Annotated in this window: 43 protein-coding genes and 1 pseudogene (1 of these 44 only partly in view); 14 read left to right on the plus strand and 30 right to left on the minus strand. The window is 71.7% G+C overall.

Annotation, left to right across the window (positions count from 1 at the left end; all coding sequences use genetic code 11):
- Positions 1-127 precede the first annotated feature (127 nt).
- From ACFV9W_RS12065 to ACFV9W_RS12165, 21 genes and pseudogenes are all read right to left on the minus strand, one after another.
- Entirely contained in the window at positions 128-1,300 is a 1,173-nt protein-coding gene (locus ACFV9W_RS12065; RefSeq protein ID WP_385758515.1) for a sugar phosphate isomerase/epimerase family protein, read from the minus strand.
- A 92-nt stretch (positions 1,301-1,392) separates the two neighbouring features.
- Positions 1,393-2,901, minus strand: a pseudogene (locus tag ACFV9W_RS12070) (alkaline phosphatase family protein); the annotation flags it as partial.
- Positions 2,898-4,076, minus strand: a complete 1,179-nt coding sequence (gene eboE, locus ACFV9W_RS12075) for a metabolite traffic protein EboE (RefSeq protein WP_385758518.1) — start codon at positions 4,074-4,076, stop codon at positions 2,898-2,900. The gene eboE and the pseudogene ACFV9W_RS12070, both read right to left, overlap by 4 nt.
- Positions 4,077-4,079: 3 nt before the next feature.
- Positions 4,080-4,931, minus strand: a complete 852-nt coding sequence (locus ACFV9W_RS12080; protein ID WP_385758521.1) for a TatD family hydrolase — start codon at positions 4,929-4,931, stop codon at positions 4,080-4,082.
- Complete coding sequence (locus ACFV9W_RS12085) at positions 4,931-5,644, minus strand: EboA domain-containing protein (RefSeq protein WP_385758524.1); 714 nt, start codon at positions 5,642-5,644, stop codon at positions 4,931-4,933. Before ACFV9W_RS12085 ends, ACFV9W_RS12080 begins: the two co-directional genes overlap by 1 nt.
- The gene (locus ACFV9W_RS12090) at positions 5,641-6,531 is read right to left on the minus strand and encodes a sugar phosphate isomerase/epimerase family protein (protein WP_385758527.1); all 891 of its coding nucleotides are present in this window, start codon (positions 6,529-6,531) and stop codon (positions 5,641-5,643) included. The genes ACFV9W_RS12085 and ACFV9W_RS12090 overlap by 4 nt, the downstream gene beginning before the upstream one ends.
- A complete protein-coding gene (locus ACFV9W_RS12095) occupies positions 6,528-7,538 on the minus strand; it encodes an SCO3242 family prenyltransferase (RefSeq protein ID WP_385758529.1) in 1,011 nt (336 codons plus the stop codon). The genes ACFV9W_RS12090 and ACFV9W_RS12095 overlap by 4 nt, the downstream gene beginning before the upstream one ends.
- Positions 7,535-8,698, minus strand: a complete 1,164-nt coding sequence (locus tag ACFV9W_RS12100; protein WP_385758531.1) for an inositol-3-phosphate synthase — start codon at positions 8,696-8,698, stop codon at positions 7,535-7,537. The genes ACFV9W_RS12095 and ACFV9W_RS12100 overlap by 4 nt, the downstream gene beginning before the upstream one ends.
- Positions 8,699-8,915: 217 nt before the next feature.
- Positions 8,916-10,292 carry a ThuA domain-containing protein gene (locus ACFV9W_RS12105; protein ID WP_385758534.1) on the minus strand — a complete coding sequence of 459 codons (1,377 nt, stop codon included), beginning with the start codon at positions 10,290-10,292 and terminating at the stop codon, positions 8,916-8,918.
- Positions 10,293-10,307: 15 nt separating this feature from the next.
- Positions 10,308-12,755, minus strand: a complete 2,448-nt coding sequence (locus ACFV9W_RS12110) for a PQQ-dependent sugar dehydrogenase (protein WP_385758535.1) — start codon at positions 12,753-12,755, stop codon at positions 10,308-10,310.
- A gap of 255 nt (positions 12,756-13,010) precedes the next feature.
- Positions 13,011-14,009 (minus strand): sugar phosphate isomerase/epimerase family protein, encoded by a 999-nt coding sequence (locus ACFV9W_RS12115; RefSeq protein WP_385758537.1) that lies wholly within the window; start codon positions 14,007-14,009, stop codon positions 13,011-13,013.
- Positions 14,010-14,036: 27 nt separating this feature from the next.
- Positions 14,037-15,242, minus strand: a complete 1,206-nt coding sequence (locus ACFV9W_RS12120; protein WP_385758539.1) for a Gfo/Idh/MocA family protein — start codon at positions 15,240-15,242, stop codon at positions 14,037-14,039.
- A 55-nt stretch (positions 15,243-15,297) separates the two neighbouring features.
- Positions 15,298-16,347, minus strand: a complete 1,050-nt coding sequence (locus ACFV9W_RS12125) for a substrate-binding domain-containing protein (RefSeq protein WP_385758542.1) — start codon at positions 16,345-16,347, stop codon at positions 15,298-15,300.
- Between the two features lie 20 nt (positions 16,348-16,367).
- Positions 16,368-17,378 (minus strand): ABC transporter permease, encoded by a 1,011-nt coding sequence (locus tag ACFV9W_RS12130; protein WP_385758544.1) that lies wholly within the window; start codon positions 17,376-17,378, stop codon positions 16,368-16,370.
- A gap of 379 nt (positions 17,379-17,757) precedes the next feature.
- On the minus strand, positions 17,758-19,242 hold the full coding sequence (locus tag ACFV9W_RS12135; RefSeq protein WP_385758701.1) for a sugar ABC transporter ATP-binding protein: 1,485 nt from the start codon (positions 19,240-19,242) through the stop codon (positions 17,758-17,760).
- Between the two features lie 195 nt (positions 19,243-19,437).
- Positions 19,438-20,619 carry an ROK family protein gene (locus ACFV9W_RS12140; RefSeq protein WP_385758547.1) on the minus strand — a complete coding sequence of 394 codons (1,182 nt, stop codon included), beginning with the start codon at positions 20,617-20,619 and terminating at the stop codon, positions 19,438-19,440.
- A 230-nt stretch (positions 20,620-20,849) separates the two neighbouring features.
- The gene (locus ACFV9W_RS12145; RefSeq protein ID WP_385758550.1) at positions 20,850-22,616 is read right to left on the minus strand and encodes a serine/threonine-protein kinase; all 1,767 of its coding nucleotides are present in this window, start codon (positions 22,614-22,616) and stop codon (positions 20,850-20,852) included.
- A gap of 121 nt (positions 22,617-22,737) precedes the next feature.
- Positions 22,738-23,415 carry a GntR family transcriptional regulator gene (locus ACFV9W_RS12150; protein ID WP_385758553.1) on the minus strand — a complete coding sequence of 226 codons (678 nt, stop codon included), beginning with the start codon at positions 23,413-23,415 and terminating at the stop codon, positions 22,738-22,740.
- 383 nt (positions 23,416-23,798) lie between these two features.
- Positions 23,799-24,746: a beta-ketoacyl-ACP synthase III gene (locus tag ACFV9W_RS12155; protein WP_385758555.1), complete on the minus strand. Its 948-nt coding sequence runs from the start codon at positions 24,744-24,746 to the stop codon at positions 23,799-23,801.
- A 132-nt stretch (positions 24,747-24,878) separates the two neighbouring features.
- Positions 24,879-25,025, minus strand: coding sequence for a hypothetical protein (locus ACFV9W_RS12160; RefSeq protein ID WP_385758558.1), 147 nt, complete (start codon positions 25,023-25,025; stop codon positions 24,879-24,881).
- Entirely contained in the window at positions 24,982-26,340 is a 1,359-nt protein-coding gene (locus ACFV9W_RS12165) for an OFA family MFS transporter (protein WP_385758561.1), read from the minus strand. Before ACFV9W_RS12165 ends, ACFV9W_RS12160 begins: the two co-directional genes overlap by 44 nt.
- Before the next feature lie 207 nt (positions 26,341-26,547).
- Here ACFV9W_RS12165 and fdhD point away from each other — a divergent pair, with 207 nt between their 5' ends.
- Complete coding sequence (gene fdhD / locus ACFV9W_RS12170) at positions 26,548-27,396, plus strand: formate dehydrogenase accessory sulfurtransferase FdhD (RefSeq protein ID WP_385758563.1); 849 nt, start codon at positions 26,548-26,550, stop codon at positions 27,394-27,396.
- 182 nt (positions 27,397-27,578) lie between these two features.
- Positions 27,579-29,450 (plus strand): exo-alpha-sialidase, encoded by a 1,872-nt coding sequence (locus tag ACFV9W_RS12175; protein ID WP_385758565.1) that lies wholly within the window; start codon positions 27,579-27,581, stop codon positions 29,448-29,450.
- Positions 29,451-29,452: 2 nt separating this feature from the next.
- Here ACFV9W_RS12175 and ACFV9W_RS12180 read toward each other — a convergent pair whose 3' ends face one another.
- Entirely contained in the window at positions 29,453-30,373 is a 921-nt protein-coding gene (locus tag ACFV9W_RS12180; RefSeq protein WP_385758568.1) for a LysR family transcriptional regulator, read from the minus strand.
- Between the two features lie 84 nt (positions 30,374-30,457).
- Between ACFV9W_RS12180 and ACFV9W_RS12185 the strand changes: the two genes are divergently transcribed.
- From ACFV9W_RS12185 to ACFV9W_RS12195, 3 genes are all read left to right on the plus strand, one after another.
- Positions 30,458-31,939 carry an aminotransferase class I/II-fold pyridoxal phosphate-dependent enzyme gene (locus ACFV9W_RS12185; RefSeq protein WP_385758570.1) on the plus strand — a complete coding sequence of 494 codons (1,482 nt, stop codon included), beginning with the start codon at positions 30,458-30,460 and terminating at the stop codon, positions 31,937-31,939.
- A 47-nt stretch (positions 31,940-31,986) separates the two neighbouring features.
- Entirely contained in the window at positions 31,987-33,480 is a 1,494-nt protein-coding gene (locus ACFV9W_RS12190; protein ID WP_385758573.1) for an APC family permease, read from the plus strand.
- A 370-nt stretch (positions 33,481-33,850) separates the two neighbouring features.
- Complete coding sequence (locus tag ACFV9W_RS12195) at positions 33,851-35,080, plus strand: DUF4185 domain-containing protein (RefSeq protein ID WP_385758576.1); 1,230 nt, start codon at positions 33,851-33,853, stop codon at positions 35,078-35,080.
- On the opposite strand, the gene ACFV9W_RS12200 is transcribed toward ACFV9W_RS12195, so the two are convergent.
- A complete protein-coding gene (locus ACFV9W_RS12200; RefSeq protein ID WP_385758579.1) occupies positions 35,010-36,059 on the minus strand; it encodes a bile acid:sodium symporter family protein in 1,050 nt (349 codons plus the stop codon). The genes ACFV9W_RS12195 and ACFV9W_RS12200 overlap by 71 nt on opposite strands.
- 125 nt (positions 36,060-36,184) lie before the next feature.
- Here ACFV9W_RS12200 and ACFV9W_RS12205 point away from each other — a divergent pair, with 125 nt between their 5' ends.
- From ACFV9W_RS12205 to ACFV9W_RS12230, 6 genes are all read left to right on the plus strand, one after another.
- Positions 36,185-37,048, plus strand: coding sequence for a LysR substrate-binding domain-containing protein (locus ACFV9W_RS12205; RefSeq protein WP_385758582.1), 864 nt, complete (start codon positions 36,185-36,187; stop codon positions 37,046-37,048).
- 291 nt (positions 37,049-37,339) lie between these two features.
- Positions 37,340-39,169, plus strand: a complete 1,830-nt coding sequence (locus ACFV9W_RS12210; protein WP_385758585.1) for an AMP-dependent synthetase/ligase — start codon at positions 37,340-37,342, stop codon at positions 39,167-39,169.
- A gap of 143 nt (positions 39,170-39,312) precedes the next feature.
- Complete coding sequence (locus tag ACFV9W_RS12215; RefSeq protein WP_385758587.1) at positions 39,313-40,575, plus strand: ABC transporter substrate-binding protein; 1,263 nt, start codon at positions 39,313-39,315, stop codon at positions 40,573-40,575.
- A gap of 22 nt (positions 40,576-40,597) precedes the next feature.
- The gene (locus ACFV9W_RS12220; RefSeq protein WP_385758590.1) at positions 40,598-43,264 is read left to right on the plus strand and encodes an ATP-binding cassette domain-containing protein; all 2,667 of its coding nucleotides are present in this window, start codon (positions 40,598-40,600) and stop codon (positions 43,262-43,264) included.
- The gene (locus tag ACFV9W_RS12225; RefSeq protein ID WP_385758592.1) at positions 43,261-43,992 is read left to right on the plus strand and encodes an ABC transporter ATP-binding protein; all 732 of its coding nucleotides are present in this window, start codon (positions 43,261-43,263) and stop codon (positions 43,990-43,992) included. Before ACFV9W_RS12220 ends, ACFV9W_RS12225 begins: the two co-directional genes overlap by 4 nt.
- Before the next feature lie 116 nt (positions 43,993-44,108).
- A complete protein-coding gene (locus tag ACFV9W_RS12230) occupies positions 44,109-44,942 on the plus strand; it encodes an aldo/keto reductase (RefSeq protein ID WP_385758594.1) in 834 nt (277 codons plus the stop codon).
- Positions 44,943-45,021: 79 nt separating this feature from the next.
- Here ACFV9W_RS12230 and ACFV9W_RS12235 read toward each other — a convergent pair whose 3' ends face one another.
- The 3 genes from ACFV9W_RS12235 to ACFV9W_RS12245 form a co-directional block, all read right to left on the minus strand.
- The gene (locus tag ACFV9W_RS12235) at positions 45,022-45,942 is read right to left on the minus strand and encodes a class I SAM-dependent methyltransferase (protein WP_385758596.1); all 921 of its coding nucleotides are present in this window, start codon (positions 45,940-45,942) and stop codon (positions 45,022-45,024) included.
- Between the two features lie 116 nt (positions 45,943-46,058).
- Positions 46,059-47,792, minus strand: a complete 1,734-nt coding sequence (locus ACFV9W_RS12240; protein ID WP_385758599.1) for a glycoside hydrolase family 6 protein — start codon at positions 47,790-47,792, stop codon at positions 46,059-46,061.
- Positions 47,793-47,844: 52 nt separating this feature from the next.
- Positions 47,845-49,359: a cellulose binding domain-containing protein gene (locus tag ACFV9W_RS12245; protein ID WP_385758601.1), complete on the minus strand. Its 1,515-nt coding sequence runs from the start codon at positions 49,357-49,359 to the stop codon at positions 47,845-47,847.
- Between the two features lie 615 nt (positions 49,360-49,974).
- Between ACFV9W_RS12245 and ACFV9W_RS12250 the strand changes: the two genes are divergently transcribed.
- Positions 49,975-50,196, plus strand: coding sequence for a hypothetical protein (locus tag ACFV9W_RS12250; protein ID WP_385758603.1), 222 nt, complete (start codon positions 49,975-49,977; stop codon positions 50,194-50,196).
- 39 nt (positions 50,197-50,235) lie between these two features.
- Here the strand turns inward: ACFV9W_RS12250 and ACFV9W_RS12255 are convergent, their stop codons facing one another.
- The 3 genes from ACFV9W_RS12255 to ACFV9W_RS12265 form a co-directional block, all read right to left on the minus strand.
- A complete protein-coding gene (locus ACFV9W_RS12255; protein WP_385758605.1) occupies positions 50,236-52,104 on the minus strand; it encodes a rhamnogalacturonan lyase in 1,869 nt (622 codons plus the stop codon).
- 74 nt (positions 52,105-52,178) lie between these two features.
- Positions 52,179-52,619 carry a hypothetical protein gene (locus tag ACFV9W_RS12260; protein ID WP_385758608.1) on the minus strand — a complete coding sequence of 147 codons (441 nt, stop codon included), beginning with the start codon at positions 52,617-52,619 and terminating at the stop codon, positions 52,179-52,181.
- A 270-nt stretch (positions 52,620-52,889) separates the two neighbouring features.
- Entirely contained in the window at positions 52,890-53,195 is a 306-nt protein-coding gene (locus ACFV9W_RS12265) for a 4a-hydroxytetrahydrobiopterin dehydratase (RefSeq protein WP_385758611.1), read from the minus strand.
- Between the two features lie 38 nt (positions 53,196-53,233).
- Between ACFV9W_RS12265 and ACFV9W_RS12270 the strand changes: the two genes are divergently transcribed.
- On the plus strand, positions 53,234-54,049 hold the full coding sequence (locus ACFV9W_RS12270; RefSeq protein ID WP_385758614.1) for a helix-turn-helix domain-containing protein: 816 nt from the start codon (positions 53,234-53,236) through the stop codon (positions 54,047-54,049).
- Here the strand turns inward: ACFV9W_RS12270 and ACFV9W_RS12275 are convergent.
- A complete protein-coding gene (locus ACFV9W_RS12275; protein WP_385758617.1) occupies positions 54,031-54,447 on the minus strand; it encodes a hypothetical protein in 417 nt (138 codons plus the stop codon). The genes ACFV9W_RS12270 and ACFV9W_RS12275 overlap by 19 nt on opposite strands.
- Positions 54,448-54,675: 228 nt before the next feature.
- On the opposite strand from ACFV9W_RS12275, the gene ACFV9W_RS12280 reads away from it, so the two are divergent.
- Positions 54,676-57,671 carry the 5' portion of a nitrate reductase subunit alpha gene (locus ACFV9W_RS12280; RefSeq protein WP_385758619.1) on the plus strand. It continues 691 nt past the right edge of the window, so the window shows 2,996 of its 3,687 coding nt (coding positions 1-2,996); its start codon is at positions 54,676-54,678; its stop codon lies off the right edge, out of view.

The raw sequence follows: 57,671 nt of genomic DNA on the forward strand, positions 1-57,671 counted from the left end.
ACCCCGGGGGCGTAACCAAATGGGTGTTTGTTTGAAATTAACACTTAACGCGCGACCCGAAACGCCCCCCCCCAACAGTTGCGTGGGGCCCGGCCGCGGCGGCCGGCCCCCACTCATGTCGTGTGCGCTACTTGCGGAGTGCGGCCAGGTTGTCGTAGCCGATCCGCGCATGGGTCAGGGACTGGCCGGGGACGGTGGCGCTGGGCGCGTTGTCCTGCTCGACCATGGGGTTGTGGTAGTTGCGGGCGCCGACCCGCTTGAAGAACGTCCGGTAGTCGATGACACCTTCACCGAAGGGCACCATGTCGTAGCCCATGCCGTTGGTGTCGTTGCGCGTGCCGTCCTTCGCGTGGAAGAGCGGGTAGCGCGCGTTGTTCGCGACGACCAGGGCGGCCGGGTCGAAGACCTTCTCGCGCGTGGAGCCGTCGTGCGCGGTGTAGGTGTGGAACTTGTACTGGGCCACGTGCGCCCAGAAGATGTCCATCTCCAGCCACACCGACTTCGGGTCGGTGATCCGCAGGAAGTACTCCAGCTTGCGGATGCCGGAGCTGCGGGTGGGCCTGCCCTGGTCGTCGAGCGGCCCGCCGTCGAGCAGGAACCCGTACGCCGCGTCGTGGTTGTGCGTGTAGAGCTTGAGGCCCGCGCGGTCCGCGATCCGGCCCAGCGCGTTCCACTTGTCGGCGGCGACGTCCCAGTCCGCCTTGTACGAGCTGCCGGTGGGGTCGCCGCCGGTGCCCATGTGGTCCAGGCCGAGGATGTTCGCGATCTCCAGGTGCTTCTTGAACTGGTCGGTGTCGGCCTGCGTGAGCGGCCAGGACGACGGGATGAAACCGTGGTTGCCCTGGGCGCGCAGACCGTACTCGTCGAGCCACGAGCGCAGCAGCTTCGCGCCCGCGACCGATTCCAGGTTCGCGCCGCCGGGCGCGTTGGCGTGCTGGCCGTAGCCGGCGAACTCGACCTGCTTGTACCCGTAGCGGGCCAGCTCTTTGAACACCTCGCGGAAGCCGGAGGGCAGGGTGCTGCTGAGCGGGTCGCGGCCGATGGCGTCGCGCACGGTGTAGAGGATGATGCCGCGCTTGTCGGCGGGGATGAGGCGGGTGCCGAGGCCGCCGCCTGCGGATGCGGTCGCAGGCTGGGCCAGTGCGGGGGCCGCGCCGAAGACGGGTGCGGCGATGGCGGCGCCCGCGACAGCGGTGCAGGTGCTGAGGAAGCGGCGGCGGCCGATACCGAGGCGGGATCTGAGGGCCTCGTCGGGGCCTGCTGCCGCGTCGGCGGCGGTGGTGCGGTGGAGTTCGGTCACGGTGTCTTCCTTCGGTCCGGTGATTCCGGGTTCAGGGCCCGGGCGTTGTCAGTGGCGTGTGCTTCACTCTCTGTAACTGGAACTGCTGCTGCTCCCGCCAATTCGAGGAGCAGGGCTTTCACTTCGGTGGCCGCGACGCGGCCTGAGAACGCGTGGGGGGTGGAGCACAGGATGAGCGGACCTTCTTCGTCGCTCGCCGGGAGCCGGCCGTGGCTGCCGCGAATAGGTGAGGCTTCCAGTGGGACGACCGCCATGCGGTAGCGCATGCCGAGCTTCTTGCGGGCGAGGGCGGTGGCCGCCTTGACCTTCACATAGGGGTCGAGGGGGTCCATGAAGAGTTCGACCGGGTCGTAGCCGGGTTTGCGGTGGATCTCGACGAGCTGCGCGAAGTCGGGCGCGCGGGCGTCGTCGAGCCAGTAGTAGTACGTGAACCAGGCGTCGGCCTCGGCGATGGCGACGAGTTCGCCGGAGCGCGGGTGGTCGAGCTGATGCGCCTTCTTGCCCTCGTCGTCAAGGAGTTGCTCGATGCCGGGCACGTCGGCGAGCGCGGCGCGGGTGGCGTCGAGGTCCTCGGGGCGGCGTACGTAGATGTGCGCGATCTGGTGGTCCGCGACGGCGAAGGCGCGGGAGGCCATCGGGTCGAGGTACTCCATGCCGTCCTGCGTGTGCACCTCGAGGAGTCCCGCGCGGCGCAGCGCCCGGTTGATGTGGACGGGGCGGTCGGCTCGGGTGATGCCGTACTCGGAGAGGGCGACGACGGTGCGGCCTTCGGCGCGGGCGTCGTCCAGGAGCGGGGCGAGCGCGGCGTCGAGGTCGGCGGCGGCCCGGTGGGAGCGCGGGTCGTCGGGTCCGTAGCGCTGCAGGTCGTAGTCGAGGTGCGGGAGGTAGCTCAGGATCAGGTCGGGGTGGCGGGTGGCCAGGACGTGCCGGGTGGCGTCGATGATCCACCGGCTGGAGACGAGGTCGGCGCCCGGGCCCCAGAAGTGGAACAGGGGGAATGTGCCGAGCTTGTCGGTGAGTTCGTCGTGCAGGTCCGGGGGCCGGGTGTAGCAGTCGGGTTCCTTGCGGCCGTCGGCGTAGTAGACGGGACGGGGGGTGACGGTGATGTCGGTGTCGGCGCCCATGGCGTACCACCAGCAGATGTTGGCGACCGTGTAGCCGGGGTGGGTGCGGCGGGCGGCGTCCCAGAGTTTGTCGCCGGCGACGAGGCCGTTGTGCTGGCGCCACAGCAGTACGTCGCCGAGTTCGCGGAAGTACCAGCCGTTGCCGACGATGCCGTGCTCGGCGGGCATCGTGCCGGTCAGGAAGGTGGACTGGGCGGCGCAGGTGACGGCGGGCAGCACGGTACCGAGCGGGGCGCGGGACCCGGACCGGGCGAGGTCCTTGAGGTGCGGCATGTGGTCGAGCAGGCGGGGGGTGAGGCCGACGACGTCGAGGACGAGGAGGGGGGTGACGGCGGGCGGTGGACCGGGCAAATTAAGCCCCTGCGGCGGATGAGCATTTTCAAGCCCCTGCGGCGATTGAGCAGCGGGGTCCGGGGCGGAGCCCCGTGGCGTGGGAGCGGCGCCGCGCTGGGAATCCGACGAACCACCGGAGGTCATGGCAGCTCCTTGAGGCCGAGGTCGGTCAACAGGTCCCGGGCCAGCGCGAGTTCGGCGGCGATGCCGTCGGCGAGCTGCTGGCGTCCACGCGGGCGCAGGGCCGTCGGCAGCGCCTGCCACGTGTAGGTCTCGACCTCCAGGTGGCGGGTGAGCGGGCGGGCGCCGCCGACGAGGCGGGTCAGCGTGTCCTGGAGGACATCGAGCGTGGAGGTGAGGGGCGCGGCGGGGGCCGCGTGCAGGGGGACGTGGAAGTGGGCGCGCCAGGGCACGCCCTGCGGCAGTCCCTGCCCGTCGGCCGTCAGGGCCTCGCCGAGGTCGTCGACGCCGTGCAGGGTGCCGTCGGCGCGGGCGCGGGTCTGGTGCAGGAAGCGGGGTTCGTCGAACGCGGCGAGCGCGGCCCGGACTTCGGGCAGATGGGGGTGTTCGGCATGGAGGGCGGCGGAGAGCTGGGCCTTCACGACGGGGATGCGGGCGGCGGCGAGGGCGTCGAGCGCGGTGTCGGGTTGTTCGAAGGAGGTGGCGAGGTGGCAGGTGTCCAGACACAGGCCGACGCGGTCGGTGCGGGCGATGTCGGTGAGGGGACCGATGGCGTCGCCGGTGGTTTCGACGGTGCAGCCGGGCTCGGGTTCCAGGCCGATGCGGATCGAGCGGCCGGTCAGTTCCTCGATGGTGTCGAGGCGTTCGGCGAGAGTGCGCAGGGCCGCGCGGGACCGTTCGGCGCGGTGCGGGTCGTGGGCGGTGCGCCAGGCGAGCGGCAGGGTGGAGACGGTGCCTTCGGCGGCGTCGGCGGGCAGCAGGGTGGAGAGCAGCCGGGCCAGGTCGACGGTGTGGTCGAGGCGCTCCTCGTCGGCCCAGTCCGGTTTGTAGACGCGGTACTTGACCTCGGCGGCGCCGAAGCCCTCGTAGGGGAAGCCGTTGAGGGTGACGACCTCGAGGCCGCGCCGGTCGAGTTCGGCGCGCAGTCCGCGCAGCGCGGTGGGGTCGGTGATCAAGGCGCGGGCGGCGTCCTTCGCGAGCCACAGGCCGATGCCGAGGCGGTCCCTGCCGAGGCGTTTGCGCACAGGTTCGCAGTGGTCGCGCAGTTGGGCGAGGACACCGTCGAGGGTTTCGGCGGGGTGCACGTTGGTGCAGTACGCGAGGTGGACGGTGGAGCCGTCGGGGTGCCGGAAGCGCATGGGTCACTCACCGCCGCGCAGGATCGAGTTGCCTTCGTGGGTGGCGGGTTCCGTCGCCGGGACGTCGAGGCGCAGCCGGCCGCTGAGCTCGTAGAACGCGACGGGGTTGCGCCACAGCACACGGTCGACGTCGTCGTCGGTGAAGCCGGAGGCGAGCATGGCGTCGGCGACCTCGCGGGTCTTGAGCGGGTCGCTGTTGCCCCAGTCGGCCGCCGAGTTGACGAGGACCTGTTCCGGGCCGTGGACGCGCAGGATCTCCACCATCCGCTCCGCGTCCATCTTGGTGTCCGGATAGACGGAGAAGCCGAGCCAGGCGCCGGAGTCCTTGGCCTCCTTGACGGTGGTCTCGTTGAGGTGGTCGATCAGGACACGGTCGACGGGCAGCGCGGACTCCCGGACGACATCGAGGGTGCGGCGCAGCCCGGCGAGCTTGTCGCGGTGCGGGGTGTGCACGAGGGCGGGCAGGCCGTGGTCGGCGGCGAGTTGGAGCTGGGCGGCGAGTGCGGTGTCCTCGGCGGCGGTCATGGAGTCGTAGCCGATCTCGCCGACGGCAACGACGTTGTCCTTCACGAGGTAGCGGGGCAGCGCGTCAAGGACGGGGGTGCAGCGCGGGTCGTTCGCCTCCTTGGGGTTGAGGGCGATCGTGCAGTGGTGCGCGATGCCGTACTGGGCGGCGCGGAAGGGCTCCCAGCCCAGGAGGGAGTCGAAGTAGTCGTAGAAGGAGGCGGGCGAGGTGCGGGGCTGGCCGAGCCAGAAGGCCGGCTCGACCAGGGCCCGCACACCGGCGGCGTGCATCGCCTTGTAGTCGTCGGTGGTGCGCGAGGTCATGTGGATGTGGGGGTCGAAGAGGCGCATCAGGACTCCTTGCCGTGGGGATCGGCCCGGCCGTCCGTCGGGGGCTCGGGCGCGGTGCGGGCCAGGACGCGGTGCAGGTCGTCGGGGACGGGGCGACCCGCCGCGGTCCGCTCGTCGGCGAAGTCGCCCAGCATGCGCGCGAGTTCACCGTCGCCGCGGGCGCGGTCGGCGAGCCGTGCCACGGCATCCACCGGCACCCCGGTGAACAGGCACTTGAGGACGGCGTGCCGCCATGCGTGGGCGGGCAGGTGCGTGGCGGCGTACGGTCCGACGGCGGCGGCCACGAGGCGGGTGTCGTTGGCGCGCAGGGCGTCCTCGACCAGCGGGAGGGCGTCCGGCCCTTCCACCAGGTGGGGCAGGGCGAGCAGGACGGCGCGGCGTTCTGCGGCGGTGCCCTGGTTGTACAGCGCGGTGAGGGTGACGGTGTCGGCCTTCGCGGCGTGCAGCAGCAGCAGGAGCCGGGCGGCGTCCGCGCGCTCGTCGCCGACGCGGCGCCCCGCTTCGGCGAACCTCAACTGCCAGGCAGGGAGGCGGTGTTCGTTCGAAAGGGGATCGGTCGGGGCGCTCGCGTCGGCGATGGCCGCGTGCAGCCAGGCGCGGGCGGCGGCGTCCAGCGCGGCGTCGAGGCGTGCGCGGACGGTGGCGAGGGCCGGGAGGCCGCCGGCGGCGGAGCCAGTGCCGGTGCCGGTGCCGGTGCCCGTGTCGTACGTCATGGCGTGCCTCCTCGCGGTGCCGCCGACGGCCTCACGGAGCACAGGAAGTCCAGTGATTCGGCGGCAAGTTGAGGTCCCGCATGGGAGTGGCGGGGCAGTTCGACGACGGTCAGGCCCCGGTAGCCGGTGGCCGCGAGGGCGTCGAGCACGGGCGGGAAATCGATCTCCCCTTCCCCGAACGGCAGATGCTCGTGGACGCCCCGGCGCATGTCCTCGATCTGCACGTGCCGCAGCCAGGGGCCCGCCGCGCGGACGCAGTCGGCGGGGGACAGCGGTTCCAGGCACTGGCAGTGCCCGATGTCGAGGGTCAGGCCGAGGGCCGCGGGGCTGCCCAGGTCGCGGCGCAGCCGGTGGAAGTCGGCGAGCGTGCCGAGGAGGTGCCCGGGTTCGGGCTCGATGGCGAGCGGGACACCGGCGGTTTCGGCGGCCTCCAGTACGGGGGTGAGCGCTGCGGCGAGGCGCTTCCACGCGCTGTCCGGGTCGGTGCCGTCGGGGGTGGTGCCGCTGAAGCAGTGCACCGCGTGGGCGCCCAGGTCGGCGGCGACCTGGACGGCGCGGACGAGCAGTTGGACACGGGCGGCCCGGGCGTCGGGATCCGGGTCGAGGAGGGAGGGGCCGTGTTTGCGGCGTGGGTCGAGTACGTAGCGGGCGCCGGTCTCCACGGTGGCCGTGAGCCGGTGCCGGTCGAGGGCGCGGGCCACCTCGCGGGTGCGCGCCGCCAGGTCCGGGGCGAGCGGGTCGAGGTGCATGTGGTCGAGGGTGAGCCCGACTCCGTCGTAGCCGAGGTCGGCGAGGAGGCCGAGGGCGTCGGAGAGGCGCAGGTCGGTGAGGCCGTTGGTGCCGTAGCCCCAGCGCGGTGGGATCGGCTCGGCTCCGGTGGCGGTCATGTGACGCTCACCTTCTTGGCGAAGCGGCGGGCCAGCGGGGCGAGGGCGAGGGTCGCCAGCGCGGTCACCGGGGCGCCGGAGCGGGCGGCCAGCGCGGACTGCAGGGGGACGAGCGCGCGGATGCCGGCGCCGACGGCGCGTTGGGTGAGCGGGGGCGAGGGGTTGAGGGCCGCGTGGAGGAGGGGGCGCAGGGCGGTGGTGGCGTACGCGGCGGCGGGGAGCGCGACGGTGATCGGGGCGGGGCTCACCGGCCCGCCCCGTCCGGAGCGAGTCGGTGAGGAGGACGTGGGTCCGTCCCGCAGCGGGTGTCCCGCCCGCGCGGTGAGGAGCGTCGCCGCGATGGCGAGTCCCGTGGCCAGGGCCTTCAGGGGCGCGGTGCTGGACCCGCCCTGGGCTTCCGTGCGGGAGACCGTGGTCACGGCGGTGGTGTGGACGGCGAGGGTGGCGGCGGCGGTGAGGGGCCGCGTCGGGGTGGTGGCCGTGGTCCGTTCCGGCCTCGGGCCACCCCGTGAGCCCGCCCGGACCGTGGCCGTCGCTCCCATCAGCAGGTCGAGGCCGCGGGCCGTGCCCATCGCCGCCGGGCCCGCGGGGGTGGACTTGAGGCGGAGGTCGTACGCCCACACCGTGGCCGCGAGGGCCGTGGCGAGGGCGCCGGTCGTCCGGCCGGCGCGGTGGGCCAGGGCGAGGCCGGCACCGGTCAGGGCTCCGGCCGCCGCCAGGGCGTGGGCCGGGCGGACGCGGCCGGAGGGGATCGGGCGGTGCGGGCGGTCGCGGGCGTCCTCGTCCCGGTCGGCCCAGTCGTTGAGGGCCATGCCCGCCGCGTACAGGCTGACGGAGGCGCCGATGGCGAGGAGCGTGCCGCGGGTGGGGCGGGCTCCCGTCGCGGCCGCTCCGGCCAGGGCGTCGCCGGGGACGGTGAACAGGGCGGGTAGCCGCAGGAGTTCCGCCCAGGCCCGGCCTCGCGACTCCGAGCCCCGCTCCCCCGGCCCCGTGCCCGTGCCGCTCACGCCGCGCCGTCCCGCAGGCGGTCCGCGAAGGCGAGCAGGGCCTCGTGCTGGTGGTCCAGGTCGGAGGACGCGCCGGGGTCGGGATCCTTGAAGTAGAAGCCCAGCTCCGGCCGGGGGCCGGTCAGTCCGGATCGCGCGGCGCTCAGCAGCAGGCGGGCCAGGTCGAGGACGAGGGGCGCGGCGAGCGCCGAGTCGCAGCCCTGCCACGTGGTCTGGAGGGTCATCCGCGCGCCGAGGAAGCCGTCGAAGGCGATGTGGTCCCAGGCGGTCTTCCAGTCGCCGAGCGCCGGGACGTCGTCGATGTGGACCTCGCCCTGGGGGACGCTGCCGAGGGTGTCGGCGAGGACGCGCTCCTTGCCGGCGTTCTTCGCGGCGGCCGCGGCCGGATCGGCGAGGGCCACGCCGTCGCCACCGCCGAGGAGGTTGGTGCCGGACCAGGCGCGGACGTCGAGCGCGCGCTTGCGGAACATCGGGCCGAGCACGGACCGCAGCAGGGTCTGCCCTGTCTTGCCGTCGCGGCCCGCGAAGGGCACGCCCGCGGTGTGGGCCGCGTGCTGAAGAGAGGGGTGGTGGAGTCCCGTGGAGGGGGTGAAGTTGATGTACGGGCAACCGGCGCGCAGGGCCGCCGCCGCGTACAGGGAGCTGGCCGGGAGGTCGTCGCCGTGGGGTGGCGCCTCGGTGGAGGCGACGTTGACGACGACGGCCCCGGCCAGGGCGTGGCGTCGTACGAAGCTCTGGATGTCGGCGGTGAAGGCGGCGATCAGCTCGTCCTGGGGACGGCCGTCGCCGGGAAGTGGTCCGCCGGGTCTGATATCCCGGTCGGCGGCGGCGAGTTCGGAGTGCACCGCGCCCGGCAGGCCGTGCGGCAGCACTCCCCCGGCGGCGAGGTGTTCGGCGCGTTTGGGCAGCGGGCAGTCGAGGGTGTCGTGGCCGCCGAAGACGAGGGACGTCAGGGGTGGCAGGGCCGCCGTGGTGAACGGCTCGGTCTCCGTGACCATTCCGGAGGGTGGATGCAGCCCGGCGCCGACGGCGGCACAGCCCGCGACGGCCGTGGTGGCGACGGAGCCGCGGGCGCCGATCAGCCACACACCGAACCGCCGGTCCGATGAGACCGGGGAGGACGAGGAGGACAGGGAAGAGGGGAAGGTTCCGGCGGACATGGGCAGCCTCCTGGTCGAACGTGACATCACGCGCGGCGCCGAAGCCGACTCCGGCGTCGAGGGCGGGCTCGCCGCCGAAGCCGTGTCCTGCGTCGATGGCGGGCCCGCGCGCCGAGCCGGTGGGCCCGGGGCCGTGACCGGCCCCGGGGCGTGCCCCGCCGCGCCCGGCAGGGCAAGGCGGCGGGCGGGGGTCCGGCGTCCCTCGCCCGCCGCCGTCCTAGTCGCCCGCTCCGGGCAGCGCGCCCGGGCCGGACGTGGGGGTGAGCTCCTTCAGGCGGATCTTGCGGAAGGACACCTGGTCGGAGTCGCCGTGGTTCTGCAGACCGATGTAGCCGTCGGTCAGGCTCCGCGCGGGGTCCTTGTTGGTGAAGTCGTTGACCTCGACTCCGTTGAGGAACACCTGGAGGCGTTCGCCCCGCACCTTGATCTCGTAGGAGTTCCACTCCCCCGGCGGCTTCAGGGCCTTGTCGCGGGCCGCGAGGTCGGCGGACTGGAAGGAGTAGACCGCGCCGGTGGTGCGGTCCGGTGCGTCGGTGGCGTCGATCTGGATCTCGTAGCCCTTGTCGACGGCCGACCAGGGGTCGTCGGAGGCCGGGAAGCCCACGAAGACACCGGAGTTGTCGTCGCCGCCGTCGCTCGCCATCTTCCAGTCGAGCTTGAGGGAGTACGACCCCAGTTCCTTGGCCTGGTACCAGAGCAGGCCCATGCCGCCTCGGGAGTTGAGCGTCCCGTTCGCCGGGTCCACGGCGAAGCTGCCCGGCCCGGCCTGTTTCCAGCCGTCGAGCGTCTTGCCGTTGAAGATGTCCCGGTAGCCGGTGTTCGGGCGGCAGTTGGCGGCGACCTTCCCGGTGACGTACCGCAAACCACCGCGCAGGTGGCCGCGGAACGCGGGGTCGGCGTAGGACTCCTTGGTGTGTCCGCCGCCGGTGTAGAAGGCGCGGCCGCCGCCGTAGTTCTGGCACCAGGCGATGGGATGGTCGCCCTTCATGGTGCCGCCGCTGTACGTCGTCTCGTCGAGGGTGGCGAGGACGTGCACCTTGTCGCGCGGGTTGGAGCGGTAGTTGTACCACTCGTCGGTGCGCTGCCAGGCGTCCGGCAGATGGTGCGTCGCCGGATGCTTGTGGTCCTCGACGCGGACCGTGGCCGGCTGGATGGCCGGATGCCCCTGGAACCAGGCGCCGACGAGGCCGCCGTAGTAGTCCCAGTCGTACTCGGTGTCGGCGGCGGCGTGCACGCCGAGGTAGCCGCCGCCCTTGCCGACGTAGCCCTCGAACGCCTTCTGTTGCGCGGCGTCGAGCACGTCGCCGGTGGTGGAGAGGAAGACGACGGCCTTGTACCGGGCGAGGTTGCCCGGGGTGAAGGCGGTCGCGTCCTCGGTGGTGTCGACGGCGAGCCGGTCGGCGGCGCCGAGTTCCTTGAGGGCGGCGACGCCCTCGGGGATGGAGTCGTGCCGGAACCCGGCGGTCTTGGAGAAGACCAGGACCCGGTCCCGGGCCTCGGCGCCCTGGGGCGCCGAGGTGGCCGGGGCCGTGAGCCCGCCGATGAGCAGGGCCGCGGCGGCCGTCGCGAGCCCGAGCTTGACGGAGGTGCGCATGCTGACCTGCTCCTCTCAGCCCGTGGTGAAGGTGAAGTCGTCGATCTCGAACAGGTTCTTGCCGCTGCCGCCCTTGAAGACCAGGTAGAGCGTGGTGCTCCTGGTGGGCGCCTTGCTGATGGCGGTGGTCACGTCGGCGTACGTCTCCCAGGAGCCGGTCGGTGCGACCTTGGCGCTGCCGACGAGTCGGCCGGTGGGCGAGCCGGTGCGGATCTCCAGGGTGCCGCCGGGGCCCGCGGAGGCGACGCGCGCCTTCAGGGACTTGGCGTTGCCGATGGCGTACGGCTTGAAGGAGATCCAGTCGCCGTTCTCGATGGTGCCGACGGCCTTGCCGCCGTTGGCCGTGTCGTGGCCGACGACCGAGACACCCTTGGAGTCGCCGTAGTGCTCGGCCTGGCGGTGCTTCTGCTGGGTGACGTGCTGGTCGTGCGTGGTCAGCGCGGGCTGGCCGTTGGCGCCCTTGTCGGTGTACTCGGCGTCGAAGACACCGAAGACGTTGGCGTTCGGGTCGTGCTCGCTGTCGGCGCTGGTCTGGATGGTGCCGGAGCAGCCGGTGGCCGAGGTGATCGGGTGGCCGTGGCTGTCGTGGCCGAGGACGTGGGTGACCTTGACCGTGGAGCAGTCGATGGTCCCGTCCTCCGGGTCGGTGACCTTCACCTTGAAGGGGACCTTGTCGCCGAACGTGAACAGCTGGCCGTCGGCGGGCAGTTCCAGGGTCACCTTGGGCGCGGTGTTGCCGACGGTGAGGTGCACATCGGCGCTGCCGGTGCGGCCGGTGGAGTCCTTGGCGGTCACGGTCGCGGTGTAGGTGCCGTTCTTCTTGTAGGTGTGGCTGGGCGAGGCGCCGGTGCCGGTGGTGCCGTCGCCGAAGTTCCAGGAGTACGTGAGCGTGTCACCGTCGGCGTCGGAGGCCGTGGAGGTGAACTGCGTCTTCAGGGGCGCCTGCCCGGAGGTCCTGTCGGCCTTGGCGTCGATGGTCGGCGAGTGTCCGTCGGTGGCGTTCTCGATGCGGTACAGGGCGGAGTTCTCGTCGCCGCCGAACCAGGAGAGGCCGTAGTCGAGGACGTACAGCGCGCCGTCGGGGCCGAAGGCCATGTCCATGATCTGGGTGCCGGTCCAGGGAACCGGGTTGATCGAGGTGACCTTGCCCTCGGCGTCCTGCTCGATCCGCTTGATCCACTGGCGGCCGAACTCGCCGGCGAAGAAGTCTCCGTCGTACGCCTCGGGGAACTTCACCGGGGAGGTGTTGGCGGCGTCGTAGCGGTAGACGGGCCCTGCCATCGGGGACTCGGAGCCGGAGCCGAACTCCGGGAGGGAGCCGCCGTCGTAGGGGATCCACGCGGCCTGCGCGGGCGGCAGGTCGGTGAGTCCTGTGTTGTGCGGCGAGTTGTTCTTCGGCGCGGCGCAGTCGAAGCTCGCGCCGGAGGTCTTCGTCGCGAAGTCGTAGTCGACGTAGGCGTCGTTGTCGCCGGTGCAGTACGGCCAGCCGAAGTTCCCGGCCTTCGTGACACGGGCGAACTCGACCTGTCCCGCCGGGCCCCGCTTGGCGTCGGCGGTGCCCGCGTCGGGCCCGTAGTCGCCGACGTAGACGATGCCGGTGGGCTTGTCGACGCTCATCCGGAACGGATTGCGGAAGCCCATCGCGTAGATCTCGGGGCGCGTCTTGTCGGTGCCGGGGGCGAACAGGTTGCCGTCCGGGATGGTGTACGAGCCGTCCGCCGCGACCTTGATGCGCAGGATCTTGCCGCGCAGGTCGTTGGTGTTCCCGGACGAGCGCTGGGCGTCGTAGGCCGGGTTGCGGGTGCTCTGCTCGTCGATGGGTGTGTAGCCGTCGGAGGCGAAGGGGTTGGAGTCGTCGCCCGTCGACAGGTACAGGTTGCCGTCCTTGTCGAAGTCGATGTCGCCGCCGACGTGGCAGCAGATGCCGCGCGAGGTCTGGACGTCGAGGACCTTCTTCTCGGAGGCCTTGTCGAGGGTGCCGTCGGCGTTGAGCGTGAAGCGGGAGAGCCGGTTGTAGCCGTCGAAGGGGGCGAAGTCGGCGGCCGTGCCGTCGTTCGGGGCGTCGCCGGCCGGGGTGTTCAGCGGGGGCGCGTAGAAGAGATAGATCGCGCGGTTCTCGCTGAAGTTCGGGTCGACGCCGACGCCCTGGAGGCCCTCTTCGTCGTGGGTGTAGACGTCGAGTTTGCCGGCGATCTTGGTGGTGCCGTTCTCGTCGGTCAGGCGCAGCACGCCGTCGCGCGAGGTGTGCAGGACCTTGCGGTCCGGCAGCACGGCGAGCGACATCGGCTCGCCGACCTCCTGTGCGCCCTTGGCGAGGGTGACCTGCTGGAAGTCCTCGGCCGCGGCCGTGCCGGCCACGGGAGCGGGGGCCGCTGCCGCCGAGAAGGTGAGCGAGGCGGCGGCGAGCAGAGTGCCGGTGATGAGGGCGAGTGCGTTGCGGGTTCTCAGGCGTTTCCTGTGCACGGGTTCCTCCGGACAGAGGGGCGGGTCGTGCGATACGCCGGGGCGCGCCGTCGCCCCGGAGGGATCTGTGCCGTGAGTGCCATGTGTGTGCCGTGCGTGCGTTCGGGGCAGGACGCTAGCCGTGTTTGTCCCGCCCGAACAGACCTTGTACGGAGAAGAGTTGAGCTTTTTCCTACTTCAGGACAAAGCCGGTTTCGGGCATGGCCGACCGGCCGCGCGACCAGCGGATCGGGTCGCGCGGCCGTGGCCGCCGCGTCAGCTGTTGAACGCCGCGTCGAAGGACGCCGTGGGCGGTTCGTAGTCGAACGCCTTCAGGCGGGTCAGTGCCTCCGGGGCGCCCTGGAGGCGGTCCATGCCCGCGTCCTCCCACTCCACGGAGATGGGCCCGGAGTAGTCGATGGAGCGGAGCATGCGGAAGACGTCCTCCCAGGGGACGTCGCCGTGTCCCGCGGACACGAAGTCCCAGCCGCGCCGGGGGTCACCCCACGGCAGGTGGGAGCCGAGCCGGCCGTTGCGGCCGTCGAGCCGCTTGCGGGCCTCCTTGCAGTCGACGTGGAGGATGCGGTCCTTGAAGTCCCACAGGAAGCCGACCGGGTCGAGGTCCTGCCACACGAAGTGGGAGGGGTCGAAGTTCAGGCCGAAGGCCCTGCGGTGGTCGAGTGCCTCGAGCGCCTGGTGCGTGGTCCAGTAGTCGTACGCGATCTCGCTGGGGTGGACCTCGTGGGCGAAGCGGACGCCCTCGGTGTCGAACACGTCGAGGATCGGGTTCCAGCGTTCGGCGAAGTCCTCGTAGCCGCGCTCGATCATCGACTCGGGCGCGGGCGGGAACATGGCGACGAGGTGCCAGATGGCAGAGCCGGTGAAGCCGATGACGGTGTCGACGCCGAAGGCGGCGGCCGCGCGGGCGGTGTCCTTGATCTCGGCGGCGGCCCGCTGCCGGACCCCCTCGGCCTCGCCGTGCCCCCAGATGCGGGCGGGCAGGATCGCCTCGTGGCGTTCGTCGATCATGGCGTCGCAGACGGCCTGCCCGACCAGGTGGTTGGAGATGGCCCAGCACTTGAGGCCGTACTTGTCGAGCAGGGCGTGCCGCCCCTTGACGTAGGCGGGGTCGGCGAGGGCCTTGTCGACCTCGAAGTGGTCGCCCCAGCAGGCGAGTTCGAGGCCGTCGTACCCGGCGTCGCGGGCGATGCGGCACACGTCTTCGAGCGGGAGGTCGGCCCACTGACCGGTGAAGAGGGTGAACGGGCGGGGCATGGCAGGCTCCTTTCGGGCCGGGGGCCCTCAGGCCGGGATCGGGGTGTAGACGGAGTTCTTGGCGGCGCTCTCCTCGACCGCCGCGAGGACGCGCTGCACCTGGAGCCCGTCGGCGAACGACGGCCGGGGCTGGGCCCCCTCGGCGATGGCGGTGACGAGGTCGCGGGCCTGGTGGGTGAACGTGTGCTCGTAGCCGAGGCCGTGTCCGGGCGGCCACCAGGCCTCCAGATAGGGGTGGCCGGGTTCGGTGGCGAGGATCCGGCGGAAGCCGGCGCGCTCGGCGGGTTCGGTGTGGTCGTGGAAGGACAGTTCGTTGAGGCGTTCCAGATCGAAGGCCAACGAGCCGTGGGAGCCGTTGAGTTCGATGGTGAGCCCGTTCTTGCGGCCGGTCGCGAACCGGGTGGCCTCGAAGGAGGCGAGGGCCCCGGAGGCGAACCGGCCGGTGAACAGGGCCGCGTCGTCGACCGTGACGGGCCCGGTTCCGGCGTCGCCGCCCCCGGCCGCCGAGAGACCGGAGGACGCGCCGTCCAGGAGCGGGCGTTCGCGCACGAAGGTCTCGGTGAGCGCGGAGACGCCGGTCACGACTTCGCCCGCGAGGTACTGGGCGAGGTCCACGGCGTGCGCGCCGAGGTCGCCGAGGGCGCCGGAGCCCGCGTGCGGTTTCTGCAGCCTCCAGGTGAGCGGGAAGGCGGGGTCGACGAGCCAGTCCTGGAGGTAGTGGGCGCGGACGTGGCGCAGGGTGCCGATGCGCCCTTCGGCGACCATGCGGCGGGCGAGCGCGATCGCCGGGACGCGGCGATAGTTGAAGCCGACCATCGCCAACTGGCCGCGCCCGGCCGCCTGTTCGGCGGCCTCGGCCATCGCCTCCGCCTCCTCCACCGAGTTGGCGAGCGGCTTCTCGCACAGCACGTGCTTGCCGGCCTCCAGGGCGGCGACGGCGATCTCGGCGTGGCTGTCGCCCGGGGTGCAGATGTCGACCAGGTCGACGTCGTCCCGGGCGATCAGCGCCCGCCAGTCGGTCTCGGCCGCGGCCCACCCGAGCCGGTCGGCCGCGGCGCGCACCCCCGAGGCGTCGCGGCCGCAGATCGCGGCGAGTGCCGGCGTGAGCGGCAGGTCGAAGACGCGGCCCACGGTGCGCCAGCCCTGCGAGTGAGCGGCGCCCATGAACGCGTAGCCGACCATGCCGACACCCAGGACGGGCCTCGCCCCGTCGTTTCCGTTGCTGCCTGCCATGCAGAAGTCCTCCTCGTCCGCGCGGTGCTGGGGGGATACGCCGTACGGGCAGGGCTCACTTGAAGCCGGTGGGCATGTACTGGTCGACGTTCTTCTTGTCGACGACGGCCGAGTACAGGGTCACGTGCGCGGGGATCTCGAACTCGGCCATGCCGCTGATGCCCTTGCCCTGCCCGAGGGCGCGGGCCAGGTCGATCGCGGAGGCGGCCATGGTCGGCGGGTACAGGACGGTGGCCTTCAGCACGCCCCGGTCCTGCTTGATCTCCTCGAAGGCGGAGAGCGCGCCCGCGCCGCCGACCATCATGAAGTCGTCGCGGCCCGCCTGCTTGATGGCACGGAGGGCGCCGACTCCCTGGTCGTCGTCGTGGTTCCACAGGGCGTCGAAGTTCTTCTGCGCCTGCAGGAGTTGGGACATCTTGGCCTGCCCCGACTCGACGGTGAACTCGGCGGCCTGCCGGGCCACCTTCTTGATATTGGGGTAGTTCTTCAGGGCGGCGTCGAAGCCCTCGGTGCGCTGTTTGGTGAGTTCGAGGTTGTCGAGCCCGGCGAGCTCGACGACCTTCGCGTTCTTCTTGTCCTTGAGCTGCTCGCCGATGTAGTGCCCGGCGCTGAGCCCCATGCCGTAGTTGTCGCCGCCGATCCAGCAGCGGTACGCCTGCGGGGTGTTGAAGATGCGGTCGAGGTTCACGACGGGGATGCCGGCGCGCATCGCCTTCAGGCCCACCTGGGTCAGCGCCTTGCCGTCGGCGGGCAGCACGACGAGGACGTCGACCTTCTTGTTGATGAGGGTCTCGACCTGGCCGATCTGCGCGGCGGTGTCGTTGGAGCCCTCGGTGGTCTCCAGGGTGACGTCCGCGTACTTCTTGGCGCGTTCCTTGGCGTTGTCGTTGATGGCGTTGAGCCAGCCGTGGTCGGCCTGCGGGCCCGCGAAGCCGATGGTGACCTGCTTGCCCTTCTTGTCGTCGGCGACCGGCTGGTCGGCGGCCTTCTTGTCGTCGCTCTTGTCGCTGGGCTCGTTACTGGTGCAGGCGGTGAGGAGTCCGCCCGCGGTGACGGCCGCGGCCGCGCCGAAGATCAGTCCTCGGCGGCTCGTTGTCTCTGGCATGGCGTGTCCCTTTCCGCGTTTCAATGGGAAGTGCTGGCCGTGCGCCGCTGCACCAGGACCGCCACCACGATGATGGCGCCCTTGGCGATCTGCTGGACGTCGCTCTGCAGGTTGTTCAGCGCGAAGATGTTCTGGATCGTGGTGAAGATCAGGACGCCGAGGACGGAGCCGACGATGGTGCCGCGGCCGCCGGTGAGCAGGGTGCCGCCGATGATGGCGGCGGCGATGGCGTCGAGTTCGTAGAGGTTGCCGTTGGTGTTCTGGCCCGAGCCGGAGAGCACGATCAGCAGGAAGGCCGCGATGCCGCAGCACAGGCCGGAGAGCAGATAGAGATAGAGGCGCTGGCGGCGTACGTCGATGCCGGCGAGGCGGGCCGCCTCCGCGTTGCCGCCGACGGCGACGGTGCGGCGGCCGAAGGTGGTGCGGTTCAGGATCAGCCAGCCGATCACGGTGACCGCGACGAACACGAGCACCAGGGGCGGGATCCCGAGGACGTACGAGTCGCGCTCACCGAGCTTCAGGACCCCCGGCACCGTGACCATTTGGGTCTTGCCGTCGGTGATCTGCAGGGCGAGTCCGCGGCCCGAGGCGAGCATGGCGAGCGTGGCGATGAACGGGACCATGCCGCCGTACGCGATCAGCACCCCGTTGACGAGGCCGCAGCCGACGCCGACGAGGATGGCCGTGAACAGGACGCCGGCGAAGCCGTACTCCTGAGTGGCGACCGTGGTGGCCCAGACACCCGCGAGGGCGACGATCGCGCCGACGGAGAGGTCGATCCCGCCGGAGATGATCACGAAGGTCATGCCGACGGTGACGACGCCGATGACGGAGGCCTGGGTGAGGACGAGCTGGAGGTTGTCCGTGTCCAGGAAGGAGCCGGGCTGGGTGATGCCGCCGATCACGACGAGCGCGGCGAGGACGCCGAGGAGCGAGAGCGTGCGGACGTCCATCCGGACGACGCGGGGCTTGTGCTTGGCCGGGGCGGCCTCCGGGGCCGCCGGGCTGGCGGCGGGGGCGGGGTGCGTCATGACGCCAGGTCCCTTCGGGGGCGGACGGTGTGGGCTCGGGGGGCTGTCTTCGCCGTGCGGGGCAGGGGCCGACTCGCGGGCCCGGCCGGTCCGGCGCCCCGGGTCGGCGGCCTCGTCGTGCGGGGCAGGGGCCGACTCGCGGACCCGGCCGGTCCGGCGTCCCGGGGCAGTGGCCTCGTCGTGCGGGGCAGGGGTCGGCTCGCGGACCCGGCCGGTCCGGCGTCCCGGGGCAGTGGCCTCGTCGTGCGGGGCAGGGGCCGGCTCGCGGACCCGGCCGGTCCGGCGCCCCGGGTCGGCGGCCTCGTCGTGCGGGGCAGGGGTCGGCTCGCGGACCCGGCCGCCCTGCCTCCCCGGGCCTGCGCCCTTGCCGTGCGGCCGGTCATCGGGACCCCGCCAGCACCAGGTCGAGGACGGCGTGTTCGTCCAGGTCCGTGGCCGGGGACTCGTGGACCACCCGGCCCTCCTTGAGGACCAGGACCCGGTCGGCGAGGCCGAGCACCTCGGGGACCTCGCTGGAGACGAGGAGGACGGCGAGGCCCTCGTCGGCGAGGCGGCGGATCACGGCGTACAGCTCGGCGCGGGCGCCGACGTCGACGCCGCGGGTCGGCTCGTCGAGCAGCAGGACCCGGCAGCCGCGCAGCAGCCAGCGGGCGAGCACGGCCTTCTGCTGATTGCCGCCGGAGAGCGTGCGCACCGCCACCGTGGGGTCGTCGGGGCTCAGGGACAGTTCGCGGGTGGCGCCACGGGCGGCCTCCCGCTCCCGGCCGCGGTCCAGCCAACCCCCGTACGAGAAGCGGGACATGGAGGAGACGGAGACGTTGCGGGTGACCGATTCGAGCATCATCAGGGCCTGCGCCTTGCGCTCCTCGGGGGCGAGTCCGAGGCCCGCGCGGACGGCGGCGCGGACGCTTCCGGTGCGCAACGGCCTCCCGTCCACGTGGATCTGACCGGCCGTCGGTTTCCGGGCGCCGTAGATGGTCTCCAGGATTTCGGAGCGCCCCGAGCCCACGAGTCCGGCGAGGCCGACGATCTCGCCGGGGCGGATGTCGAGGTCGAGCGGCGCGAACTCCCCTGCACGGGTGAGACCTTGGACCCTCAGGAGCGGTTCCTCGCGGGGTCCGGTGTTGGGCCGGTCCGGGAAGACGTACTCGACGTTGCGGCCCGTCATCAGGGAGATGATGTCGCGGGTCGGGGTCTGCTCGGCGGGCAGTCCGACGGCCACCGCGCGGCCGTCCTTGAGGACGGTGACGCGGTCGCCGATGCGGCGGATCTCCTCCAGGCGGTGGGAGATGTAGACGACGGCGACGCCCTCGGCGGTCAGGTCGCCGACGATCCGGAAGAGGTTCTCGACCTCGTCGGGGTCGAGCGCGGCGGACGGCTCGTCCATGACCATGAGCCGTACGTCGTGGGAGAGTGCGCGGGCCATCGAGACGATCTGCTGGTGGGCGGCGGACAGGTCGCCGACGAGGCGCTCGGGGTCGATCTCCGGGTGGCCGAGCCGCCGCAGCAGCGCGGCGGTCCCGGTGCGGGCCGCGCGTCCGCGCACGACGAAGCCGCCGGAGGTCGGCTCGTGCCCGAGGAACACGTTCTCGGCCACGGACAGGGCCTCCACCAGGTCGAGTTCCTGGTAGATGGTGGCCACGCCGAGGCGCATCGCGGCGATCGGCGAGCGCAGCGCGACCTGTTCGCCGCGCCAGGTGATGACGCCGTCGTCGGGCTGGTGCGCCCCGGCGAGGACCTTGATCAGAGTGGACTTCCCGGCGCCGTTCTGGCCGAGGAGACAGTGCACCTCCCCGGCCTGGACCTCCAGGTCGACGCCGTCCAGGGCGCGCACGCCGGGGAACGACTTGGTGATGCCGGACATGGTGAGCAGTGGTGGTGCGATGGCCGTATCGGGTCCCATGACGGTTCCCCTCGGGGCGGGTGCGGACCGGTTTCAGGGCAGAGCGGGGCAGAGCGCCGTGCAGGGTGTGCGTGGAACGAACGCCGTACAGGGTGTGCGTGGAACGAGCGCCGTACTGGGCGTGCGTGGAGCAGGGTGTGCGTGGTGCGGCTGGGCTTACGCGGGTGAGAAAAGGTGATCGCTGATCAGTCGGGCGCCGCCGGTCACTCCGGCGGTGGGCCCCAACTCCCCCAGCACGATGGGGAGGTTGCCGGTCGCCAGGGGGAGCGACTGGCGGTAGACCTGGGTGCGCAGGGCGGCCAGCAGGGTGTGGCCGAGCCCGGTGACGCCGCCGCCGATGACGACGAGCCCCGGGTTGAAGAAGCTGACGAGGGACGCGATGACCTGTCCGGTGCGGTTGCCGCCCTCACGGATCAGGTCGAGGCACGTGGTGTCGCCTGCCGCGGCGGCCGCCGCGACGTCGGCGGCGGTGAGCCGGCCCGCGCTCTCCAGGCGGGCGGCGAGTTCCGCGGAGCTTCCGTCGCGGGCGGCGGCCTCCGCGTCCCGCGCGAGCGCGGCGCCGCTGAAGTGCGCCTCCAGGCAGCCCTTGTTGCCGCAGGCGCACTGGCGGCCGTCCTGCTCGACGCGGATGTGCCCGATGTCGCCTGCCGACCCGGTGGTGCCGCGGTGGACCTCGCCGCCGACGACGATGCCGCAGCCGATACCGGTGCCGATCTTGACGCAGAGGAAGTCGCTCGCCTGGCGGGCGACGCCCGCGTGCTGCTCCCCCATCGCCATCAGGTTCACGTCGTTGTCGACCATGACGGGGCAGCCCAGTTCCTGGCTGAGCGCCTCTCGGACCGGGAAGCCGTCCCAGCCGGGCATGATCGGCGGCGCGACCGGGACGCCCTCGGGGAACCGCACGGGGCCCGGCACGCCGATGCCCGCGCCGTCGTATCCCTCGGCGAGCCCGGAGGACTTCAACTTGGCGGCCATGGCGAGGACTTGCTCGAAGACCGCGACGGGGCCCTCGCGGACGTCCATGGGCTGGGCGATGTGGCCGAGGATCTCCAGCTCGGCGTTGGTGACCGCGACGTCGACCGAGGTCGCGCCGATGTCGACGCCGAGGAAGCGGAGCGAGGGGGCGAGCCGGACGTTGTGGGAGCGGCGGCCGCCGCGCGAGGCGGCGAGCCCGTCGGCGACCACGAGCCCGGTGTCCAGGAGCCGGTCCACCTCCACGGCCAGCCGTGAGCGCGACAGTTCCACCTGATCGCCCAGCTGGGCACGGGAGTTGGGCCCTTCGTCGCGCAGCAGCCGCAGCAGCCGCGCCTGGTGCCCGTTGGCCGGTCGAGCCGTCATGCGTCTCACGTGCCCCTCCCCGCCGCTTCGGGCCTCATGGGTGGTGGTGCCGTGCGCTCACGTTCGTCTTTCGATGGGGAACGTAGCAGCGCCCACCCGGCGCGGGAAGAAGTTGAGCGGTAATTGCGCACGACTTTCTCCGGCCGCAGGACAAAGCCTGCCGCGCCGCCCGGTCACGCCCTCGTCGTCGATGCCACGCCCTCGCCGTCGATGTCACGCTCGGCGCCCGGTCACACCTTCGGCGCCCGCCACAGCGTCACGTCGGCGGTGAGGAAGCTGATGCCCGGCTTGTCCCACAGGGCGGTCGACTTCGTCTGCACGACGAGCAGAGCGATGTCCCCGGCGGAGTTCCTGACGCAGATCTCGCTGCCGCCCGCGGCCCCGGACAGCGGCAGCCGGTGGCTCTTCTGGCCGGTGACGGCGAGCCTGCACGTGTCGTGGTCGGCGCCCGGCTTGTCGTAGAGGAGGGTGAAGACACTGGTGTCGCTCTCCAGGGCGCAGCCGACCTGCTTGCAGACGAAGCGGATGTCGCCCCTGCCGCCGGTCTTGCGCTCTTCCGGGTCCCGGGTGCTGAGCGAGTACTTCTCGTCCAGCCAACGCTGGGCGTAGGCCTCGGCCCGCGGTGTCCCGTCGGCGTCCCCCGAAGACCCGTCGGTCCCGTCCCCGGCCGCCTTCTGCTCGTCGGCGCCGATGCCCTGCGCGGACTCCACCGCGGCCGAGGCGGACGGACGGCCGGTCCCCTCCGAGGAGCCCCCGCCCGGCTTGCCCGCGCTGCCCGACGCCGTCACTCCCGCTCCGGAGGCCTCCCGGCCGCGGGTCCCGCCCGCGCCGTCGGCGACGACCCACGCGAGGCCCGTCGCCAGGACCACGCCCGCGGTCACCGCGGCGGTGACGAGCACGGTTCTGCGCCGCCGGGCGCGCCGCTCCTGTGACGTCAGCAGACGCTCGGGCGGTGGCGCGAACACGTGCGCGGGGTGCGGCAACGCAGGGGTTCCCGGCTCCGCCACGGTCGCCGGGACGGTGCCGCCGTCGGCGGCCCGGACCGTGACCGCGTCGGCGGCCCGGACCGTGCCCGCGTCCGCCGCCGAGTCCGGCACGGTGGCGAGCGGCGGCGCCGGAACCGGCGCGCTCGACCCGGCGAACTCCCGCCACACCGCGGGGCTCGCGCCGCCGCCCAGGCTCCGCCGGCACCACGCGACGAGCTCCTCCGGCGTGGCCCGGTCCTCGGGCCTTGCCTGGAGACACCGGTCGAGGATCGGCCGCAACTCCGCGGGCAGCACGGAGAGATCGGGTCTCTCGTGCACGATCCGGTAGAGCACGCCGACCGACTGGCCCTCCCCGTACAGCGGCGCGCCGAGAGCCGCGAACGCCGCGGTCTGCCCCAGCGCGAACACATCGGTCGCCGGGCCCACTTGCCCCGCCACGGCCTGCTCCGGCGCCATGAACTGGGGCGTGCCGACGGCGGATCCGGTGACCGTGCTCGACGTCAGGTCGGCGGCGACGGAGATGCCGAAGTCGATGACTCGCGGCCCGTCCGCGGCAAGCAGCACGTTCGACGGCTTGAGGTCCCGGTGCACGATGCCCACGCCGTGGATGGCCCCCAGCGCCTCGGCCACCGCTGCCATCAGCCACAGCACCGCGGGCACCGGGAGCGGTCCGTGGCGGGCCACCGCCGCCGCGAGGGACGGGCCGGGCACGTAGAGCGTGGCCAGCCAGGGCGGTGCCGCCTCGGCGTCGGCGTCGATCAGCTCGGCGGTGTAGGCGCCCCGTACCCGCTGGGCCGCCTTGATCTCCCGGGCGAACCGCCGCCGGAACGCGGGGTCGTCGGCCAGCTCCGGTCGCACCACCTTCAGGGCGACCGGCCGGCCGCCCCTGGTGTGCGACAGATAGACCCGGCCCATGCCGCCCGCGCCGAGCCGGGCCGCCAGACGGTATCCGCCCACCGTCTTCGGATCGTCCGCCCGCAGCGGCTGGAACACCTCGTGCACGCCGTCCACCGGTACTGGCCCCCACGCCTTCACCCCATGCCGCCGGCCCCCTGACCGACGGTCCCCGCGAGCAGCCTAGACGTAGGAGGTACGGGGGCGGATCACCGGGAACGGCGAACTGCCGCCGGTGTCAGGCCTCGTCGCGGTGGTGGTACGTCTCACGGGTGTGCTCGGTGTGCGTGCGCATCACGGCCGTGGCCTTCGCCTCGTCTCGCGCGGAGATCGCGGCGATCAACTGCCGGTGCTCGATCCAGGACTGCTCGCCGCGCTGCCTGGCGACGGGCTGGTAGTACCAGCGCACCCGGCGGTCGACCTGGCCCGCGAGCTCACCGAGGACGACGTTGCCCGCGAGTTCCATGACCTTGGCGTGGAACTCCGCGTTCGTCGCGACGACCAGGTCCACGTCCTCGTCGGCGACGGCCTGCTCGCCCTTGGCGCACAGCGCCTCCAGCTCGGCGATGCCGGTCTTGCCCGCGTTGGCCGCCGCGAGCCGGGCGGCCTCGGCCTCCAACAGCGTACGGACGCTGAGGAGTTGGTCGGCCTCCTCCTCGGTCGGCTCGTGCACGAACGCGCCCTGCGCGGGACGCAGGTCCACCCAGCCCTCGGTGTTCAGCCGCTGCAGCGCCTCGCGCACCGGCTGCCGGGAGACCCCGAGGTGGCCGGCGAGCTCGCTCTCGACCAGGTGCTGGCCGGGGCGCAGGGCCCGCGTCGTGATCAGTTCGAGCAGCGCCTCGTAGACCCGCTCGCGCAGCGGTCCTGGGCGCTCCAGCTTGGGCACCGCCCCCTGCGGCAGTCCTGTGGACAACATCGCGGTCCCCCTCCTGGGCTTCGAGCATCCGGCACACCGGCTCCGACGTCTGCCGGATTGGCTTTGGAATACAGTTTACCGAGCGCAATCGCCACGGCTAGGGCCCTTCTGACGGATCCTGCTGGAGTCGCGGGGTCTGGCACGCACATCTGCTGCGTTGTCGTCGGTTGCCAACTCCCCCACCCTCGAACCAGGCTCCGCCAGGCTCGGGCGGGAGGTGCCCCCTTCGCGTTGACGCCCTCCTCCGCCTTGCAGCCGCACGCACCAGACCCCGCTCACCGGCACCGTCAGTGGACGCCGTCCGTTTCCAGCCTGATCCGTCAGAAGGGCCCTAGAGCGAGTTGACCTCGTCACATTCTGTATGCCGGAGGTACGCGGCCGGGTCACGGGCAGCGCACGACCAGGCCCGCGTACGAGAGGTTGCCGCCGAAGCCGAAGAGCAACGCGGGCGCCCCGCTGACCAGTTCGCCGCGCTCGACCAGCTTCGACAGGGCGAGCGGCACGCTCGCGGCCGAGGTGTTGCCGGAGTCGACGACGTCCCGGGCGATGACCGCATTGACGGCGCCGATCTTCTCCGCGAGGGGTTCGATGATGCGCAGGTTGGCCTGGTGGAGGACGACCGCGGCGAGGTCCGCCGGGTCGAGCCCCGCCTTCGCGCAGGCCTCGCGGGCCAGTGGCGGCAGCGAGCGGGTGGCCCAGCGGTAGACGGACTGGCCCTCCTGCGCGAAGCGGGCCGGTTCGCCCTCGATGCGCACGGCGTCGCCCATCTCGGGCACCGAGCCCCACAGGACGGGGCCGATCCCCGGCTCCTCGCCCTCGGCGCAGGGCTCGACGACCACGGCGCCCGCCCCGTCCCCGACCAGGACGCACGTCGAGCGGTCGGTCCAGTCGGTGACGGCGGACATCTTGTCGGCGCCGATGACCAGCGCGCGCGTCGCGGCCCCGGCGCGCAGCGTGTGGTCGGCGGTGGCGAGGGCGTGCGTGAAGCCCGCGCACACGACGTTCAGGTCGAGCGCGGCCGGGGACGGCACGCCGAGCCGGTGGGCGACGCGGGCCGCCATGTTCGGGGAGCGGTCCACGGCCGTGGAGGTCGCGACGACGACCAGGTCGATGTCGGCCGCGGTCAGACCCGCGGCGGCCAGCGCCTTGGCGGCGGCGTGTGCGGCGAGCTCGTCGACGGGCTCGTCGGGGCCGGCGATGTGCCGGGTGCGGATGCCGACGCGACTGCGGATCCACTCGTCATTGGTGTCCACCATTTCGGCCAGTTCCTCGTTGGTGAGGATCCTGGCGGGCTGGTGGTGCCCGATGCCGACAATGCGCGAACCGACCATGGAGGCCCCCTCGTGAGCTGCGGATCCTCCAGTCTGGTCAGCGACTCACGAGTAACGGGTGGCGGCCAGTGACAGGAAAGTGCCGTTTCACTTGGAGAGTTCTGATGGAGCCGCCAGGCCGGTTACGGACATTCACCCGGTGAACAGCTGTGTGGCCTTTTGCACCAGTTCGTACACCCCGTAGGCGAGCGGCAGCCCGACCCAGAGCCAGGAGAAGGCGATCAGGCCGCGCCGCTCAGGCGCGCTCCTTGCGGTCTGCGGCGGCGGTGTCGATGTCATCTGCGGACTCCCTGGGGGCGGGGACTACGTGGTGGCGGGCGTGCACGGGACGTACCAGTTCATTGGCGACGAAGCCGACGACGAGCAGCCCGATCATGATCATGAGCGAGAGGCCGTACAGATTGGCGCCGTGCTTGCCCGCGCTCTCCTGGCTGTCGGCGACCCAGTTGACGATCAGCGGGCCGAGGACGCCCGCCGTGGACCAGGCGGTGAGCAGCCGGCCGTGGATGGCGCCGACCTGGTAGGTGCCGAAGAGGTCCTTCAGATACGCGGGGATCGTCGCGAAGCCGCCCCCGTAGAAGGAGAGGATCACGAGGGCGCACAGCACGAAGAGGGGCTTCGAGGAGTCGCCCCACAGGACGATGAACAGGTACATCAGGGCGCCCACGCCGAGGTAGACGCGGTAGATGTTCTTGCGGCCGATGAGGTCGGAGGTGGAGGACCAGCCGATGCGGCCCGCCATGTTCGCGGCGGACAGCAGCGCCACGAAGCCCGCGGCGGCCGACACGGACACCGGGGTGCTGGTGTCGGCGAAGAAGTCCGTGATCATCGGCGCGGCCTTCTCCAGGATGCCGATGCCCGCGGTCACGTTCATGGTCAGGACGACCCACAGGCACCAGAACTGGGGCGTGCGGATCGCCTGCTTCGCGGAGACCTGGGGGCCGCTGAGGGCCGCCTCCTCGGCGCGCCCGCCCTGCTGGACCTCGGCCTTCTGCCGCGGCACCCGGATCAGCAGCACGCCGAGCGTCATGAACACCGCGTACGCGAGCCCGTGCACCAGGAACGCGAGCGCGATGCCGCCGCTGTCCGCGCCGAAGGACTCCAGCATCTGGGCGCTCCACGGCGACGCGATGAGCGCGCCGCCGCCGAAGCCCATGATCGCGATGCCGGTGGCCATGCCGGGCCGGTCGGGGAACCACTTGATCAGCGTGGAGACGGGCGAGATGTAGCCGATGCCGAGGCCGATGCCGCCGACGAAGCCGTATCCGAACACGATCAGCCAGTACTGCTCCGTGGCGGCGCCCAGCGAGGAGAGCAGGAAGCCGGAGGAGAAGCAGACGAGCGCGACGGTCATCGCCCAGCGCGGCCCGTTGCGCTCGACGAGCGTGCCGCCGAAGGCCGCCGACAGACCGAGCATCACGATGCCGAGCTGGAACGGCAGCGCGCTCTGCGTGCCGCTCAGCCCCAGCGCCGACTCCAAGGGCGGCTTGAAGACGCTCCAGGCGTAGGCCTGGCCGATGGAGAGATGGACGGCGAGCGCGGCCGGGGGTACGAGCCAGCGGCTCCAGCCGACCGGTGCGACGGGGGGCTTCATGATCCCGAACGGTAGGCAGTCACAAGGCTGTTGGGAAGCCCCTTTGTCCACTCCCTTGTCGAACTGTGCGGCCACTTCCATACTGTAGGCAATATCCCGCCCAGTGGCGGCAGGAGGCCGGAGCCGACCGGCGGGCCCCGGTGCAGGAGAATGGGAGCTCGCGCACACCGGCCACCACCACCAGCAGCGATGAGGACGTATCGGGACATGGGACGAGTCACGGAACGACGCAAGGTGCTCCGGATAAGGGACGGACACGTCTCCACGCGTCCCGACACCCTCGTCGCCGAGGAACCGCTGGAGATCCGGCTGAACGGCAAGCCGCTCGCCATCACCATGCGCACCCCGGGCGACGACTTCCCGCTCGCGGCCGGCTTCCTGGTCAGCGAGGGCGTCCTGGCCACGGACGCCGACCTGCAGAACATCGTGTACTGCGCGGGCGCCACGGAGGACGGCAGCAACACCTACAACGTGGTGGACGTGCGGACGACGCCCGGCGTCGAGCTGCCCGACATCACCCTGGAGCGCAACGTCTACACGACCTCGTCCTGCGGCCTGTGCGGCAAGGCGAGCCTCGACGCGGTGCGCACCACGGCCCGCTTCCCCATCGCCGACACTCCCCCGGTCCGGCTGACGCCCGAGCTGCTCGCCTCGCTCCCCGACCGGCTGCGTGAGGCCCAGCGGGTCTTCGACCGGACCGGGGGCCTGCACGCGGCGGCGCTCTTCGACGAGGAGGGCGAGCTCGTCGACATCCGGGAGGACGTGGGGCGGCACAACGCGGTCGACAAGCTCGTCGGCCGGGCCCTGCAGAACGGGGAGCTGCCGCTGTCCCGCTCGATCCTGATGGTCTCGGGCCGCGCCTCGTTCGAGCTGGCCCAGAAGGCCGTGATGGCGGGCATCCCGGTGCTCGCGGCGGTGTCGGCGCCGTCGTCCCTCGCGGTGGACCTCGCGGCCGAGTCGGGCCTGACCCTGATCGGCTTCCTGCGGGGCAGCTCCATGAACGTGTACGCGGGCGAGGACCGGATCGCCCTGGAGAGCGCGGTCGCACAGGCCTGACCAGGCTCCCTTCCCCCCTTTCGGTCCCGGCCGCGGGGAGGTCGCGCTCGCGCCCTGACACGCGGTCGTCGTCGCGGTTCTTGTGAGGCGCGGGAACGCCCACGTAGCGTCTGCCCCGCACACGTAGGACGTAGGACGTCCGATGTCCGGGCAGCCGGACGACCCGAAGGGGTGGTCGCGCCATGCACAGAAGATCCGTTCGCACCGGTCCGAGATCCCTGGTGGTGGCCGCGCTCGCGGTCATCGCCGCACTCCCCGTTCCGGCCTCCGCACGGGCCGCTTCGAACTCCCAGCCCTCGTTCGAGCAGCAGGTGCTGTTCAAGGCCTCACAGGATCCCGGGTACGCCTGCTACCGGATCCCGTCCATCGTGAGGACGGTGCGCGGCACCCTCCTCGCATTCGCCGAGGGGCGCAAGAACGACTGCACCGACGCGGGCGACATAGACATCGTCGTCAAGCGGTCCGAGGACGGCGGCCGGACCTGGTCGCCGCTCCAGGTCGTCAACGAGGGCGCCGGTGACACCCACGGCAATCCCTCGCCCGTCGTGGACCGCAGGACGGGCCGCATCCTGCTGGCGGAGACGTACAACACGGGCCGCACGGACGGCAAGAACTGCGACGTGCCGTGCGACCGCACCCCGCACATGCAGCACAGCGACGACGACGGCCGCACCTGGTCGCGGCCGCGCGACCTGAGCGACGAACTGCTGCCCGACGACTTCAACTCCTGGTACGCGACCGGGCCCTCGCACGGCATCCAGCTGACCCGGGGGCCGCACCGCGGCCGCCTCGTGTTCGCGGTCAACGCCGAGACCTGGAACGGCGAGCGAAGCGAGAGGGGGGTCCCCCCGGCCGGAGGCTGGGGGAGGGTGACCGCGAACCACGCGGCGCTCGTGGTCAGCGACGACGGCGGCCGGCACTGGCGGATCGGCGCGAAGGACTCCTGGCCGGTCGCCGAGGATGGCACGTTCCGGCAGAAGCCCTCCGAGATGGCGCTCACCGAGCGGCCCGACGGGACGGTCTACGTCAGCGGGCGCGAGCAGGACGGCACCGACCCCGGACACCGCACGCACGCCGTCAGCCGGGACGGCGGCGACTCCTTCGCCCGCCCGTTCTCCGCGCTCCCGGACCTCTACGTCCCGCAGGTCCAGGGCTCGCTGCTGCCCGTGGGCAAGGACGGCGAACGCCTGCTGCTCGCCTGCCCCGGCGACCCCGACCGGCGGCGCACCATGATGGTCCGCTCCTCGTACGACGGCGGGCACACCTGGGAGAGCTACGACCGGGGCACCGTCGTGAGCACGGACTGGGCGGGCTACTCGGACCTGGTGCAGGCGGACCGCGACCACGTGGGGCTGCTGTACGAGGGCGGCGCCGTGAACGCCCACGACGAGATCCGCTTCGCCCGGTTCACGCCCGACTGGCTGAAGAAGCGGCGCGGCCCCGATCCGACGACGGACGACCGGGCGTCGGGCAGCCGCGACGCGGCCGTGCTCGGCGGCCCCGCCGAAACGGACGGGCCGAGCGGCCGGGCGCTCTCCTTCGACGGCACCGACGACGCCGTACGCATGCCCTACCGCGACCGACTGCGCCTGGACACACGGGAGTTCACCGCGTCACTGAGGTTCCGGTACGACGCGACGGGCGGTGAGCAGCCGCTGCTCTCCCTTGGCGGCATCGGCGCCTCGCAGCCGCAGGTGACGCTGCGCGCCGAGCCCGCATCGAACCGGATCACCGGGCTGATCACCGTACGGGACGGCGCCGCGGCCCCCAGGACCGTGACGGTGCGGTCCACGTCCGCGTACAACGACGGCGCCTGGCATCGGCTCCAACTCCGCCGCGCGGACGGGCGGTTGACGCTCTCCGTCGACGGCGAGGAGGTCGGCGCCGCCGCCGACGCGCCCGGGTCGGTGAGCCGGAACTCGCCGTTCGGTGTGCACATCGGGCAGCGCATGGACAGCCGGGCGTACTTCACCGGGGCCCTCGCCGACGTCCGCGTCGGCTCGTCGGGCGACGACGTGCTGTGGCTGCCGCTCGACCGGGTCCGGGGCGGCTGACCTCAGGCCGCCTCCCGCCAGTCCGCCGCGATCCGGTCGGCCTGCGTGCGCACGGCCGCCACCAGGTCGTGCGCACCGCGCCTGCGGGGCGGCCCGACGGTCGCGGCGGAGATCCGGCGGGCGAGGCGGGCGCCGGCGACGGGGCGTACGACGATGTCGGCGCGCGGCGAGTTCAGGGCGAGCCGGGGCACCAGGGCGACGCCCGCGCCCGCCGCGACATGTCCCTGGATGACGCCGTAGTCGTCGGAGCGCAGCGCGGTCAGCGGCCGGTAGCCCGCCTCGCCGCAGGCCCGGTCGAGCTGCCGGTCGCAGGGGTCCCAGGCGGTGGTGCCGACGATCCACGGCTCCTCGCGCAGCGCCCCGAGCGGCACCCGGTCGAGGCGCGCGCAGGGGTGGTCCGGGGGCAGCACGAGGTCGAGCGGGTCGTCGAGGACGGGCTGGAGCGTGATGCCGTCGTCCAGGGTGAGCGGGTCGTCGGGCTGGGTGAAGACGAGGGCGACGTGCAGCTCGTCGTGGCGCAACAGGTCGAGCAGCGCCGGGAGTTCCCCCTCCGTCAGGTCGAAGGTGACGCCCTGTTCGGCGATCTGGCGGACCGCACGCGGCAGCAGCAGCGCGCTCGCGGTCGGGAACGCGCCGACCCGCAGGACCGTCTCGGAGCCACCGAGCAGCGTCCGCACCTCGTCCTCGGCCCGGCCGAGCCGCCGCACCACCGCGTCCGCGTGCGGCAGCAGGGTGCGGCCGACCTCGGTCAGCGTGGCACCGCGCGGTCCGCGCTCGACGAGCCGGGCCCCGAAGTGCCCCTCCAGCGTGGCCAGATGGTGGGTGACGGTGGGCTGGCTGTAGTGCAGCGAGCGCGCGGCGCCGGCGAGCGATCCTTCTTGGGCGATCGCACGCAGGACGTAAAGGTGACGAAGATCCAACACCGCCACAGGTTATTGATGAAATCTGCCCCCTTACAAGAAATTCTTCTGTTCTCTTGATCGTTTCCGGCTGCCAGGGTCGGCGGCGTGACACGAGAACTGGCTTACGACCCCGAAGACCACGGCCGGGCGCCCTACGCCGACGCCGTCCGCGCGAGTGCGGCGGACGACTGGCTGCGGCTGAACGTGCCGGGCCACGCCGCGCAGCCCGAGCGCTTCCCGCGGCTCGCGGACACCTTCGGCGCGGACGTGCTGCGGATGGACTTCCCGCCGCTGCTCGACGGGCTCGACCTCGGGCCCGCGCCGACTCCCATGGACGAGGCGCTCGCCCTGGCCGCCGACGCCTGGGGCGCCGCGCGGACCTGGTTCCTGACGAACGGCGCCTCGCAGGGCAACCGGATCGCGGGGCTCGTGGCGCGCTCGCTGGGCGAGACGCTGGTGGTGCAGCGCAGCGTCCACTCCAGCGTCGTCGACTCCCTCGTCCTGTCCGGGATGCGGGCGCACTTCGTGCAGCCGTCCGTGGACCACGGCCTGGGCATCGCGCACGGGGTGACGGCGGCCGACCTGGAGCGGGCGCTCGCCGAGGCGCCGGACGCGGCCGCCGCGTACGTGGTGACACCCAGCTACTTCGGCGCCGTCGCCGATGTGCGGGCGCTCGCGGACGTGGCGCACGCCGCCGGGGTGCCGCTGATCGTCGACGAGGCGTGGGGCAGCCACTTCGGCTTCCACCCCGCCGTCCCGGCGAACGCACTGTCGCTCGGCGCCGACCTGGTGGTCTCCAGCACGCACAAGCTGGCGGGCAGTCTGACGCAGGCGGCGATGCTGCACCTCGGCGAGGGGCCGTTCCGCGCCACGCTGGAGCCGCTGGTGCAGCGGGTGTTCCACCTGACGCAGTCCACCAGCGCCTCCGCCCTGCTGCTTGCCTCGCTCGACCTCGCCCGGCAGTCCCTCGCGGCCGAACCCGGGCGGGTCCTCGAATCCGTGGAGTGCGCCGACAAGATCCGTGACCGGATCCGCGCGGAGGGCCGCTTCCCGGTGGTGAGCGACGCGTTCACGGGTGCCTTCCCCGATGTCGTCGGCGTGGATCCGCTGCGGATCGCCATCGGCACCCGCGCCGGGGGCGTGCCGGGGCACGAGGCGCGCCGCCGGCTGCTGCGCGAGCACCGCGTCCACGTCGAGGTCGCCACCGCGTCGGCGATCGTCGCGGTCGTCGGCGCGGGCAGCACACCGGACGCGGAACGGTTCGTGGAGGCGCTGCACGCACTGCCCGAACTGACCGGCCCCGCCCGCGAGTTGAGTGCCCTACGGCTTCCCGCGCCCGGCCCCGTCCGCACCACCGTGCGCGAGGCGTTCCTCGGCCCGAGCCGCCTCGTGCCCGCCGCCGAAGCCGTCGGACGGGTCTCGGCCGACACCCTGGCGGCGTATCCGCCAGGCATCCCGAACGTGCTGCCCGGCGAGGTGCTCACCGCCGAGCACGTCGCCTTCTTCCAGGAGACCGCGCGGGCCCCCGGCGGCCATGTGCGCGGGGCTCCCGACCCGGCCGTGACCACCCTCCGCGTCACCGACTGACCACCCACCCACTGCCCGTTCGTTCCACCGAGCCCAAGGATGTGCCCGTGGCCCCAGACCGACCACCCCTGCTCGCCGTCGCCCTGCGCAAGAAGCCGGTGGCGGACCTGCTCGCCGAAAGCGGTGCGAGCGGCGGCACCGAAGGCGCCGAGGGCGGCGCGCAGCTCCAACGTTCCATCGGGCTTTGGCAGTTGGCCGCGCTCGGCATCAGCTGCACCGTCGGCACCGGCATCTTCTTCGTACTGACCACGTCGGTGCCGCAGGCGGGCCCCGCCGTACTGCTCTCTTTCGTGGTCGTCGCGATCGCCGCAGGCCTGACTGCGCTCTGCTACTGCGAGTTGGCATCCGCGATCCCGGTCTCCGGGTCCTCGTACTCCTACGCGTACGCGACGCTCGGCGAGGGCGTCGCCTTCGCGGTCGGCGCGTGTCTGCTCCTGGAGTACGGGGTCGCGGCCTCGGCGACCGCCGTCAGCTGGGGCGAGTACCTCAACCTGTTCACGGACCTGCTGTTCGGCGTGCGGCTGCCGGACGCCCTGTCGGCGGCGCCCGGCAGCGGCGGCGTGATCAATCTGCCGGCCGTGGTCCTGGTCGGGCTGTGCTGTCTGCTCCTGGTGCGCGGGGCGCGCGAGTCGGCGGTCGTGAACGCGGTGATGGTGGCCGTGAAGGTGCTCGTGCTGCTGCTGTTCGTGGGGGTGGCGCTGACCGGGTTCGAGGCGGACCGGCTGCATCCGTTCCTGCCGCTGGGGATCGCCGGGGTCGGCACGGCGGCGTCCGGGATCTTCTTCTCGTTCATCGGGCTCGACGCGATCTCCACGGCGGGCGAGGAGGTGCGCAATCCGCGGCGCACGGTGCCGCTCGCGCTGCTGCTCTCGCTCGGCGTGGTCACCGCGCTGTACCTGGCGGTCGCGGTGACCGCGCTCGGCGCGCAGTCGTGGACCTCGTTCAGCGGGCAGGAGGCCGGGCTCGCGCAGATCCTGGAGCGGGTCACCGGCGCGCACTGGCCCGCGCTCGTGTTCGCGGGCGGCGCCGTGATCTCCATCTTCAGCGTCACGCTCGTGTCGATCTACGGGCAGACCCGCATCCTGTACTCGATGGGCCGCGACGGGCTGCTGCCGCCGCTGTTCGCGAAGGTGTCGCCGCGCACCAGGACGCCCGTACGGAACACGGTCGTGGTGTGCGCGGGCATCACGGCGCTCGCCGCGTTCGTCCCGCTCGACGTCCTCGCCGACCTCACCAGCATGGGCACGCTCGTGGCGTTCGCCGTGGTCTCGGTGGGCGTGATGGTGCTGCGCCGCACCCAGCCGGCGCTGCCGCGGGGGTTCCGGGTGCCGGGGTATCCGGTGACACCGGTGCTGAGCCTCGCGGCGTGCGCGTACCTGCTGTACGGGCTGCACGCGTCGACGTACGTGTTGTTCGCGGTGTGGCTGGCGGGGGCCGCGGTGCTGTACCTCCGGTATGGGCGGCATCATTCGCGGCTGGGCGGCCCGTCGCGGACCGCCGCTTCGGAAGCGGTCGACGCGGGGTCCCGTACCGGCCCGTGAACCGGCCCCACGGGGTCAACGCAACGGGGCTCCGCCCCGGACCCCCGTGGGCTCTCGTCCAAGAGCGGGACTTGATTTTGCCGCACCGGAGACTCTCGTCCGTAAGGCAGGCTCGATCTGCCCGCCCATCTCCCACCCACCCGCCCCCTCCGGGGGCGTCGGCCCTCACGGGGTACCGCACCCGCGAGGGCCGACCTGCCGCCGAACCGGCTCACCGCCCCCGGGCGATAGGCCACCACCTTGGGCAATCTGCCGCCTTGGGCGGCAGGGTGGGCAAGGCGGCGCCCGGTGCAGGGTGCGCCCGCGGGTGGCCTCCGCCCCGTGGTCGCGTCGTGGACCAACGACGGCCGGGGCGTTAACGTCAACCCGCATGCAGCAGCAAGCGGTGGCGCGGCGCGGTCGGCGGGGGCCGCTGTTCGTGCTGCTTGCCGCTCTCCTCCTCGTACTCGTCACGCTCGTCGCCCTCCCCGGCCGGGAGGGCGATCCGCGTTGTGGGCCCCGCGAAGTCGCCTCGTGGTCCGCGGAGAACCGGCTCACCGGCTCGTTCGCCCGGTACGGGGACGACGCCTCCCGGCTCGACGACTGGACCGGTGGCGACGGGACGCACTCCGTGCGGTTGCCGGACGGGCGGTTGTTGTGGCTGTTCTCCGACACGTTCCTCGGCGCCGTGAACCAGCCGCCGAACCCGGCCGGGCAGCCGCACCCCTGGCGGAGCTCGGACGCGCCGTTCGTCCGCAACTCCGCGGTGGTGACGGACCGTTCGGGAGCCCTGGACCGCACGCTCACCGCTCCCCTGTTCCCGGACACCGCCGCGGGCGAGTGGCGCTGGCCGGTCGCCGCGCGCGTCGAGGAGAGCGGCGGCAGGCAGGTCGTACGGGTGCTGCTGTGGACGCGGGCGCAGGGCACGGGGGCGTATGTCTACGGCGTGCCGAACGCGACCGAGGTGGCCACCCTGTCGCTGCCGGACCTGCGCCTCGAAGGGATCACGCAGGTCCTCGACCAGCGGCAGGTGCGGGATCCGGCGCGGCGCGTGCTGTACGGGACGACGGCGGTGGACCACCAGGGCTGGACCTATGTGTTCGGCGCCGATGACGGGCAGCGGGCGACGCATCGCGCGTACGTGGCGCGGGTGCCGGCCGGCCGGCTCGGGGACGTACGGGCGTGGCGGTACTGGGACGGGAAGCGGTGGGGCACGCGCGCCGCGCCGGTCCTGGGCGACGACAGGCGCCGCGGCGTGGGCACCGCCTTCACGGTGGTGCGGGACGCCGGCACGTACGTCCTGTTCACGACGGCGGCGGGCGCGCGGGGGCTGACGGAGATCACCTCGTACTGGGCGTGTTCGCCGACCGGGCCCTGGCACGGGCCCGCGAAGGCGTTCACGCCGCCGCTCCCCCGCGACGGCGCGACGCCCTCGCGCGCGACGGCGTACAACCCGCAGGCGCACCCGGAGCTGTCCGGCGGCGGGCGGCTCGTCCTGAGCTATGACGTCAACTGGCTGGACGCCGCGCCCGCCGCCGCGCAGGCGCAGCTCAGCCGGAACGTGTCGCTGTACCGACCGCGGTTCGTGTCTCTTCGGCTGGGGCCTCCAGCGGCTCGCTGAGCTCCGGTTCCTCGGGGTCCCGGGAGCGGCGCTTGGCGATGACCGCGCACACCATCAGCTGCATCTGGTGGAAGAGCATCAGCGGCAGCACGGCCAGCGAGGCGTGCGCGCCGAAGAGGACACTCGCCATGGGGAGTCCGGAGGCGAGGGACTTCTTCGAGCCCGCGAACTGGATGGCGACACGGTCGGCCCGGTTGAAGCCGAGCGCCTTCGCGCCGTACCAGGTGACCGCCAGCATGATCGCGAGCAGCACCGCCTCGACGGCCAGGAGCCCGGCCAGGCGGACCGCGCTGACCTGGTGCCAGATGCCCTGCACCATGCCCTCGCTGAACGCGGTGTAGACGACGAGCAGGATCGAGCCGCGGTCGACGTAGCCGAGGACCTTCTTGTGGCGGGCGATGAAGCCGCCGATCCAGCGGCGCAGCAACTGGCCCGCGAGGAACGGCACCAGGAGCTGCAGCACGATCTTGACGAGCGAGTCGGCGGAGAAGCCGCCGCCACCGCTGCCGAGCAGCGCCGCCGCGAGCAGCGGCGTCAGCACGATGCCCGCGAGCGAGGAGAAGGAGCCCGCGCAGATCGCCGCGGGGACGTTGCCGCGCGCGATCGAGGTGAACGCGATCGACGACTGGATGGTGGAGGGGACGAGGGTGAGGAAGAGGAGGCCCTCGAAGAGGTTCTGCGGCAGCAGTACGGGGACCAGGCCGCGGGCCGCGAGGCCGAGCAGCGGGAACACGATGAACGTGCAGGCCAGGACGGTGACGTGGAGCCGCCAGTGGCGCAGCCCGTCCATCGCCTCACGGGTCGACAGGCGCGCCCCGTAGAGGAAGAAGAGGAAGGCGACGGCGGCGGTGGAGGCGCCGGACGCGACGTCGGCTGCGGTTCCGCGGGCCGGGAGCAGTGCGGCGAGGCCCACTGTTCCGATCAACGCCAGGATGTACGGGTCGATCGGCATCCAGCTCGGCCAGGTCAGGCGTTTCATTGGATCCTTGCTCTCGGTACGTGTCGTGCCCTCTCCATCGTCCTCCTCGAGATCGTGATCGGGAATCCTGCATACCGCTCTTACTGTGATCGCGCCGCGTGATGAGCAGGAGTACGGTTCCTGGCATGTACGACCCCGGACAGCTCAGGACCCTGCTCGCCGTCGCGCAGACGCTGAGCTTCACCCAGGCCGCGCGGCGGCTCGGCCTGCGGCAATCGACCGTGAGCCAGCATGTGCGGCGCCTGGAGGACGCGACCGGGCGCACGCTGTTCACGCGGGACACGCACTCCGTGGAGCTGACGGAGGACGGGGAGGCGATGCTCGGATTCGCCCGCAGAATTCTGGAGGTGCACGAGCAGGCGGCGTCGTTCTTCACGGGGACGCGGCTGCGCGGCCGGCTCAGGTTCGGGGCGTCGGAGGACTTCGTCGTGACCCGGCTGCCGGAGATCCTGGAGTCGTTCAGGGCCGAACACCCGGAGGTGGACCTGGAGTTGACGGTCGAGCTGTCGGGGACGCTGCATGAACAGCTGGACGCGGGGAAGCTGGATCTGGTGCTCGCGAAGCGGCGCCCGGAGGATCCGCGCGGCGAGTCGGTGTGGCACGACCAGTTGGTGTGGATCGGCTCCGAGCGGCTCCGTATCGATCAGGACCGGCCCGTCCCGCTGATCGTCTATCCGCCGCCGGGGATCTCGCGCGCCCTGGCCCTGGAGGCCCTTGAGCGGCACGGGCGGGCGTGGCGGATCGCCTGCACGAGCGGTTCGCTGAACGGGCTCGTCGCCGCGGCCCGCGCGGGGCTCGGCGTGATGGCGCACTCGCGGGGGCTGATCCCGCCGGGGCTCGTACGGGTGCCGGACCGGGTGGGGCTCCCGGAGCTGGGCGAGGTCGACTTCGTGGTGCGCAGCGCGACGCGGGACGAGAGCGAGCCCGCGCGGGCGCTCGCGCAGGCGATCCTGGCGGGCGGGGACAGGCTGCATCGCAGCGCCCGCTAGGAGCAGTGGTACCGTCCCCCGGAACCGACCACTCCGTCTAAAAAATCGGCGGACGGTCGACGGTGACCTCTTTGCACAGATCCAATGGAGGCCCGTGAAGAGGGCCGGGAGATTACGCTCCCGAAACTTACTGGGGCGTAAGTATTCTGCCCAGCTCCACCCGATGTGGCCCGTTATAAACGTCTGACCTGTGCAAATTCCGCGCACCTTCCGCTCACGGAAGGCACTCCCGTAAGCGCTTCCGGTCGGGTACCGTCACCGACGCTGTGCGGAGCGCCACAAGGAGCAACTTTGCGTGAGTTCACCAACCCCCCTGTGGCGTCGGCGCCGCTCGTCGGCGGCCTGGCCGACGCCGTGTTCGATCACGCCCTGGACACACCGGGGCACATAGCACTGGCCCGCAAGGACCGGCACGACAAGTGGCAGGACATCACCGCCGCCCAGTTCTGCGACGAGGTGATGGCCCTGGCCAAGGGCCTGCTCGCGCAGGGCATCCGGTTCGGCGACCGGGTCGCGATCATGTCGCGCACCCGCTACGAGTGGACGCTGTTCGACTTCGCGCTGTGGACCATCGGCGCCCAGGTCGTCCCGATCTACCCGACGTCCTCGGCCGAGCAGGTCTTCTGGATGCTGTACGACTCCGAGGTGTCGGCGGCGATCGTGGAGCACGAGGACCACGCGATGACCGTCGCCACGGTCATCGGGCGGCTGCCCCATCTGCACCGGCTGTGGCAGCTCGACGGCGGCGCCGTCGACGAGATCACCGCGTCCGGCACCCACATCGACGACGAGACGGTGCACCGGCACCGCCGCGCGATCACCCCCGAGTCGACGGCCACGATCATCTACACCTCCGGCACCACGGGCCGGCCCAAGGGCTGTGTGATCTCGCACGGCAACTTCATGTACGAGGCCGACACCGTTGTCGCGTACTGGGAGCCGGTGTTCTCCTCCAAGCGCGACCGCACGCCCGCCACCCTGCTCTTCCTGCCGCTCGCCCACGTCTTCGGGCGGATGGTGGAGGTCGCGGCGGTCCGCGGCGGCGTGAAGCTGGCCCACCAGCCGGAGCTGCGGGCGTCCGCGCTCATGCCCGACCTCCAGTCGTTCAAGCCGACGTTCATCCTCGCCGTGCCGTACATCTTCGAGAAGGTGTTCAACGCGGCCCGCAGGAAGGCCGAGAACGACGGCAAGTCCGGGCCGTTCGAGAAGGCCATCGAGTGCGCCGTGAAGTACGCGGACGCGCAGGAGGCGAAAGCATTCGGCACGGGGCCTGGCCCCTCCGCCTCGCTGCGCATGCAGCACTCCGTCTTCGACAAGCTCGTCTACTCCAAGGTGCGCGCGGCGATGGGCGGCCGGGTGCGGCACGCGTTCTCCGGCGGCTCGGGCATGGACCGCAAGCTCGGCCTGTTCTTCGAGGGCGCGGGCGTCTCCATCTTCGAGGGGTACGGCCTCACCGAGTCGACGGCCGCCGCGACCGCGAACCCGCCGGAGCAGACCCGCTACGGCACGGTCGGCCAGGCGATACCCGGCTCCAGCGTGCACATAGCCGACGACGGTGAGGTGTGGGTCTACGGCGGCAACATCTTCCAGGGCTACCTCAACGACCCCAAGTCCACCGACTCCTCCCTGTACGACGGCTGGCTCGCCACCGGTGACCTGGGCTCCCTCGACGAGGACGGCTATCTCACCATCACGGGCCGCAAGAAGGAGATCCTCGTGACCTCCGGCGGCAAGAGCGTCTCGCCGCAGCAGCTGGAGGAGCGGGTGCGCGACCACCCGCTGATCGCGCAGTGCCTCGTCGTTGGCAACGACCGCCCGTACATCGCCGCGCTCGTCACCCTCGACACCGAGGCCGTCGACCACTGGCTCGGCATGCGCGGCAAGCAGTCGATGTCCCCCGCCGACCTGGTGCGCGACCCGGACCTGGAGACGGAGGTGCGGCGCGCGGTGGTGGCCGCCAACACCCTGGTCTCGCAGGCCGAGTCGATCCGTACGTTCCGGATCCTCGCCCACCAGTTCACCGAGGAGCACGGCCTGCTCACGCCGTCCCTGAAGCTGAAGCGCAAGGCGATCGAGCAGGCGTACGCGGCGGAGGTCGACGCGCTGTACGGGACGCTGTGACGGGTCCCTCGATCGGCCCTTGAAGGGCCCAGTGACGTGAACCTCCGGTAACTGACGAGTCATCAACTACTGACGCGTCAGTTATTGACGGTTCGTCAGGTCGCACACAGAATCACCCTCACTCCGACGGAGGGGGACCGACCGTGTCGCGACCGATCCGCGCCATCACCGCCACCGTGGCGGCATTCCTGCTCGCCACCGCCTGCAACTCCACCGCCGACAGCGGGAACAACACCGCCGGCGGGCCCGGGGGTTCGGTCCGCGGTGTGACCGACGACAGCATCAAGGTGGGCGGCATCGTCTCCATGACGACGTCGAGCGGCTACAGCAAGAAGGACACCGACCTCGGCGCGAAGGCCCGCTTCGACCGGGCCAACGCCGAGGGCGGGATCAACGGCCGGACGATCGACTACCTGGGCGCGGAGGACGACGGCCAGGACCCGGCGAAGAACCTCGCGGCGGCCCGCAAACTCGTGCAGCAGGACAAGGTGTTCGCGATCTCGCCGATGAGTTCGGTGACGTTCTCCGGCGCCGACTTCCTGCAGAAGCAGAAGGTGCCGACGTTCGGCTGGGGCACGCTCCCCTCGTTCTGCGGGCCGACGTACATCTACGGCTACGGCGGCTGCATGGTGCCGATGCCGGGCGGCACCATCTCGCAGACCTGGCCCGAGGGGCTGAAGAAGGTCACGGACGGCGCCAAGGGCAAGTCCGTCGCGATCCTCGCCAACGACAACGACGCGGGCACCTTCGCCATCCGCACGTACAAGCAGTCCTTCAAGTCGGCCGGGTACAAGGTCAGTTACGCGAAGGCGACCGTGCCGGCGACGGCGGTGCCGAGCGACTGGTCGGCGTACACGAAGGAACTGCTGCGCAGCGACGGCGGGAAGGCGCCGGACGTGGTCGTCTCCGTGATGCAGACGCCGTACAACATCGGCCTGTTCACGGCCGTCAAGCGCACCGGCTACAAGGGCGTGCTCACCGACCCCACGGACTACGACCCCGGGCTGCTCGCCAAGAAGGCGACGAAGCAGGCGCTCGACGGCGTGCACGTGCTGCTGTCCTTCGAGCCGTTCGAGGCCTCCACGCCGGAGATGAAGCAGTTCAAGGCCGACATCGAGAAGGCGTCCGGGGGCAAGGAGATCCCCCTCAACATGCACATGATGACGGGCTACATGAGCGCGGATCTGTTCCTCGCCATCGCGAAGAAGGCGGGCAAGGACCTGACCGTCGCGTCGTTCCAGAAGGCGGCGAACGGGTTCTCCGACACGGGGACGCTCGTCGGCGACCGCGCGCTGCCGCGCGGGCGCACCGAGTCGTTCGGCTGCGGGGCGCTCGCGCAGCTCAAGGACGGGGCGTACCGGGTGTCGTCCGCGTTCAAGTGCTATCCGCCGATCCCCTTCAAGTAGGAGCACAGGGAAGGGTGTTGACGTGCCGGATCTGCTTGCCTTCGTGCTGAGCGGGCTCGTGTCGGGGGCGCTGTACGCGCTGCTCGCCACGGGCCTCGTGCTCTCCTACTCGGCCTCCGGGCTGTTCAACTTCGCGCACGGCGCGACCGCCTATCTGTGCGCGCTCGCGTTCTACGAGCTGCACTCCGGCTTCGGCTGGCCCGCCGTGCCGACGGCGCTGCTGCTCGTCCTCGTCGTGGCTCCCCTCCTCGGCTGGGGGCTGGACCGGCTGATGTTCCGAAAACTGGCGCGGGTCGGCGAGACCGCGCAGATCGTCGCGACGATCGGGCTGCTCGTCGCGCTGCCCGCGCTCGGCCTGTGGATCGTCGAGCTGTTGGAGGACGCGGGGGCGCCGGTCAAGCCCGCGGAGAACCAGTTCGGGCTGCCGGGCGTCGGGCCGAGTCCGGCGAAGAACTGGCAGCTGATGGACGGCGTCGGCATCGACTCGGACCAGCTGATCACGTGGGTGACGACCGCCGTCGTCGCCGTCGGCCTGTGGATTCTGCTGCGCCACACCGCACTTGGGCTCAAGCTGCGGGCGGCCGTCGACAACCGCTCGCTCGTCGAGCTGCGCGGGATCAGCGCCGACCGGCTCTCGTCGGTGGCGTGGATGCTGTCCTCGGGGCTCGCGGGCCTGGCCGGTGTGCTCGCCACTCCCCTGCTCGGGCTCTCCTCGCACGACTTCACGCTGTTCCTGTTCGTGTCGGCGACCGCCGCCGTGCTCGGCCGGTTCATGTCGATCCCGCTCGCCTTCGCGGGCGGGCTCGGGCTCGGCGTGCTCCAGAACCTCGTCGCGGGGTACGCCACGTTCGCGGAGAAGATCACCGGGTTCCGTACGGCGGTGCCGTTCCTGATCCTGTTCGCCGGGCTGCTGCTGCTCACGCGGCGGCAGCGCACGGCGGGCACGGTGGCGAGCGACGCACCACCGGTGGACTATCTGGCGGGCCGTTCGTGGCCGCGGCGCTGGGGGCCGTGGACGGTGGCGGCCGTGCTGCTCGCCGTCGCCTTCTACACGGTGACGACGCCGTTCTGGAGCGGCATCCTCGCCCAGGGCCTCGCGATCTCCCTCGTGTTCCTGTCGTTCACCGTCGTCACCGGGCTCGGCGCGATGGTGTCGCTCGCGCAGGCCGCGTTCGTGACCGGCGCGGCGCTCGTCGCGGGACTGCTGATGAGTCACGGCGTGCCGTTCATCTGGGCGGCGCTCGCGGGGACGTGTGCCGCGGCCCTGCTCGGCGCGCTCGTGGCGCTGCCCGCGCTGCGGCTCGGCGGACGTTCGCTGGCCCTCGCGACCCTCGCGCTCGCCTTCCTCGCGGATCAAGTCCTGTTCCAGCTCGGCTGGTTGCGCAACGGCGACACCGGCTGGGAGATCCCGCGCCCCGTCGCGGGACCGATCGACCTCGGCGACGACCGGGCGATGGGCGTCGCCATGGTCGTGCTGTGCACGGCGGCGGTGGCGGGCCTGAGCGCGCTGCGGGGCTCGCGGGCGGGCCGGGCCATGCTCGCCGTGCGCTCGGCGCCCGCCGCCGCGATGGCCTCCGGCATCTCCGTGATCCGCACGAAGCTGCTGCTGTTCACGATCTCGGCGGGCCTCGCCGGGTTCGGCGGCGTCATGTACGCCTCGTACAACACCCGCATCACCGCGACCGACTTCACGGCGATGACCGGCCTGATCTGGCTCGCCGTGGTGGTCGCGGCGGGCGTGCGACGGCCCCAGTTCGCGGTGGTCGCGGGGCTCGGCTTCGCCGTCGTACCGCACCTCATCAGCGACTACCTGACGGAGTCGGTGCAGCTCCCGGTGATCCTCTTCGGACTCGCGGGCCTCGCGCTCGCCAACGATCCGGACGGCTACTGCGCGGCGGTCCCGGCCCGCCGCCACCGCAGGAGGACCGCGACGGCGGACGTCGTCGACGACACGCCCGTGGCGGCCCCCGACCCGGACGCCGCGCTCCAACTCGCGGGCGTACAGGCCGGATACGACGGCGCCCGCGTCCTCCAGGGCGTCGACCTCACCGTCCGCCCCGGCGAGATCGTGGCGCTCCTCGGCCCCAACGGCGCCGGGAAGTCGACCACGTGCAAGGTCGCGGCGGGCCTCATGTCACCCCAGCGGGGCGAGGTCTACGTCGCCGGGGGCACGGCGGGCGGCACGGGCGCGGTCCACCGGGCGCGGGCCGGGGTGGTGCTCGCACCGGAGGGCCGCGGCATCTTCCCGTCCCTCACCGTCGACGAGAACCTGGCGCTCCAGCTCCCGGACCAGAGCGACCGGTCGGCGGTCTACGAGCGGTTCGCCGGGCTCGCCGCCCGGCGCGGCGTCACCGCAGGCTCGCTCTCCGGCGGCGAGCAGCAGCTCCTCGCACTCGCCGCGCTGCTGCACCGCCCGCCGCGCGTCCTCATCGCCGACGAGCCCTCGCTCGGCCTCGCGCCGCGCGTCGCCGACGAGGTGTACCGGCTGCTCGCCGAGCTCCGTGACGCGGGAACCGGGCTGCTGCTCGTCGAGGAGAAGGCCTCGGAGATCCTCGGCGTCGCGGACACCGTGGCCTACCTCGCGCAGGGCCGCGTCACCTGGTGCGGGCCGCGCGAGAAGGTGGAGGCCGAGCGGCTCACGGAGGCGTACCTCGGCATCGCCGCGACCAAGGAGGCCGAGCACTCATGAGGCACGTACTCGAAGCCGAGAACATCGGTGTGCGCTTCGGCGGCGTCCGGGCCCTCGACGGGGTGGGCCTGCGGCTCGCGCCCGGCGAGGTGTGCGGCCTTATCGGGCCGAACGGCGCGGGCAAGACGACGCTCTTCGACGTCGTCTCCGGGATCCGCAGGCCCGACGCGGGCCGGGTGCTGCTCGACGGCGCCGACATCACACGGCGTTCCCCCGTCTGGCGGGCCCGGCACGGAATGCGCCGCACGTTCCAGCGCCAGCAGCTGTTCGGCCAGCTCACGGTCGCGGACAACCTGCTGGTCGCGCAGGAGTGGCGGCGCGGCGGCGCGAACCCGGAGCGGTCCCTGCGCCTGCTGCGCGACTGCGGCCTCGACGACCTCTCCGCCGCGTACGCGGGGACGCTGCCGGTCGGCCGGGCCCGGACGCTGGAGCTGGCGCGGGCCGCCGCCGACCGGCCGCGCGTGCTGCTCCTCGACGAGCCGGCGTCCGGCATGACGGCCCAGGAGCGGGAGCTGCTCGCGGCGACAGTGCGGCGCCTGGCCGGGGACGGCTGCGCGGTGCTGCTCGTCGAGCACAACGTGGCCTTCGTGATGGAGCTGTGCTCCCGGGTCGTGGTGCTCGACCTGGGCTCCGTGCTCGCCGAGGGGACGCCGGAGGTGATCCGGGCGGACACACGGGTACGCGAGGCGTACCTGGGGTCACACGCCCCCGGCGCAAAGTTCGCATAGCTGACTGTCATGCTGGTGTCACCCACAGGAATGCGCGTACGCCCGTGATCGTTGACCATGGGAGTACCGAATTGTGCAGTGTCACCCATCACCGGACGAAAAAGGATCGACACCTCGTGAGCAAGGTTCCCCCGATCATCCTGAACAACGGCGTCGAGATGCCCCAGCTCGGCTTCGGCGTGTGGCAGGTGCCGGACGACGAGGCCGAGAAGGCCGTCGCGACGGCGCTGGAGGCCGGGTACCGCAGCATCGACACCGCGGCGGCCTACGAGAACGAGACGGGCACCGGCAAGGCCATCGCCGCGTCCGGCCTCCCCCGCGAGGAGCTGTTCGTCACGACGAAGCTGTGGAACGCCGACCAGGGCCACGACTCCACGCTCCGCGCCTTCGACGCCTCGCTGGACAAGCTGGGTCTCGACTACGTCGACCTGTACCTGATCCACTGGCCGCTGCCGTCCAAGGGCCTGGCCACGGAGACGTACAAGGCCTTCGAGAAGATCCAGGCGGACGGGCGCGCCAAGTCCATCGGCGTCTCGAACTTCCTGCCGGAGCAGCTGGACAAGCTGACGGCCGAGACCTCCGTCATCCCGGCGGTCAACCAGATCGAGCTGCACCCGCACCTCCAGCAGCGCGCCTCGCGCGAGCGGCACGCGGAGCTGGGCATCACGACCGAGGCCTGGTCGCCGCTCGGCCAGGGCAAGGGCCTCCTGGAGGTCCCGGCCATCGTCGCGATCGCGCAGAAGCACGGCCGCACGCCCGCGCAGGTCGTGCTGCGCTGGCACGTCCAGCTGGGCAACGTCGTGATCCCGAAGTCCGTGACGCCCTCGCGGATCAAGGAGAACATCGACGTGTTCAGCTTTGAACTCGACACCGAGGACCTCGGCGCGATCTCCGCGCTCAACGAGGACCGGCGGCTCGGCCCGGACCCGGCGACGTTCGACGTGGCGTGACACGTACTCGTACTCGTACGTGAAAGGGGGCCCCGCCGGGGCCCCCTTTTCGTATGCCCGGGAGCCGGGCTCGCCGGGCTCAGGCCGCCTTGACCGCCGTGTGCACGGTGTGCGCGGTCAGCAGGAAGACGTCGTCGCGGTGGTACAGGCTCTGCGGGTCGTCCTTGTCCATGAGCCGCCCGATCGTGGCCGTGTCCTCGGGCGACAGGGCCTCCTCGAACACCTCCAGGCGGCGCTTCCACAGGTCGACGACCGTCTCACGGGCCTCGCCGGAGAGCGGCGCGGGCAGGTCGATCAGGAAGGTGCGGCTGACGGCGTTCGTCAGGCCGGCGTCGGTGAGGAGCTCCGCCCAGTTCTCGGTGTCCTCCTTGGCGCCCGGCAGGTTCGCGCGCATGTCGCCGAACCACTCCTCCTCGATGGCGTCGGCCCGCGCCTGGAGGCCCGGCTTCCCGAGCCCGAAGTCGCGCGGCAGGCAGCGCTGCGGCAGTCCGCCCTCGACGAGCGCGAGGGTGCCGCCGGGCGTGAGCCGCCCCGCGAGCGCGGCGACCGCGGCCCGCTGGTCGCCCACGTGGTGCAGGGAGCGGGCCGCCCAGATGAGGTCGGCGTGCGGCAACTCGTCGATGGCGTCCGGGAGTTCGACGCGCAGCGTGCCGGTGCGCTCGGCGATGCCGTGCCCCGCGAACCGCTCCATGGCGCGGGCGAGCAGCTTCTCCTCCGGGTCGGCCGCGATGACACGCGCCTCGGGGAAGGCCTCGGCGAGGTGCAGCGAGACGGCGCCGGGGCCCGCGCCCGCGTCGACGATCAGGCCGGTGCCGGCCGGGCGGGAGTCCCGGAGCCAGGAGAGGGCCTGCGTGTACAGCGGCTCGTACACGGAGGCGTTGCGCTCCAGCATGGGGATCATGTCGGCCCAGTCGATGTCCGTGTGGTCGTGGCCGCCGTGCTTGCCGTGACCGTGCCCGGGTCCGCCGTGCTGTTCGTGCTGGTGGTGACCGTGTGCCATGTCCGGTGTCGCCGCCCTTCGTGCCCGTATGTCGTCCGTCGACCCCAGGGTGCGCGGACGACATACGGGCGGGCAAGCCACGTTGCCGACTCAGCAATTTGTCGGCACTGAGTGGCCTACAGCGCCGGGTACGCGTTCTTCATGAGCTCCTGGAACTGGGCGGAGAACCAGTGCCCCGACACCGGCGCGTTCGGCAGTGCCCCGGACATGTGGTTGTTGTTCCGCGGGTTGCCGGTGTACGTCGGGTCGCACATCCGGTCGAAGCCCTTGCCTTCGTCGTTGTCGATGGCGGTGCTCGACCCGTCGGACTCGCCCGGCGGCTTCATCCACACGTAGGCGTCGATCCCGGTCGCCGGGTTCGCCTGCGGCCGCTCGCCGAGGCCCGCCCCGCTCTGGTTGCACCAGTTGCCGAGGTGGATGCGGCGGTCGTAGCGGCCGCCGTCCACGTACGTGTCGACGTCGGTCTTCGCGCCGGGCCCGGTCGGCCGCGCCGAGCCGCCCCAGCCGTTGCGGGAGGTGTCGATCAGCATGCCGAGGTTCTGGTCGAAGCCGAGCGAGACCAGCTTGTCGCGCATGGCCTGCGCGTACGACAGCTCATCGGTGTAGCGGTTCCAGTCGACCCACTTCGACTCGCGCACCGACTTGCCGTTGACGCTGTCGCCGATGGCGAAGTTGTCCTCCTTCAGGGCGCTGTAGTTGGCGGTGTTCACGATGAAGCCCTGCACGTCGGAGAGCGTCGCGCCATTGCTGGTCGCGGTGGTCTTGAACAGTTCGGCGGAGGCGCCGAAGTTGTCGTCCCAGCCGAGCCAGCCGTGGTGGCCCGCGTCGATGTAGTTGTAGACGTTGGAGATGTCACCGAGCTTGTCGAGGGCGTAGCCGACGCCCTTCTGGTAGTTGCCGTTGGCCTTCATGGTGTCGCAGTTGGGCGTGGCCGTCGGGCGGCCGGACACGTTGGTGACCAGGTTGGGCAGCGAGTCGATCTCGATGGTGGTGACGATGCGCAGGCCCGCGTACTTGGAGTCGGAGAGGATGTTCGCGATCGGGTCGATGAAGTCCGACTTGTACTTGTCGATCTCCGTCGGGCCGAGTTCGCCGTTGGAGGCGAGGGCGGCGCAGTCGCGGCCCGGCAGGTCGTAGACGACCAGCTGGACGACCTGCTCACCGCTGCCCTTCTGGGCGAGCGCGGCGTCGAGGTGGTCGCGCAGGCCCATGCCGTCGCCGACGCCCTCGATGGCGGCGATCCGGTCGAGCCACACACCGGTCGGCTGGTTGGCGATGCGGCTGCCGCCGGCCTCCGCCTTGGCCTTCGCGGACCACTCCGGGTTCACGTACACCTTGGCGCCGGCGTACGGGTTGTCGACGCGGTCACCGGGCCCGGGCGGGTCCGTGGGGTCCGGCGGGTCGGTCGGGCCCGTGGTGTCCTCGCCGCAGGGGACACCGTTCAGCTTGAAGGTGGTGGGCGCGGCGTTGCTGCCGCTGTACGTGGCGTTGAAACCGAAGGAGGCGGAGGCGCCGGTGGCGAGGGCGCCGTTGTACGAGACGTTCTTGGCGGTGACGGCGGCCCCTGACTGGGAGATGTCTGCGTTCCAGCCGGAGCCGACCTTCTGGCTGCCCGCGAAGGACCAGGTGAGGTTCCAACCGCTCACCGCGGCGCCGTTGTTGGTGACGGTGACGGCGGAGGTGAAGCCGCTGCCCCAGTCGTTCTGCACCTTGTAGTCGACGGTGCAGGCGGGGGCGGCCGCGTGGGCGGGGAGGGTGACGGCGGCGCCGGCGAGGCAGCCGGCTCCGGTGAGGGCGAGGGCGGCGAGCGCCGCGGTGCCGGCTCTGGATCTCGATCGGGTACGTAACATGGGGTTCCTGGTTCCTTTCCGGGGGTTGGTTTTCCTCGGGCGGTCGGTTCGGTCAGTCGCCGAGGGCCTTCAGGTGGTCGCGCAGGCCGACGCCGAAGCCGGTCGGCGTGCCGTCGTAATTGCTGATCAGCGCGGGACCGGAGGAGCAGTCCCAGGTGTTCCAGGTCCAGCCGAGGTACGACTGCTTCCGGTCGTCGAACCACTTCATGACCCGGTCGATGAAGGCGTGGGAGCAGGTGTTCTCGCCGATCTCCCCCGCCACCAGCGGGACCTGCGCGGCGACGGGCGCGAGCTGCTCGTCCCAACAGGCCTCACTGGAACAGGTGTTGAAGTTGTAGACGTGCCAGGCCGCGGCGAGATTGCCGGCCGGGTCGGAGGGCTTGTGGGCGAGCCACTGCCGCAGGTCGTTGGAGTACGCGAGGCCGCCCGCCAGGATCAGGTTCGGGGCGCCCGTCGCGCGCACGGCGTCCACCAGGTCCTGCATGCCGGCGACCTCGTAGCCGATGCCGGGGCAGGTGCCGCCGTCCTTCCAGCAGGCCCAGGCCTCGGACGCACTGGAGGTGGCACGGTCCGGGTACGGCTCGTTGAACAGGTCGAAGACGACCTCGGGGCGTGCCTTGAAGGTGTCGGCGACCGACGACCAGAAGCTCGGCGCGTACGTGGCGTCCGGCATCGGCTTCTGGCAGCTCGCGTGCACGTCGGAGCAGCCCGCCGAGTTCCCGGTGTACTGGCCGTACGACCAGTGCAGCTCCAGGACGGCTGTCATCCCGTGGGCCGCGACGCGGTCGACCAACTGCTTAACGGCCGTGCGGTAGTTGGCACCTCCGTACTCGGGTTTGATGTTGTCGAGGCCGAGCCAGCACTCCTCGTTGAGCGGGATGCGGACGGCGTTCGACTTCCAGTCGGCGATCGCCTTGATGGCGGCGTCGTCGACGGGGCCGTCGAAGATTCCGTGGCCCTGTACGCACATGAACTCGGCGCCGGAGCGGTTCACGCCGAGGATCCGGCGGGTGGCACCGGAGGCGTCGACGAGCTTGTTGCCGGAGACCTTCAGGGCGGGCGCGGCGCCGTCACCGGGGCCGGTCGGATCGGTCGGGTCCGTCGGATCGGTCGGATCGGTCGGATCGGTCGGATCGGTCGGGTCCGTGGTGTCGGTGTTGCAGGTCGCGCCGTTCAACTTGAAGGCGGTGGGCACTGTGTTGGCGCCGGACCACGAGCCGACGAAGCCGGCGGACACGGAGGCGCCCGTGGCGAGCGCGCCGTTCCATGCCTCGTTGCCCGCGGTGACGGTCGTGCCGGACTGGGACCACTTGGCGCTCCAGCCCTGGGTGACCCTCTGGCCGTCGACGAAGTCGAAGGACAGACTCCAACTGCCCCTCGCCGGACCGTTGTTGGTTACCTTCACGGCACCCTGGAAACCGTCGCCCCACTGCCCGGTGACGGAGTACTCGACCGTGCAGGCGGGTGCGGCGGCGGACGCGGGTGCGGCGGCGCCGGCCAACGGGATCAGCGTGGCCGCCGAGACGGCGCACGCCATGAGCAACGCACTGTGCGGGGGGTGTCGCATGAGCGATCCCTTGCAGCTCGGACGCGTACGGCCACGGCCGCACGCGTCGACTGATGGATTCGCCCCCACCGGCCTCCGGGTGAGGTGAGAGAAGGAACTACGTCACGCGACAGACGAGTTCCGAATTGCCGCGGCTCGACAATCCGTGAACGAGTGGGAGCGCTCCCAAGGATGCGGACGGGGCAATTGGCGGTCAAGGGGCTTGAGGAATCGAATAAATTCGACAGCGAGGAGGAAACCGCCGCGCAAGAAACCGGACAAGAGACGAGCCCGGCGGCGGGGCTCACCCCAACTGCCTTACAAACAAGGGATGTTGAGTGCCTGAACCCGACTGTCCCTGCCGGGCCGACGGCCACCGCGAAGGATGCGGTCACCAGGGAAGAATTGCGGCCGCCTCCGCCACTTCGACCGACGCGCAATTCTCTTGCAGTGGCTCGAATTCGGCGCGCATTAATTTGCCGGTCAACGAATCCGCGGCCGGCGTCGCGGTCCCGCTCGCGGAGCCGCCCGGTCAACGGCGCCCGTACCGGCCCAGCTCAGGGCTTGCTCAATTCACGTGTCACGCTTCCCTTCCCGGGCATGATCGAGCCCGTCGGACGATCAAGGAGAAGAGTCATGGCCAAGCCGGTGCGGGCGTCGTTGGGTGACATGTGGATCACCTGCCTGGTCTGCAAGAACGACCAGTTCCGGGAGCGGAACGTGAAGTTGAACAGCACCGGCGGTGAGTTCCTGAAACTGGCCTGGGCGGACGAGAACGCCTCGGGGCTGATCTGCTGGAAGTGCGGCTACGTGCACCTCTTCGCGAGCCGGGAGATCAAGCTGCACCGCGTCGACTGACCACCGAGGCGCCTCGCCCACCTACAGGACGTCAGGATGTCAGGGCGTCGTGATCGTGGGTCGCGGCGCCGTCGGCATCTTGTCGCCGAGGAAGAAGCTCGGGTGCGGTGGCTGGTTGTAGGCGGTGTTCTGCCAGGCCAGGGCCGTGCGGTACTGCGTGTCGTGGAGGAGTGTCGTGATCCGGGCCGAGGTCTGGACCGGCGTCGAGTAGACACGCAGCGCCGTGTTGTTGGTGGTCGGCCAGACGACCTCCTCGCGCCAGTCGCCGAGGAGGTCACCGGAGAGGGCCGGGGTGGCCTTCGTGCCGTTGTTGGAGTGGACACCGGAGCCCGTCAGGAGGCGGGTGTCGGAGGACGTGCCGTACTTGTCGACGTGTGTGCCGTCGAGGAGTTCGCGGGTGGTGTCACCGTCCCACCAGGCCAGGAAGTTGGTGGAGGACGGCTTGCGGGAGGTCACGACCGTGCCCTTGGTGTCACGGACGCCGGACTCCGCCGACGACCAGGACTCGGCGCCCGGGCTGCCGGACCAGATGTCACCGGACACACCACGGCCGTTGTCACCATTGGTGCCCGTCTTCCAGATGACACCGCCGGTCTTCGCGTCGGCCATCCAGGAGGACGGCTTCGAGCTGTCCTCGTCGACCTTGAACTCCTCCAGGCCCGGCCGGGAGGGGTCGAGGTCGCCGACGTGCATGGCGTCGCCGTGCCCGTTCTTGGTGGTCCACAGTCCCGCGCCGTTGTCGTCGACGGCCATCGCCCCGTAGACGACCTCGTCCTTGCCGTCGCCGTCGACGTCCGCGACGGACAGCTGGTGGTTGCCCTGGCCGTCGTACCCCTTGCCGGAGTTGGTCGAGGAGTTGGTGTCGAAGGTCCAGCGGCGCGTGAACTTTCCGTCCCGCCAGTCCCAGGCCGCGATGACGCTCCGCGTGTAGTAGCCGCGCGCCATGATGAGCGAGGGGCGGGCGCCGTCGAGGTAGGCCGTGCCCGCGAGGAAGCGGTCCACCCTGTTGCCGTACGAGTCGCCCCAGGACGACACCGTGCCGCGCCCGGGGACGTAGTCGACGGAGCCCATCGCCGCGCCCGTACGGCCGTTGAACATGGTCAGGTACTCGGGCCCGGACAGCACATAGCCGCCGGAGTTGCGGTGGTCGGCGGACGAGCTGCCGATGACCGTGCCCTTGCCGTCCTTCGTGCCGTCGGACGTCTTCATGGCGACCTCGGCCTCGCCGTCGCCGTCGTAGTCGTACACCTGGAACTGGGTGTAGTGGGCGCCGGAGCGGATGTTCTTGCCGAGGTCGACGCGCCACATCCGGGTGCCGTCGAGCTTCACCGCGTCGACGATGGTGTTGCCGGTGTAGCCGGACTGCGAGTTGTCCTTGGCGTTGGTGGGCTGCCACTTGAGGACGAATTCGAGGACGCCGTCGCCGTCGAGGTCACCGACGGAGGCGTCGTTCGCCTCGTAGGTGTAGGCGACGCCGTCGGGTGTCGTGCCACCTGCGGGCGGGGTGATCGGTACGTCCTTGTAGCCGGAGCGGAGCTGGATCGCGTGTGCCGAATCGGCCTGTTCCGTGCCGTTCACGACGGCCCGCACCGTGTAGTCGGCGGAGCTGGGCGCGCCGTCGTGGAAGAAGTTCGTGGAGCCGGTGACCGGTGCGGAGTTGACCTTCGTACCAGCGCGGTAGACGTTGAACGCCACGTTGTCCGGGTCGGTGCCGAGCCACCGCCAGCTGACCAGGTTCCCGGCGTCGGTGTGCACGCTGACCAGGCCGCGGTCCAGCTTCTCGGCCTGGCGGGCGGTGGCGGCGGAGGCGTCGTCGCCGGGCAGCAGCGTCAGTCCGGTGCCGGCGAGCGCGGCGGCCGTGGTGGCGGCGAGCAGCAGACGGCGGCGTCTGCGGTGGGGGCGGGGCATCGGGGCTCCTGGGGGTGCGGGTCGACAGATCCTTACGACCCCTCAGTTGCCGCTGCCCGCCCATGGGTTGCCGCTCAGCGCGGCGGCCTGCCGAAGGCCTGTACGTGGTACGTCGGGTCGGGGCGCGGTGCCTCCTGGTCCGGCAGTGACTCCAGGCGTGCCGCCAGGTCCTCGCCGCCCTTCGCGTAGATCCGCCCGGCCCGCACCTCCCGGGCGACTTTCGCCGGTACCCGGCCCTGGCCGTGGCCGGTGAAGGCGGCGGAACCCTGCGGGCGCAGGCCGTGCTCGGCGGCGAGTTGTGTGATGCGGATGGTGGCGTCGGTGGGCGGGCGGTGGCCGGCGTGCGGTGCGACGAGTTCGCAGATGTCTCTGCCGACGAGGTGCGCCGCCGCCTTGTCGACCGTCGTCACGAACACGCCGCCGGGGCGCAGCACGCGGGCCGCCTCGGCGATCACCGGTGCCGCGTCGTCGAGAACCGTGTCGGCGCCGGGCAGCACGGGTGCGAGCACGTTCACCGCGGGTCGCGTCGTACCGTTGCGCTTCCTGGTCGTCGTCCGGCACCCGGGGACTGTAAACAGGGCCGCGCCGTGGGTGGGGCGGATCTCCCCCACCCCGCCCCTTCCCGAAACCGGGGCTCCGCCCCGGACCCCACTTGTCTCTCGGCCCCCGGGGGGGGGCACAGCGCGGGCCGGCAGCACCGCCTTGGGCAATCTGCCGCCTTGGGCGGCAGGGTGGGCAAGGCGGCCCACGGCGCAGGCCGCGCCAACGACAGGCGCGGCCCCGGCTCAACTCGCCCCGTGTGACGCCGCCAGCTTCTCCACCCGTTCCGCCAGCGTGAAGTCCTTCGCCGTCAGGGCGCCGCCCGCGTCGTGGGTGTTCACGGCGAGGGTCACCGTGTTGTAGCCGAGGGTCAGGTTCGAGTGGTGGTTCAGGTCCTCCTGGGTCTGCGCGATGTGCACGACCAGCGCCGCCGCAGCGAAGTGCGAACCCAGGCGGTACGTGCGGGTGAGCGCGTCGTCCTCCACGGACCAGCCGGGCAGCTCGGCGAGGCGGTCCTCGATGTCCTTCTGGGAGAGCGGTTCAGTAGGCATGCCTCCAGCGTGCCACCGGATCCGGTTACGGTCTTCCCATGACAGCCGCCGCGCGCAAGAACCCGTCAGAAGTGGGCACCCTGTTGCGCGGCTGGCGGGAGCGGCGCCGGGTCAGCCAATTGGAGCTCGCGCTGCGGGCGGAGTCGTCGGCGCGGCACATCAGTTTCGTGGAGACGGGCCGCTCGCGCCCCAGCGAGGACTTCCTGCTGCGGCTCGCCGAGCATCTCGACGTCCCGATGCGGGAGCGCAACGCGCTGCTGCTGGCCGCCGGGTACGCCCCGCGGTTCAAGGAGACCCCGCTGGACGACCCCTCGCTCGGTGTGCTGCGCGAGGGGCTCGACACGCTGCTGCGGGGCTACGAGCCGTATCCGGCGTTCATCGTCGACGCGACGTTCAACGTGATCGCGGCGAACGGCGGCATCGCCCTGCTGATGTCCTCGGCGCCCGCGCACCTGCTCACGGAGCCGCTGAACGCGATGCGGCTCACCCTGCACCCGGAGGGCCTCGCGCCGCGGATCAGGAATCTGCGCGAGTGGCGGGGGCATCTGCTGGCGCAGATGGAGCAGCAGTTCGCGCTGACCAGGTCGCAGCCGCTGCGGGAGCTGTACGAGGAGGTGTCCGCGTATCCGCTGCCGCCGGGCACGGACACGGACGCGGCCGGGCCCGCCACGCCGATGGTGCCGTACTTCGCGCTGCCGATGGTGATCGAGCACGAGGGGCAGGTGCTGTCGTTCGTGTCGTCGATCTCGACGTTCAACACACCGATGGACGTGACGGTCGCCGAGCTGGCCGTGGAGACGCTGCTCCCGGCCGACCCGGCGACGGCGAAATATCTTCACTCCGCGCGGGGCTGAGCGCGCAGCGCCGCGTACTGGAGCGCCGCGAACGCGGCCACCACGACGGCCTGGAACGAGCCGTACACCCTCCCGGCCGTGCTCGGGTCCAGCCAGGCGAACAGGGCGACGAAGCTCAGCACCGTCCAGGCGAGGTTGACCTCGACCACGGTGCGCACACCGAGCGCGGGCGGGCTGCTGCGCGCGGCGAGCGCCCCGACCGCGGCGGCGTACACGGTCAGGCCGACGCCGAGCGCGAGCAGCAGCCCCGGGTCGATGCCGAGGAGGCGGCCGATCGGCCCGGAGGCGGCGACGTAGGCGAGGCCGTTGATGCCGGTGCCCAGCGCGTCGGCGGCGAGCAGGCGGCGCAGCCAGGTGCGGGCCTGGACCGGGGTGGTGGTGAGCGTGGTGGCGGACATGGGGAGCCCCCTCCGTCGGTGGGTTGCCGGGTCGGTGGCTCCACCCTGCCCGCGCCCGGGTGGCGGGTCGATTACGTCCGGGGTAATGGCCGGACCCGTATACGTCCGGGGCCATGGCCGGACCCGTACGGCCGCGCCCTGGTGTCCTCCACGTACGGTCCCGGCCGAAGTGTGCCGCTGACACAACGCCATTAGCGTGCCCAGAACGGGATATCGAGGGAGCTAACGGTGACGGACACGACGCGCACCCCGACCGAGCCTGATGCCGCGCTGCTGCGCGCGGGACGGTTCTTCCGGCGGGGGACGGCGGCACCGGACCTGCACAGCGTGCAGATCAAGGGCGGCCGGGACGGTGACGTCTTCTATCGGGACCGCTGGAGCCACGACAAGGTCGTGAACTCCACGCACGGCGTGAACTGCACCGGCTCGTGCCGGTGGAAGGTGTATGTCAAGGACGGCATCATCACCTGGGAGACCCAGCAGACGGACTATCCGAGCGTGGGCCCCGACCGCCCGGAGTACGAGCCGCGCGGCTGCCCGCGCGGCGCCGCGTTCTCCTGGTACACGTACTCGCCCACCCGGGTGCGCTACCCGTACATCCGCGGCGTGCTCGTGGAGATGTACCGGGAGGCGAAGGCCCGGCTGCACGATCCGGTGCTCGCGTGGGCCGACATCCAGGCCGACCCGGAGCGCCGCCGCAGGTATCAGCAGGCCCGCGGCAAGGGCGGTCTGGTGCGGGCCACCTGGGACGAGGCCGTGGAGATCATCGCCGCGGCACACGTGCACACCATCAAGACGTACGGGCCCGACCGGATCGCCGGCTTCTCCCCCATTCCCGCGATGTCGATGGTGTCGCACGCGGCGGGGGCCCGCTTCCACTCGCTGATCGGCGCCCCGATGCTGTCGTTCTACGACTGGTACGCGGACCTGCCGGTGGCCTCGCCGCAGGTGTTCGGCGACCAGACCGACGTACCCGAGTCGGGTGACTGGTGGGACGCCGCGTACCTGATGATGTGGGGCTCCAATGTGCCCGTCACCAGGACGCCGGACGCGCACTGGATGGCCGAGGCGCGCTATCGCGGGCAGAAGGTCGTGGTCGTCGCGCCCGACTACGCGGACAACGCGAAGTTCGCCGACGAGTGGCTGCACCCGCATCCGGGGACGGACGGCGCGCTCGCGCTCGCCATGGGGCATGTGGTCCTCAAGGAGTTCTTCGTCGACCGGCAGACGCCGTTCTTCACGGACTACGTCAAGAAGTTCACCGACCTGCCGTTCCTCGTGACGCTGGAGGAGAAGGACGGCGCGTACGTGCCGTCGAAGTTCCTGCGCGCCACCGACCTCGGGCAGGGCGGCGAGGGCGCCGAGTGGAAGACCGCGGTGCTCGACGAGGCGACCGGGCAGCCGGTCGTTCCGAACGGTTCGCTGGGCTTTCGCTGGACCGAGTCCGGCAAGGGCAAGTGGAACCTCGAACTGGGCAATATCCAGCCGAAGTTGAGCCTGCACGACTCCGACATCGCGGGTGGCGTCGAAGTACTCCTCCCCCGCTTCGACACCGACGGCGGCACGCACGGGCAGGGCCGCGGCGAGGTCGTGCGGCGCGGGGTGCCGGCGACCCGGCTCGGCGGCCAGAGCGGACCGCTGGTGACGACCGTGTTCGACCTGCTGCTCGCACAGTACGGCGTCGGCCGCGAGGGCCTGCCGGGCCAGTGGCCCACCTCGTACGACGACGCGGAGACGCCCGGCACCCCGGCCTGGCAGGAGATCCACACCTCGGTCCCGGCCGCCAAGTGCGTAAAGATCGCGCGGGAGTTCGCGGGGACCGCCGAGAAGTCGCGCGGGCGCTGCATGATCCTGATGGGCGCCGGCACGAACCACTGGTTCCACTCGGAGACCACCTACCGGGGCTTCCTGTCGCTGTTGCAGCTCACCGGCTGCCAGGGCAGGAACGGCGGCGGCTGGGCGCACTACGTGGGCCAGGAGAAGTGCCGTCCGGTCACCGGCTGGGCCTCGCTGGCCTCCGCCAACGACTGGTCGCGGCCGCCCCGACAGATGATCGGCACCGGGTTCTTCTTCCTCAACACCGACCAGTGGCGCTACGACCGGTTCAGCGCGGACGTGCTCGCGTCGCCGCTCGGCAAGGGCGCCTTCGAGGGCATGACGGGCGCCGATGTGCTGGCCCTGTCGGCGCGTTCGGGCTGGATGCCCTCGTATCCGACGTTCGACCGCAGCTCGCTCGCGCTCGGCGCGCAGTCCGTGGAGGACACGGTCGCCGAACTCAAGGCGGGCTCACTGAAGTTCGCGTGCGAGGACCCGGACGCGCCGGAGAACTGGCCGCGCGTGATGACGCTGTGGCGGGCGAACCTGCTGGGCTCGTCCGCGAAGGGCGCCGAGTACTTCACCAAGCACCTGCTGGGCACGCACTCCTCGCTGCGCGCGGAGGAGGCCTCCCCCGAGGAGCGCCCCACGACGGTGACCTGGCACGACGAGGCCCCCGAGGGCAAGATCGACCTGCTCACCTCGCTCGACTTCCGGCAGACGTCCTCGACGCTCCTGTCGGACGTGGTGCTGCCCGCCGCGACCTGGTACGAGAAGCACGACATCGCCTCCACGGACATGCACCCGTACGTGCACTCCTTCACCCCGGCCGTGGACCCGCCGTGGCAGGCGCGCAGCGACTTCGACACGTTCAAGGCGCTCGCCCACAAGCTCAGCGAGCTGTCGGCCCAACACCTGGGTGTGCAGACGGACTTGGTGGCCACGCCGCTCCAGCACGACACCCCCGGGGAGATCGCGCAGCCCGGCGGCGTCGTCCTCGACTGGCGCAAGGGCGAGTGCGAGCCGGTGCCCGGCAAGACCATGCCGAACCTCACCGTGGTCGAGCGCGACTACACGGCGATCGGAGCGAAGTTCACCGCGCTCGGCCCGCTCGTCGAGCAGCTGGGCCTGCCTGCGAAGGGCATCGCGCTCAAGCCCGACCAGGAGGTCACGGAGCTGCGCGAGCGCAACGGCACCGTGCGCGGAGGACCGGCCGACGGCCGCCCCTCCCTGGACACGGCGGTCAAGGCGGCGAACACCATCCTCGCCCTGTCCGGCACCACCAACGGCCGCCTCGCCACGCAGGGCTTCCACACTCTTGAGGCCCGTACGGGGCAGGAGATGGCGCACCTGTCCGCCGAGCACGAGGGCAAGCGCATCACGTACGCGGACACGCAGGCCGCGCCCGT

This window comes from Streptomyces sp. NPDC059897 (assembly GCF_042730865.1).
GTDB lineage: Bacteria > Actinomycetota > Actinomycetes > Streptomycetales > Streptomycetaceae > Streptomyces.

Bases quoted from the DNA above. Each gene is read 5' to 3' on its own strand.
- eboE (WP_385758518.1), bottom strand. From the start codon at position 4,076: ATGCGCTTCCGGCACCCCGACGGCTCCACCGTCCACCTCGCGTACTGC.
- ACFV9W_RS12080 (WP_385758521.1), bottom strand. From the start codon at position 4,931: ATGCGCCTCTTCGACCCCCACATCCACATGACCTCGCGCACCACCGAC.
- ACFV9W_RS12085 (WP_385758524.1), bottom strand. From the start codon at position 5,644: ATGACGTACGACACGGGCACCGGCACCGGCACCGGCACTGGCTCCGCC.
- ACFV9W_RS12090 (WP_385758527.1), bottom strand. From the start codon at position 6,531: ATGACCGCCACCGGAGCCGAGCCGATCCCACCGCGCTGGGGCTACGGC.
- ACFV9W_RS12100 (WP_385758531.1), bottom strand. From the start codon at position 8,698: ATGTCCGCCGGAACCTTCCCCTCTTCCCTGTCCTCCTCGTCCTCCCCG.
- ACFV9W_RS12105 (WP_385758534.1), bottom strand. From the start codon at position 10,292: ATGCGCACCTCCGTCAAGCTCGGGCTCGCGACGGCCGCCGCGGCCCTG.
- ACFV9W_RS12115 (WP_385758537.1), bottom strand. From the start codon at position 14,009: ATGCCCCGCCCGTTCACCCTCTTCACCGGTCAGTGGGCCGACCTCCCG.
- ACFV9W_RS12120 (WP_385758539.1), bottom strand. From the start codon at position 15,242: ATGGCAGGCAGCAACGGAAACGACGGGGCGAGGCCCGTCCTGGGTGTC.
- ACFV9W_RS12125 (WP_385758542.1), bottom strand. From the start codon at position 16,347: ATGCCAGAGACAACGAGCCGCCGAGGACTGATCTTCGGCGCGGCCGCG.
- ACFV9W_RS12130 (WP_385758544.1), bottom strand. From the start codon at position 17,378: ATGACGCACCCCGCCCCCGCCGCCAGCCCGGCGGCCCCGGAGGCCGCC.
- ACFV9W_RS12135 (WP_385758701.1), bottom strand. From the start codon at position 19,242: ATGTCCGGCATCACCAAGTCGTTCCCCGGCGTGCGCGCCCTGGACGGC.
- ACFV9W_RS12140 (WP_385758547.1), bottom strand. From the start codon at position 20,619: ATGACGGCTCGACCGGCCAACGGGCACCAGGCGCGGCTGCTGCGGCTG.
- ACFV9W_RS12150 (WP_385758553.1), bottom strand. From the start codon at position 23,415: ATGTTGTCCACAGGACTGCCGCAGGGGGCGGTGCCCAAGCTGGAGCGC.
- ACFV9W_RS12155 (WP_385758555.1), bottom strand. From the start codon at position 24,746: ATGGTCGGTTCGCGCATTGTCGGCATCGGGCACCACCAGCCCGCCAGG.
- ACFV9W_RS12160 (WP_385758558.1), bottom strand. From the start codon at position 25,025: ATGACATCGACACCGCCGCCGCAGACCGCAAGGAGCGCGCCTGAGCGG.
- ACFV9W_RS12165 (WP_385758561.1), bottom strand. From the start codon at position 26,340: ATGAAGCCCCCCGTCGCACCGGTCGGCTGGAGCCGCTGGCTCGTACCC.
- fdhD (WP_385758563.1), top strand. From the start codon at position 26,548: ATGGGACGAGTCACGGAACGACGCAAGGTGCTCCGGATAAGGGACGGA.
- ACFV9W_RS12175 (WP_385758565.1), top strand. From the start codon at position 27,579: ATGCACAGAAGATCCGTTCGCACCGGTCCGAGATCCCTGGTGGTGGCC.
- ACFV9W_RS12195 (WP_385758576.1), top strand. From the start codon at position 33,851: ATGCAGCAGCAAGCGGTGGCGCGGCGCGGTCGGCGGGGGCCGCTGTTC.
- ACFV9W_RS12200 (WP_385758579.1), bottom strand. From the start codon at position 36,059: ATGAAACGCCTGACCTGGCCGAGCTGGATGCCGATCGACCCGTACATC.
- ACFV9W_RS12205 (WP_385758582.1), top strand. From the start codon at position 36,185: ATGTACGACCCCGGACAGCTCAGGACCCTGCTCGCCGTCGCGCAGACG.
- ACFV9W_RS12225 (WP_385758592.1), top strand. From the start codon at position 43,261: ATGAGGCACGTACTCGAAGCCGAGAACATCGGTGTGCGCTTCGGCGGC.
- ACFV9W_RS12235 (WP_385758596.1), bottom strand. From the start codon at position 45,942: ATGGCACACGGTCACCACCAGCACGAACAGCACGGCGGACCCGGGCAC.
- ACFV9W_RS12240 (WP_385758599.1), bottom strand. From the start codon at position 47,792: ATGTTACGTACCCGATCGAGATCCAGAGCCGGCACCGCGGCGCTCGCC.
- ACFV9W_RS12245 (WP_385758601.1), bottom strand. From the start codon at position 49,359: ATGCGACACCCCCCGCACAGTGCGTTGCTCATGGCGTGCGCCGTCTCG.
- ACFV9W_RS12250 (WP_385758603.1), top strand. From the start codon at position 49,975: ATGGCCAAGCCGGTGCGGGCGTCGTTGGGTGACATGTGGATCACCTGC.
- ACFV9W_RS12255 (WP_385758605.1), bottom strand. From the start codon at position 52,104: ATGCCCCGCCCCCACCGCAGACGCCGCCGTCTGCTGCTCGCCGCCACC.
- ACFV9W_RS12265 (WP_385758611.1), bottom strand. From the start codon at position 53,195: ATGCCTACTGAACCGCTCTCCCAGAAGGACATCGAGGACCGCCTCGCC.
- ACFV9W_RS12270 (WP_385758614.1), top strand. From the start codon at position 53,234: ATGACAGCCGCCGCGCGCAAGAACCCGTCAGAAGTGGGCACCCTGTTG.
- ACFV9W_RS12275 (WP_385758617.1), bottom strand. From the start codon at position 54,447: ATGTCCGCCACCACGCTCACCACCACCCCGGTCCAGGCCCGCACCTGG.